The 51,464-nt window shown below is 56.6% G+C and carries 50 protein-coding genes and 1 other RNA gene; 24 read left to right on the forward strand and 27 right to left on the reverse strand.

The window, feature by feature from the left end:
* Positions 1–23 precede the first annotated feature (23 nt).
* Positions 24–1,103, reverse strand: a complete 1,080-nt coding sequence (locus IQ241_RS15480) for an ABC transporter substrate-binding protein (RefSeq protein ID WP_193908783.1) — start codon at positions 1,101–1,103, stop codon at positions 24–26.
* A 46-nt stretch (positions 1,104–1,149) separates the two neighbouring features.
* Positions 1,150–2,124: a glutathione synthase gene (gene gshB, locus IQ241_RS15485; protein WP_193908785.1), complete on the reverse strand. Its 975-nt coding sequence runs from the start codon at positions 2,122–2,124 to the stop codon at positions 1,150–1,152.
* Between the two features lie 194 nt (positions 2,125–2,318).
* Here gshB and IQ241_RS15490 point away from each other — a divergent pair, with 194 nt between their 5' ends.
* Positions 2,319–2,477, forward strand: coding sequence for a hypothetical protein (locus tag IQ241_RS15490; protein WP_193908787.1), 159 nt, complete (start codon positions 2,319–2,321; stop codon positions 2,475–2,477).
* On the opposite strand, the gene IQ241_RS15495 is transcribed toward IQ241_RS15490, so the two are convergent.
* Positions 2,474–3,976: a family 10 glycosylhydrolase gene (locus tag IQ241_RS15495; protein ID WP_193908789.1), complete on the reverse strand. Its 1,503-nt coding sequence runs from the start codon at positions 3,974–3,976 to the stop codon at positions 2,474–2,476. The genes IQ241_RS15490 and IQ241_RS15495 overlap by 4 nt on opposite strands.
* Before the next feature lie 195 nt (positions 3,977–4,171).
* Entirely contained in the window at positions 4,172–4,483 is a 312-nt protein-coding gene (locus tag IQ241_RS15500; RefSeq protein ID WP_193908791.1) for a hypothetical protein, read from the reverse strand.
* Positions 4,484–4,795: 312 nt separating this feature from the next.
* Between IQ241_RS15500 and psbO the strand changes: the two genes are divergently transcribed.
* The 6 genes from psbO (at position 4,796) to ndhO (ending at position 9,297) form a co-directional block, all read left to right on the forward strand.
* Complete coding sequence (gene psbO / locus IQ241_RS15505; RefSeq protein ID WP_193908793.1) at positions 4,796–5,632, forward strand: photosystem II manganese-stabilizing polypeptide; 837 nt, start codon at positions 4,796–4,798, stop codon at positions 5,630–5,632.
* A 381-nt stretch (positions 5,633–6,013) separates the two neighbouring features.
* The gene (locus IQ241_RS15510) at positions 6,014–6,826 is read left to right on the forward strand and encodes an RNA polymerase sigma factor SigF (RefSeq protein ID WP_193908795.1); all 813 of its coding nucleotides are present in this window, start codon (positions 6,014–6,016) and stop codon (positions 6,824–6,826) included.
* A 150-nt stretch (positions 6,827–6,976) separates the two neighbouring features.
* A complete protein-coding gene (locus IQ241_RS15515; RefSeq protein ID WP_193908797.1) occupies positions 6,977–7,795 on the forward strand; it encodes a hypothetical protein in 819 nt (272 codons plus the stop codon).
* A gap of 122 nt (positions 7,796–7,917) precedes the next feature.
* On the forward strand, positions 7,918–8,139 hold the full coding sequence (locus IQ241_RS15520) for a photosystem I reaction center subunit IV (RefSeq protein ID WP_193908799.1): 222 nt from the start codon (positions 7,918–7,920) through the stop codon (positions 8,137–8,139).
* A 32-nt stretch (positions 8,140–8,171) separates the two neighbouring features.
* A complete protein-coding gene (locus IQ241_RS15525; RefSeq protein WP_193908801.1) occupies positions 8,172–9,020 on the forward strand; it encodes a DNA-formamidopyrimidine glycosylase in 849 nt (282 codons plus the stop codon).
* 61 nt (positions 9,021–9,081) lie between these two features.
* Entirely contained in the window at positions 9,082–9,297 is a 216-nt protein-coding gene (ndhO, locus tag IQ241_RS15530; RefSeq protein ID WP_193908803.1) for an NAD(P)H-quinone oxidoreductase subunit O, read from the forward strand.
* 22 nt (positions 9,298–9,319) lie between these two features.
* On the opposite strand, the gene ppk1 is transcribed toward ndhO, so the two are convergent.
* The 4 genes from ppk1 to gyrA form a co-directional block, all read right to left on the reverse strand.
* Positions 9,320–11,473 (reverse strand): polyphosphate kinase 1, encoded by a 2,154-nt coding sequence (ppk1, locus tag IQ241_RS15535; protein ID WP_193908805.1) that lies wholly within the window; start codon positions 11,471–11,473, stop codon positions 9,320–9,322.
* A 4-nt stretch (positions 11,474–11,477) separates the two neighbouring features.
* Complete coding sequence (locus IQ241_RS15540) at positions 11,478–11,687, reverse strand: hypothetical protein (protein WP_193908807.1); 210 nt, start codon at positions 11,685–11,687, stop codon at positions 11,478–11,480.
* A 140-nt stretch (positions 11,688–11,827) separates the two neighbouring features.
* Positions 11,828–13,480: a mechanosensitive ion channel gene (locus IQ241_RS15545; protein ID WP_193908809.1), complete on the reverse strand. Its 1,653-nt coding sequence runs from the start codon at positions 13,478–13,480 to the stop codon at positions 11,828–11,830.
* 354 nt (positions 13,481–13,834) lie between these two features.
* On the reverse strand, positions 13,835–16,552 hold the full coding sequence (gyrA, locus tag IQ241_RS15550) for a DNA topoisomerase (ATP-hydrolyzing) subunit A (RefSeq protein ID WP_193908811.1): 2,718 nt from the start codon (positions 16,550–16,552) through the stop codon (positions 13,835–13,837).
* A 193-nt stretch (positions 16,553–16,745) separates the two neighbouring features.
* Between gyrA and IQ241_RS15555 the strand changes: the two genes are divergently transcribed.
* Complete coding sequence (locus IQ241_RS15555; protein ID WP_193908812.1) at positions 16,746–17,714, forward strand: histone deacetylase family protein; 969 nt, start codon at positions 16,746–16,748, stop codon at positions 17,712–17,714.
* A 34-nt stretch (positions 17,715–17,748) separates the two neighbouring features.
* Here IQ241_RS15555 and IQ241_RS15560 read toward each other — a convergent pair whose 3' ends face one another.
* A complete protein-coding gene (locus IQ241_RS15560) occupies positions 17,749–18,498 on the reverse strand; it encodes a creatininase family protein (protein WP_193908866.1) in 750 nt (249 codons plus the stop codon).
* Between the two features lie 169 nt (positions 18,499–18,667).
* Here IQ241_RS15560 and IQ241_RS15565 point away from each other — a divergent pair, with 169 nt between their 5' ends.
* Positions 18,668–18,973 (forward strand): DUF6679 family protein, encoded by a 306-nt coding sequence (locus IQ241_RS15565; protein ID WP_193908813.1) that lies wholly within the window; start codon positions 18,668–18,670, stop codon positions 18,971–18,973.
* Positions 18,974–19,005: 32 nt separating this feature from the next.
* On the opposite strand, the gene IQ241_RS15570 is transcribed toward IQ241_RS15565, so the two are convergent.
* Together IQ241_RS15570 and IQ241_RS26000 are read right to left on the reverse strand one after the other, a co-directional pair.
* Complete coding sequence (locus IQ241_RS15570; protein WP_193908814.1) at positions 19,006–20,661, reverse strand: MBL fold metallo-hydrolase; 1,656 nt, start codon at positions 20,659–20,661, stop codon at positions 19,006–19,008.
* A gap of 24 nt (positions 20,662–20,685) precedes the next feature.
* The gene (locus IQ241_RS26000) at positions 20,686–20,808 is read right to left on the reverse strand and encodes a hypothetical protein (protein WP_265579901.1); all 123 of its coding nucleotides are present in this window, start codon (positions 20,806–20,808) and stop codon (positions 20,686–20,688) included.
* A 92-nt stretch (positions 20,809–20,900) separates the two neighbouring features.
* On the opposite strand from IQ241_RS26000, the gene IQ241_RS15575 reads away from it, so the two are divergent.
* On the forward strand, positions 20,901–21,494 hold the full coding sequence (locus IQ241_RS15575; protein WP_193908815.1) for a DNA-3-methyladenine glycosylase: 594 nt from the start codon (positions 20,901–20,903) through the stop codon (positions 21,492–21,494).
* Here IQ241_RS15575 and IQ241_RS15580 read toward each other — a convergent pair.
* Positions 21,491–22,057 (reverse strand): sporulation/spore germination protein, encoded by a 567-nt coding sequence (locus tag IQ241_RS15580; protein ID WP_193908816.1) that lies wholly within the window; start codon positions 22,055–22,057, stop codon positions 21,491–21,493. The two genes, IQ241_RS15575 and IQ241_RS15580, sit on opposite strands and share 4 nt — an antisense overlap.
* Positions 22,058–22,175: 118 nt before the next feature.
* On the opposite strand from IQ241_RS15580, the gene IQ241_RS15585 reads away from it, so the two are divergent.
* The 4 genes from IQ241_RS15585 to secG all read left to right on the forward strand — a co-directional run bounded on the left by IQ241_RS15585 (position 22,176) and on the right by secG (position 27,516).
* Entirely contained in the window at positions 22,176–23,204 is a 1,029-nt protein-coding gene (locus tag IQ241_RS15585) for an aspartate carbamoyltransferase catalytic subunit (protein ID WP_193908817.1), read from the forward strand.
* Between the two features lie 205 nt (positions 23,205–23,409).
* On the forward strand, positions 23,410–25,131 hold the full coding sequence (locus IQ241_RS15590) for an ABC transporter ATP-binding protein (protein ID WP_193908818.1): 1,722 nt from the start codon (positions 23,410–23,412) through the stop codon (positions 25,129–25,131).
* Positions 25,132–25,577: 446 nt separating this feature from the next.
* Complete coding sequence (gpmI, locus tag IQ241_RS15595; RefSeq protein ID WP_193908820.1) at positions 25,578–27,182, forward strand: 2,3-bisphosphoglycerate-independent phosphoglycerate mutase; 1,605 nt, start codon at positions 25,578–25,580, stop codon at positions 27,180–27,182.
* 100 nt (positions 27,183–27,282) lie between these two features.
* Positions 27,283–27,516, forward strand: coding sequence for a preprotein translocase subunit SecG (gene secG / locus IQ241_RS15600; protein WP_193908822.1), 234 nt, complete (start codon positions 27,283–27,285; stop codon positions 27,514–27,516).
* Between the two features lie 31 nt (positions 27,517–27,547).
* On the opposite strand, the gene IQ241_RS15605 is transcribed toward secG, so the two are convergent.
* Positions 27,548–28,900, reverse strand: coding sequence for a recombinase family protein (locus tag IQ241_RS15605; protein ID WP_193908824.1), 1,353 nt, complete (start codon positions 28,898–28,900; stop codon positions 27,548–27,550).
* A 141-nt stretch (positions 28,901–29,041) separates the two neighbouring features.
* Between IQ241_RS15605 and IQ241_RS15610 the strand changes: the two genes are divergently transcribed.
* Both IQ241_RS15610 and IQ241_RS15615 read left to right on the forward strand, forming a co-directional pair.
* The gene (locus IQ241_RS15610) at positions 29,042–29,950 is read left to right on the forward strand and encodes a lysozyme inhibitor LprI family protein (protein WP_228021758.1); all 909 of its coding nucleotides are present in this window, start codon (positions 29,042–29,044) and stop codon (positions 29,948–29,950) included.
* A gap of 85 nt (positions 29,951–30,035) precedes the next feature.
* Entirely contained in the window at positions 30,036–30,704 is a 669-nt protein-coding gene (locus IQ241_RS15615) for a DUF938 domain-containing protein (protein WP_193908828.1), read from the forward strand.
* On the opposite strand, the gene IQ241_RS15620 is transcribed toward IQ241_RS15615, so the two are convergent.
* The gene (locus tag IQ241_RS15620) at positions 30,701–31,027 is read right to left on the reverse strand and encodes a YbjQ family protein (protein WP_193908830.1); all 327 of its coding nucleotides are present in this window, start codon (positions 31,025–31,027) and stop codon (positions 30,701–30,703) included. The genes IQ241_RS15615 and IQ241_RS15620 overlap by 4 nt on opposite strands.
* Positions 31,028–31,072: 45 nt before the next feature.
* Here IQ241_RS15620 and IQ241_RS15625 point away from each other — a divergent pair, with 45 nt between their 5' ends.
* Entirely contained in the window at positions 31,073–32,263 is a 1,191-nt protein-coding gene (locus IQ241_RS15625) for a tetratricopeptide repeat protein (RefSeq protein WP_193908832.1), read from the forward strand.
* A 91-nt stretch (positions 32,264–32,354) separates the two neighbouring features.
* Entirely contained in the window at positions 32,355–34,736 is a 2,382-nt protein-coding gene (locus IQ241_RS15630; protein ID WP_193908834.1) for a hypothetical protein, read from the forward strand.
* Here the strand turns inward: IQ241_RS15630 and IQ241_RS15635 are convergent.
* From IQ241_RS15635 to IQ241_RS15655, 5 genes are all read right to left on the reverse strand, one after another.
* Positions 34,717–35,946, reverse strand: coding sequence for a glycosyltransferase (locus IQ241_RS15635; RefSeq protein ID WP_193908835.1), 1,230 nt, complete (start codon positions 35,944–35,946; stop codon positions 34,717–34,719). The genes IQ241_RS15630 and IQ241_RS15635 overlap by 20 nt on opposite strands.
* A gap of 33 nt (positions 35,947–35,979) precedes the next feature.
* Complete coding sequence (locus tag IQ241_RS15640; protein ID WP_193908837.1) at positions 35,980–37,611, reverse strand: glycosyltransferase family 39 protein; 1,632 nt, start codon at positions 37,609–37,611, stop codon at positions 35,980–35,982.
* 15 nt (positions 37,612–37,626) lie between these two features.
* Positions 37,627–39,252, reverse strand: a complete 1,626-nt coding sequence (locus IQ241_RS15645; protein ID WP_193908838.1) for an LA_3751/LA_3752 family putative glycosyltransferase — start codon at positions 39,250–39,252, stop codon at positions 37,627–37,629.
* Positions 39,253–39,406: 154 nt separating this feature from the next.
* Entirely contained in the window at positions 39,407–40,306 is a 900-nt protein-coding gene (locus IQ241_RS15650; RefSeq protein ID WP_228021759.1) for an AEC family transporter, read from the reverse strand.
* 37 nt (positions 40,307–40,343) lie between these two features.
* Positions 40,344–41,219: a LysR family transcriptional regulator gene (locus tag IQ241_RS15655; RefSeq protein WP_193908840.1), complete on the reverse strand. Its 876-nt coding sequence runs from the start codon at positions 41,217–41,219 to the stop codon at positions 40,344–40,346.
* A gap of 115 nt (positions 41,220–41,334) precedes the next feature.
* Here IQ241_RS15655 and IQ241_RS15660 point away from each other — a divergent pair, with 115 nt between their 5' ends.
* Complete coding sequence (locus IQ241_RS15660; RefSeq protein WP_193908842.1) at positions 41,335–41,823, forward strand: redox protein; 489 nt, start codon at positions 41,335–41,337, stop codon at positions 41,821–41,823.
* A 297-nt stretch (positions 41,824–42,120) separates the two neighbouring features.
* Positions 42,121–43,509 carry a YncE family protein gene (locus IQ241_RS15665; protein WP_193908844.1) on the forward strand — a complete coding sequence of 463 codons (1,389 nt, stop codon included), beginning with the start codon at positions 42,121–42,123 and terminating at the stop codon, positions 43,507–43,509.
* 5 nt (positions 43,510–43,514) lie between these two features.
* Here the strand turns inward: IQ241_RS15665 and ruvA are convergent, their stop codons facing one another.
* The 4 genes from ruvA to psaK form a co-directional block, all read right to left on the reverse strand.
* Entirely contained in the window at positions 43,515–44,138 is a 624-nt protein-coding gene (gene ruvA / locus IQ241_RS15670) for a Holliday junction branch migration protein RuvA (RefSeq protein ID WP_193908846.1), read from the reverse strand.
* Positions 44,135–44,884, reverse strand: coding sequence for an ATP synthase F0 subunit B (locus IQ241_RS15675; RefSeq protein WP_193908848.1), 750 nt, complete (start codon positions 44,882–44,884; stop codon positions 44,135–44,137). Before IQ241_RS15675 ends, ruvA begins: the two co-directional genes overlap by 4 nt.
* A gap of 29 nt (positions 44,885–44,913) precedes the next feature.
* The gene (gene coaD, locus IQ241_RS15680) at positions 44,914–45,399 is read right to left on the reverse strand and encodes a pantetheine-phosphate adenylyltransferase (RefSeq protein WP_193908849.1); all 486 of its coding nucleotides are present in this window, start codon (positions 45,397–45,399) and stop codon (positions 44,914–44,916) included.
* Positions 45,400–45,634: 235 nt separating this feature from the next.
* On the reverse strand, positions 45,635–45,901 hold the full coding sequence (gene psaK, locus IQ241_RS15685; RefSeq protein ID WP_193908851.1) for a photosystem I reaction center subunit PsaK: 267 nt from the start codon (positions 45,899–45,901) through the stop codon (positions 45,635–45,637).
* A 162-nt stretch (positions 45,902–46,063) separates the two neighbouring features.
* Here psaK and IQ241_RS15690 point away from each other — a divergent pair, with 162 nt between their 5' ends.
* The 4 genes from IQ241_RS15690 (at position 46,064) to thiD (ending at position 49,790) form a co-directional block, all read left to right on the forward strand.
* Positions 46,064–46,492, forward strand: coding sequence for a hypothetical protein (locus tag IQ241_RS15690; RefSeq protein ID WP_193908853.1), 429 nt, complete (start codon positions 46,064–46,066; stop codon positions 46,490–46,492).
* A 122-nt stretch (positions 46,493–46,614) separates the two neighbouring features.
* The gene (locus tag IQ241_RS15695; RefSeq protein ID WP_193908855.1) at positions 46,615–47,454 is read left to right on the forward strand and encodes a cell division protein FtsQ/DivIB; all 840 of its coding nucleotides are present in this window, start codon (positions 46,615–46,617) and stop codon (positions 47,452–47,454) included.
* 357 nt (positions 47,455–47,811) lie between these two features.
* Positions 47,812–48,948, forward strand: a complete 1,137-nt coding sequence (gene ftsZ / locus IQ241_RS15700) for a cell division protein FtsZ (protein WP_228021761.1) — start codon at positions 47,812–47,814, stop codon at positions 48,946–48,948.
* A gap of 2 nt (positions 48,949–48,950) precedes the next feature.
* Entirely contained in the window at positions 48,951–49,790 is an 840-nt protein-coding gene (gene thiD / locus IQ241_RS15705) for a bifunctional hydroxymethylpyrimidine kinase/phosphomethylpyrimidine kinase (protein ID WP_193908858.1), read from the forward strand.
* On the opposite strand, the gene IQ241_RS15710 is transcribed toward thiD, so the two are convergent.
* From IQ241_RS15710 to IQ241_RS15725, 4 genes are all read right to left on the reverse strand, one after another.
* Positions 49,772–50,212 (reverse strand): hypothetical protein, encoded by a 441-nt coding sequence (locus tag IQ241_RS15710; protein WP_193908860.1) that lies wholly within the window; start codon positions 50,210–50,212, stop codon positions 49,772–49,774. The two genes, thiD and IQ241_RS15710, sit on opposite strands and share 19 nt — an antisense overlap.
* A 67-nt stretch (positions 50,213–50,279) precedes the next feature.
* Positions 50,280–50,669 (reverse strand): phasin family protein, encoded by a 390-nt coding sequence (locus IQ241_RS15715; protein ID WP_193908862.1) that lies wholly within the window; start codon positions 50,667–50,669, stop codon positions 50,280–50,282.
* 109 nt (positions 50,670–50,778) lie between these two features.
* Positions 50,779–50,875, reverse strand: an RNA gene (gene ffs, locus IQ241_RS15720) — signal recognition particle sRNA small type.
* 18 nt (positions 50,876–50,893) lie between these two features.
* A partial coding sequence (locus tag IQ241_RS15725) for a serine hydrolase (RefSeq protein ID WP_193908864.1) occupies positions 50,894–51,464 on the reverse strand: 571 nt, incomplete at its 5' end.

Raw genomic sequence — 51,464 nt, forward strand, 5'->3', positions numbered from 1 at the left:
CTCCCTCACTCCCCCACTCCCCCCTACTCCCGATAATACTCCTCGCCCTTATTCACAAAATCCAACGTATAAGCCTGCGTATAGTCCACATCTTCCTCAAATACGCCTGCGTCGGCCATGGTTTCAAAAAACGACTGCCAGCGCTCATCGGTCATCGCTCCGATGCCGTCGGTTTCGGCTTCATCCGATATCGCTAGGCCGTATTCCTGAATTTTCTCGATACCATAGGCAAGCTGCTCGTCGGTCATCTCAGGGTTATCTTCCTTGATCAGCTCATTGGCCGGGGCTGGATTCTCAAAGTAGCTGTACCAGCCTTTGATTGAAGCATCGACAAACCGCTGCACCAGGTCAGGGTTTTCCTCAACCATTTCCCTGCGGGCCTCAATCGTCGTGGAGTAGGGATTGTAGCCATTGTCTGCCAGCAGGAAAACAACCGGCTCAAAGCCACCCTCCTTACGAATGGCCAGGGGCTCAGAGCTGAGGTAACCTTGCTGGGCTGAGTCTTTGTCCTGTAAAAATGGCCCTGGGTTGAAGTTATAGTTGCGTTTCATGTCTTCCGTGAACCCATACTTGGCCTCGAGGAAGGGCCAATAGGTGACGTTTGCCGCTTTGGAAATGAAGATGGGATGACCCTTCAGATCGGCCAGATCCTGAATTCCCTGGTTAGGATGGGCAATGAGCACCTGCGGGTCTTTCTGGAAGATAGCAGCAACGGTGACTTTGGGAATGCTTTCTTGGATCGCGTTGATGGCATCGGCGCTGTAGCCCATAAAGAAGTCAACGGCTTCGCCCATCAGCAGCTGAGTACCGTTAACCTGAGGTCCGCCCATTTGAATGGTGACATCGAGGCCGTGCTCTTCGTAGATGCCGGTAGCGACCGCCTGGTAGAACCCGCCGTGCTCGGCCTGAGCAAACCAGTTGGTGCCAAAGGTGACCGGGGTGAGCTCCCCTGCCGTTTCGGGACTGGAGCTGGCGGTAGGACTTTCGGTCGCCTCGGTAGCGGTTTCTGACCCACCGGCGCAGGCGGCTAAAATGCTGCTGCCTAAAACTAAGGAGCCATATTGGACAAAGCGACGTCGGCTATATCTAGAGATTTTATTCATCGTTTGGATTGAGTGGAGACCAGCTTTGGACGAAAGATTAGGTGAGTCAGGATTTTGAGGGGGCAGCCTGGACAAGCCAGTCGATCACCTGATGGCCTAGCTTCACCTGGTTGAGGCGGTCAATTTCGCGGATGCCCGTGGGACTGGTGACGTTGACCTCGGTCAGGTAGCCGCCAATAATATCAATTCCTACAAAGATTAAGCCATCTCGCCGCAGGGTAGAGGTAAGCTGGCTACAAATTTCCAGATCTCGGGGGGTGATCTCGGCCTTGTCTACTCGACCCCCTACGGCCATATTACCCCGAAATTCTTTGCCGGTTGGAATCCGGTTCAGCGCCCCAATGGGGTCACCGTTGAGTAAGATAATTCGCTTGTCGCCGTCTTTGGCTGCGGGCAGATAGGTTTGCACCATTACCGGCTCCTGCCCTTTGCGAGTGCTCACTTCGATGATTGAGTTGAAGTTGCGATCGCCCTCTTCCAAAAAGAGAATTCCCTCTCCCGCTTTGCCACCCAGCGGCTTCAGCACCGCCGCTCCCCAGCGCTCGACGGCCGTTCGGATTACCCACTTGTCTTGGCTAACAATTGTCTCTGGAATCGCCTCAGTAAACTGGAGGGCATACATTTTTTCATTCGCTGCCCGCAGCCCAGCCGGTGAATTAATGACTTGGGTTTTGGCGGGATCAATGTAGTCCAGAATATAGGTGGCGTAGAGGTAAGGGATGGTCACCGGTGGGTCCGTGCGCATCAGAACGGCGTCCATCTCCTCCAGCGGCCGCCAGACCAACTTGCCGACGCTATACCAGTCTGGCTCTGCAATCCAGCGCTGATCCCCTAGCACGACCGGCTTCAGCTGCACGGGCCGCAGCCAGCTATAGGCGCGGCCCTGCAATACGCCCATCTGCTCGGCCTGGGTAATCCAAACTTCGTGGCCTAGGGCCTGGGCCGATTCCATTAGAGCAACGCTGGTATCATGGCCCGCGTCCAAACGCTCAACTGGGTCGATGATAAAAGCAATTTTCACGGGCAGGGCTCCTCAAACACAGCGGGGAAATCAGCAAGCGGGTAAACAAATTGGGTTCACAGTCCGTACTTCCCCGGACGAAAGGCCGCCCATTGCCCGGTAATGTGCCAGTTGTAATTAGAGAACACCGTCAGTTTTTAATCCCTTAAGGACTGACTAACCTGGGCGGATAGCTTGGGGTGGGGAGGTACACCATGGTTGCGCGATTGTTACAAGCGGCTGCTCTGACCATTAGCTTACAACTCTTATTTGGCTTCAGTATGATGCCGCAGCCCCAGTCAGCCGATATCGCCGTTGCGGCTGAGCGATTTGAAGCCCTAATTGCGTTCAAAGACGCCATTGTTCGCCGCTAAAATCGGCAAAACTGACGGGTCCGCTCAAACTCTGGGTCCACCCAGGAAAAGGCAAAGTGGCTGACGGTATCGACTTCGGGCACCGCTCGCTCCAGCACATTCATCTGGTCTTCTAGCGAGGGTCGGTTGTTCACTGGGCGACCCCAAACGCCGGCCAGGACAGGCTTCACGTTCTGGGGACGGTCGGTTTGCTGCAAGACTGTCTGCACCTGTTCGACAATGCAGCCCGTGTTGCCACAGGTCGCGTAGGACATGGGGTAGCGCTCAATCCAACTAGGAAAACGGTTCCAGTGCTGAAGGCGGGAATCGTAGCCCAGAGCGCCAATCGCCCGGTTGCCTTCTGGGAAAAAGACGGCCCCGGCGGGAATGTTTTGCTGTCGGGCTGCTCGTGCTCCCATCTGAAGAAAATCAACAACGCCTTGAATCGCGTGGGCTACGCTGAGCCGCCAGAGCTCGTCCTGAAGTCGGGGGCGACGGACTGAGGCAGCAGGTAGAGGGCCGGTAGTCTGGGCGGGGTTACGGCTCTGCCACAGCGGCTCACGCTCCCCGGCATAGAGCTGATCGGCCTGGCTGATGTCGCCTTCAGTCACATAGCCCCGACGCAAAAAGCGCTCAATCAGCTCGCGACCCTTATTGTTCGTCGCTCTCCGCAGCAGCGCCTGTTGGGCTGCGCTGCCATAAATCCACAGATCGTTGACGTTGCTGACGACTGAACCGGCCCCGGTGCCGCGCGGGTAGCGCACATAGTCGAACAGAGCACCGTCGGGCTGGCGCTGGAGCACCGCCTGCAGCATCCGCATGTAGTCTTCCTGGGCCTGGGTGCTGTAGGGATCGACAAAGACTTCGTCAGTGCTGCTGCTGAACCCATTTCCAGCATAGTCCGCTGAGCTCAAGCCGCGGCCATTGCGGGCTAGCACCTGCTGGCGGTCAGCCCGCTGCCCGTAGGTATAGCCAAAGTTAAGCGTAAACAGCCAGGCGTAGGCTTTGAGGTCACGCTCGTGGGCTTTCTGGATCGCTTCAGCCAGCAGGTCGCGATCGCGATACCCCTCGATTTGCACCACGCTGGGCCAGGCCGTCCGGTTTTCGTTAGCTGGGAGTAGAACCTGACCGTTATAAAAAGCCTCGATATAAACGACGTTGTATCCCAAATTGACGATCCGATCCATCAAGGCATCGAGCTTGCCGGGCTGGAGGTCGCAGGGGTAAAGCCGCAGCCATACCGCCTGATTTCTGGGCCAGCGAGACTGCCGACAGGACTGGAGTCCGGCTGAGTGGCGCTCGACGATGGCTGCGTAGTCCTGCTGGGCCTGGGCATCGCCCTGCTGGGCCGCTTGCAGCAGCGTCGCCTTCGCTTCAGCATCGGCGGTAGAAAGTTGGCAGTAGCGGTTGACTTCAGCCTGCGCTGGCGAGGTGGCCCAGCCCTGGACTAGAAAAGTCGTCGTTAGAACGGCCAAAGCGGTTGCCTGTAAAGACCGTCGCCATTGCTTAAATAACCTCATAGGTTAAATTTCACACTTACTGGTGGACAAATGTACGGGGCTATGCAGAGCTAAGGGGCTACTTGAAAAACGACTGCGCGGGGCTAAAATCGTTGGCTCAGGTCGAGAAAAGAGCCGGGTCGCTGGGGCTGCTGTGACGTCAGTCGCTATTAACCTTACGGCCTAGCCCAGGGCTAACCCGCAAACATTCGCAATTTAATCTTCACTTTTAGCATTGGCATCCAAGTTGACCAGAAACGCGCTGAGCTTCATTCGCTGAATATAGGGCCAGCCCCCCTGCAGCTCGATATCGCGCAGCAGGCTGTATAGCCGCTGCCGATTGTTGGGTAGCGCGTCGCGAAATAGGGTATCGCGAATTTCGCTGTGCAGGCTCTCTAGCGTTCTCAGCAGGTCGAGCAGGGCTGGGCAGTCGCCGTCGCGCTGATGCGCCGCCGCCTGAATCAACTGAGAGAGATGCTGTAGGTCTTCCGGTAGGTCAGATCCCGTCGATAGGCCGCGATCGCTCATCTTAACCGAGAACTAAAGGACTCATTATTTAAAACTTGCTATAGCAAGCGTTGAAGGCAGGCATGATTAAGTCAAGAATCAAAATTAAGTCAAGAATCAAATGTTTTTCTGCTGAACTGTCTGAGCCTAAGCGATTTCGCTGCGCTTCGGCAAGCGATTCTAGACTTCAAAGCGCACAAGGGCGTGTAAAATACAGTCATAAAGGTATGGTCAGCACTCTGCAAACTCAGGCAGTTTCGGTACTGCCATCAGCCGCTGCCATCAGCCATTGATACTATTCCGACTCGACTCACATTTTAATTTGAGGTAATCATGAGGTATCGCACCCTAATCGCTGCGTTTTTAGCAATCTGTCTTAGTGTTTTAACAGCCTGTAGCGAAGCGCCCGTCGCCACCAGTGATGTGCCGCTAACCTACGACGAAATTCGAAATACGGGGTTGGCCAATAGCTGTCCGCAGGTGTCTGAAACTCGCCGTGGCTCTATCCCGCTTGAGGCCGGGCAAAAGGTGAAGCTGGTTGATCTATGCTTAGAGCCGACTAGCTTTTTTGTAAAGCAAGAGCCAGCCAGCCGTCGTCGAGAAGCTGAATTTATCTCTGGTAAGCCCCTGACTCGCTATACGACCTCTTTACAGCAGGTCAGCGGTGATATCGAAGCGCAGTCCGACGGCAGCCTAGTCTTTACAGAAAAACTAGGGATGGACTTTCAGGCCATCACGGTACAGCTTCCTGGCGGTGAGCAGATTCCTTTTCTGTTTACCATCAAAAATCTGACGGCAAAGTCCCAGTCAGGGCTGAACGCAATCACGACTTCAACTGACTTTGAGGGCGATTTTCGGGTTCCGTCCTACCGTACCTCAAACTTTTTAGACCCCAAAGGGCGCGGGCTTTCCTCTGGCTATGACAACGCGGTAGCGCTGCCGGCCCGGGCAGACAGCGAAGAGCTCCAGCGTGAGAATGTGAAAGCGTTTGATATCGGTCAGGGCCACATCTCGTTGCAAATTTCCAAAGTTGACCCCAATACGGGCGAGGTAGGCGGCACCTTTTTCTCTGACCAGCCGTCGGATACCGACATGGGTGCCGCCGAGGCAGACGATGTGCGGATTCAAGGTATTTTCTACGGTCGGATTGAGGATGCTGAAGCGGTCTAACGCGCCGGGACCAGCTCATTTTCAAACCTGATTAAGCAAGTCATATTTCAGATTCTAGGGGAGCCCATGGCTCCCCTTTTTTGTGGGCTGAAGCGGTGGCAAAAAGGTCTGACTCGGCAATTTCCCTGACGGCAGCCCGCCGACAAATCCGTGAAAACTCGAATGTTAGCGCAAAATCCTTTGGACTAGGCTGAATCTGTGAATTTGGCGCTTTAGGGCATCGCAGTTTGGAGGGTTTGGCTTGCCGCTATCCCGACTGCTTCGCGAACTCAGGGGTCAAGGCATTCCGCTATGTTTTGGCAAAACAGCGACTGGAAGGGAATGCAGGGTGTGCCGCCTACCGAAGCTTGTTTAGCTCCTTCTACGGGATTTCCTTAGTCTATGCTGTTGACTCAACCGACTCAGAGCCTCAAAGGTCAAACCTTTGAGCTTTTAAACCAGTATCAAAAAACGCGATCGCCGCAGCTGCGCAATCGGTTAGTTCAGATGAATATCGGCCTGGTCCGGCAGGAGGCTCACCACTGGCTCTATCATTCCCAAGAGAGCTTCGACGATTTGGTTCAGGTTGGCAGCCTGGGACTGATCCGGGCGATTGAGCGATTTGATTTGCAAAAGGGCTATGCTTTCAGCTCCTTTGCAGTTCCTTACATTCGCGGTGAAATTCAGCATTACCTGCGAGACAAAGGCGCTGCCGTGCGTATTCCTCGCCGCTGGCAGGCGTTACAGAGCCAGTCGGCAAAAGCCATTCAGCAGCTCCAGACCTCGCTCAACCGCCGCCCCAGCGATCAGGAAGTCGCCGACGTGTTAGAGATCTCGGTTGAAGAATGGCAGGAAGTGAGGCTGGCTAGCCGCAATCGCTCCCTGCTCAGCTTAGATGCACCGCTGCAAGATACGGACAACGGTGCTGCATCTCTGGGCGACATGCTACCCGATGCCCGCTACCGCAGCTTTCAGCTGGCTCAGGAAGACTGCATTCGGCTTCAGCAGGCCATGTCTCAACTGGAGCGCCGCACCCGCGAAGTGCTGGAGTTTGTCTTTCTCTATGACCTGACCCAGAAAGAAACGGCAGAACGCCTGGGCATCAGTGCTGTAACCGTCTCTCGGCGAGTGAAAAGCGGCCTGACTCATCTCCAAAAGCTGATGCTATCGGCAGAGGCATCGGAGCAGGCTCGACAGTCCTATAAAGATAATTAATGGTTACGCTTAAGTTTGATTTAACTTTCTAGATTACGGACAAATGCGTTATTCTCTGAGGAGATTGGTCTACTCTCTAATCAGATTCAGTCGGATCAGCGCAACGACTTCAGTTTTTTCAATATACATCATCGTCGGAGGGACAGGGCTATGCAGCGTCTGCAATGGGGTTTATTATTAGCGGTTGGAGCGTTTTCGCTCACCGGCTGTAGCTTTTTTAGTAGCTCTGGAGAGACTACCGTAGTGGCACCTTTGCCGACTGAAGCGCCTGCTCAGGCCGAGATGGAGACACCCGCTTCAGATGCTGTATTCACTGACCCGGCAGCGGAGACACCCCAGACCGCTCTCACCGCCGCTGCTCCCGATTTGATTCGCTCAACCGACCCCGACGAGCGGGCTCGTCAGGTGCAGCGGAGCCGTCCCGACCCGTTTGCTAGCCTAGCGATTACGCCTCCTGTGCCCATTATCCCGCTGCCTGAAGACGGTGGGACAGCAAGCCGTCCCTCTATCCCAGGTAGTCTTCCAGGGGGCAGCAGCGCTAGTTCAGGCGGCTCCTCTGCCGGTAGTGGCCAGTCTAGACCCTCTCCTAGTCGCACCGCCGCTGCACCCCAGCCGGCCGCCACACTTGCTGCGAAGCCACCGGCTCCGCAGCCAACTACGGCGCGTACAGTATCGGTGTCGGGTGTAGTCCGCATTGACGGCACGGCCTACGCGATTGTGCGCGTCCCCAATGAGCCCGAGCGATATGTGCGCCAGGGCGATCGCATTGCCAATAATCGAGTCCTAGTCAAGCGGATCGATACTCAATCAGCCGAGCCCAAAATCGTACTTGAGGAAAACGGGGTAGAGGTAGCGATGGGCATTTCGGAAGCTGCAGTTGCAACCGGCAACCAATCTGTTGAAGGTCCAGCAGCTCAGCTACCGGTTGTCCCCAGCCTGGCAACGCTGCCCGTGCTGAACGATCAGTAGCTCTGTTCTGAAACGCAGTAGGCAACAAAACTTAAACTGCAAGATTGCCTGTTCTGCGCCTCAGAGTAGTACGCTGGTGAACAAGACGATCACTACTGATAGTTTTTGAGAGGACAGTATTCATGGTTCAGCGCGGTTCTAAAGTTCGAATTCTGCGTAAGGAGTCTTACTGGTATCGGGATGTGGGCTCGGTAGCGACCGTTGACCAGAGCGGTATCATCTACCCGGTCGTAGTTCGCTTTGAGAAAGTCAACTACTCAGGAATTAACACCAATAACTTCGCTGAGTCTGAGCTCGTTGAAGTCGAAGCACCTAAGAAAAAGTCTTCCAAATCATCTAAATAGAGCCAAATCATCTATATAGATAGATAGAGACGGTGCCAGAGCTACCCGAAGTAGAAACCGTTTGTCGGGGTCTCAATCGAGTAACGCTAAACCAGCCAGTTAGGGGGGGAGAAGTTCGTCTAGAGCGGACGATTGCCTACCCCCTTTCTGCTACTGATTTTTTGGCAGGTCTTAAGGATACGAGCATTATCCAGTGGCAGCGGCGGGGTAAATACCTGCTGGCTCAGCTTCGGGATGCGCAGCTAGCTTCAGCAGGCTGGCTCGGTGTCCATCTTAGAATGACAGGGCAGCTGCTTTGGGTAAAGCAGTCCGAACCGCTTCAGTCCCACTGTCGTGTACGGCTGTTTTTCGACGCTGAGCAAGAGCTGCGGTACGTCGATCAGCGTACCTTTGGTCGTCTATGGTGGGTGCCACCCGAACGGCAGCCCGAAACGATCATGACCGGGCTGCAGCGGCTGGGGCCAGAACCTTTCGAGCCTGCATTTTCAGCGCTTTACCTAGCTCAGTCCCTAAAAGGGCGGCAGCGACCGATCAAAAATTCGCTGCTTGATCAGGGACTAGTTGCAGGAATTGGTAACATCTATGCTGATGAAGCGCTCTTTCTCAGCGGTATGCGACCTCAGACGATATCTGCTCGCATTGGTCGCCAGCGAGCGACTCGGTTGCATCAGGCGATCCGTCAGGTGTTGACCACCAGTATTGATTCAGGCGGCACCACCTTTAGTGATTTTCGCGATGTGCATGGCGTAAACGGCAACTATGGCGGCGTAGCTTGGGTCTACGACCGGGCCGGTTTACCCTGCCGGGTCTGCGGTACTTCAATTCAACGGCTAAAGCTGGCCGGGCGTTCGGCCCATTACTGCCCTCGATGCCAGCGCTAAATGCATCTGTCCCCCCTTGACCGCTACAATGCTAGATATTCTCTGCAAGTGCTGAACCCCTATGGCTGTGAAGAAAAGTGACCCTGTCCGCGTGGTCCGGGAAAAGTTCGAGAGTAGTGTAGAAGCCACGGCTAGTGACAGCCGTCTACCGCCCTATATTTTTGAGACCCAAGGTGAAATTCTAGAAATTCGCGATGACTATGCCCTGGTCAAGTTTGGCTATGTCCCTACCCCTAATATTTGGCTCAAGCTGGAGCAGCTCGAAAAGTTTGAGTAGCGAATGACCTATCTGCTGCTGATTAGAGCTTACTCTCGGCTGATTTGAGCGCTTTTTTCATCAGAATTTCGTGGGTACTGCGTTCGGCTTCGCCCTCTTGAGGCTGGCGCTGAACGTAGGTCCCATCGGCCTTCATATCCCAAGCCTGACGATTGTCATTAAGACAGATCTGGAGAAAGTCAGATAGCTCCTGACGAATGCCTTCGTCTTGTACTGGCATGACCGCCTCTACCCGACGATCTAAATTTCGGGGCATCCAATCGGCGCTGCCGATCCAATAGTTCTCATCGCCGCCGTTGTAAAAGTAGAACACGCGCGAATGTTCTAGAAACCGGCCAATGATGCTCACAACTCGAATATTATCGCTGATCCCCTTGAGCCCGGGTCGGAGGCAGCAGATACCGCGAACGATTAAATCGATTTCTACCCCAGCCTGAGACGCTTCGTACAGCGTTTGAATCATAGCAGGGTCAACAAGGGCGTTCATCTTGGCGACAATCCGACCCTTTTTACCGTTTTTAGCATGCTCAGCTTCTCGCTGAATAAATTCAGTCATGCGATCGCGCAGACTGACTGGTGCAATCAAAAGCTCCTCATAGGTCTGCTGGCGAGAGTAGCCGGTCAGCGAATTGAATAAATCAGTTAGGTCGGTTCCCAAACTTTCCCGACAGCTCAAGATGCCTAAATCGGTATAGAGGCGAGCCGTCTTAGGGTTATAGTTACCGGTGCCAATGTGAACATAGCGGCGAATCAGTTCACCCTCTCGGCGGACGACCAGCGCCACCTTCGTATGGGTCTTGAGCCCCACCAGCCCATAGACCACATGTACGCCGGAGCGCTCCAGGGTTCGAGCCCAGTTAATATTATTTTCTTCGTCAAACCGCGCTTTCAGTTCGACTAACACAACGACCTGCTTGCCATTTTCCGCCGCCGAAACCAGCGCGTTGACAATGGGCGAATCGCCGGAGGTGCGGTACAGCGTCATTTTGATTGCCAGTACGTCATCATCCTGGGAGGCTTGGGTAATAAACTGCTGGACCGTTCCTGAAAACGACTCATAGGGATGATGCACAAATCGGTCGTGTCGCCGAATTAGAGAAAAAATATCTTCGCCGTCGCTATCGCGCTGATTTGCCGACTGCCAGGCTCTAGGAACGACAGGAGACCACTTGACATCTTTGAGCTCAGGTAGCGGCAGGCTGAACAAATCCATTAGATCGACCAGACCCAACAGTCCTTCGACCTCATAGACATCTTTATCGACGAGTTTGAGCTCATGCATCAGCGTCGCGTGAACGTCTGCTGAAGCGCCAGACTCAACTTCCATCCGCACAACTGATCCGCCTAGCCGCCGCTTGCGCAGCTCCTGTTCAATCGCCAGCATCAGGTCGTCTGCCTCATCTTCTTCAACTGAAAGATCGGCGTTACGGGTAATCCGAAAGGCGTAGTAGTCTTCGACGACCATGCCGGTAAAAAGCGCTTCTAAATTATGGGCAATCACTTGCTCCATTGGGACCCCGGCCCAAAGGCAGGTCACCCCCTTGCGTCGGGGATAGAGCGATTCGGGCAGGCCCACAAAGCGCGGCAGCACCTTCGGCACCTTAATTCGGGCAAAGCGAGTTTCGGAATCGTCTTTGGCTCGGATGACAACGGCCAGGTTGAGGCTGAGGTTGGAAATGTAGGGAAAGGGATGCCCCGGATCCACGGCTAACGGGGTGATGACTGGGAAGACCTGCTCTTCAAAGTACTCCTTGAGGTACGCCGTTTGTCGATTCGTCAACTCGTCATATTTCAGCAAAAAAATGCCGTTCGACTGCATCTGCGGCAGCAGTTCATCATTGAAATAGCGATGCATTTGCGTAAACATCGGTCGCAGCCGCTCGCTAATAGCGAGGAGCTGCTCGGACGGGGTGCGGCCATCGGGCGTACGCTTGCTGACGTTGGCTTCAATCTGCTGTTTGGTCGCCGCAACCCGCACCATGAAATACTCATCGAGGTTGGAACTAAAGATCGACAAAAACTTAAGCCTTTCCAGTAGAGGCGTGCGGTCATCCATCGCCTCATGTAGGACGCGGCGGTTAAATTCCAGCCAGCTCAGCTCGCGGCTCAGGTACCACTCTGGGTCATCGAGCTGAATTGGAGCATCAGTCTTTTCTGTCGCAGGCGCTGCTGTCATGGCGTCACTCAAAAACGTCTTCTTCTTGACCCACCCACCATTCACCCAGCTTCATCAGATCCTGATGAATATCAGCGAGCTGCTGCACATATTCACCAGAGCTGAGCTCTGGGCGGCGCTCTTGCAGTTTTTTCAATCTCAGCTGCACGAGGAGCCATGGCTTACCCATGCCGCCGGTTGTTTCAATATATTTGGCCAGGTCGTGGCTGTTCATTCAAGCTAATGCCGATTGTGAGGGAGAGCCCTGATTATACCTTACTGATTTTTGCCCGCTGTGGCTCAACAAATAGGCCGTAAAGTAGCGATTTACTCTACGGCCTTGGGGAATATTGGCAGCTTTTTTGGCTTATAGCACTAGCGTTTGAGGTGGTTTACCCATTCCTTCAGCTGATTGTTGGCAACCTCGCGTCCGCCCAGGCCAAAGGAGATCGCAATGGCAACTGCTACCGCCCCCAGCAGCAAGCCAAAGGCCAGGTTGACAATGCTCGTCGCCACGCCCATCTGCTGTAGCGCCATCGCGCCGACAAAGGCGATAATCGCAATTCGAGCGGCTTGGGCCAGCGTATTCGACGAGCCGGTGCCGCTGCTGCTGATCAGGCGATAAACCAGATTGGCCGCGTAGAGGCCGATCGCAAAAATGACGACGCCGACGATCACCTGGGCAGAAATCGATAGAATCGCTTCGACAATCGTCCGCAGCCCCTCAAGCTGGAGAATTTCCGTCGCGGTGACTGCTCCAAACAGGACGATACCGACTAGGACAACCAGTCCGACAACTTCAGACGGTGACTTACTCGTCGCTGTTGGCTCGGGAGGCTGAATCACTGTTGAAGGCTGGCCCTCAAAGCCGGATGGCGGTGGCGGTGGTGAACCCAGCGTCGTGGGCGTGCCAGTCGGCGGGGTCGAACGGGAGGGAGAAGATAGCTCGGGCAGCCCTAAAATGTCAAACACTCGGTCAAAGCCCGCACTTTGCAGCAGGCTGGTGACCAGGTCGGCAATAAATCGGCCGATGAAATAAAACACCACTAGTACGACGCCCGCCGTAATTAGCAGAGGAATAAAGACCAGGATGCGGTCGAGCATCTCGACGGCCGGATCCGAGATGGCTCGGATGTCCAGCTCGTTTAGGGCCGCGATCGCAACTGGAATCAAGATCAGCACATAGACGATCGTACCCGCCAGGCTTGATAGCGAAACGCCCTCGCCAGTGCCGGTACGGGTCAGCCCCATCTGGGTGCCGAGCCGGTCTACCCCCGCTGAGGCCAGCAGGTTGGTAACAATGCCGCGCACTATCTTGGCGACCAGCCAGCCAATTAGCAGAACAATGGCCGCTGTCAGGATCTGCGGGATCGCATCGAGGAACTGATCGATCAGGCTCTCAATCGGGGCCAGCAGCCCAGGCAGCTCTAAAGCGCTCAGCACCAGCGGCAGAAAGAGTAGAAAAATAAACCAGTAGAGCGCATTGCCCAGGGTTTCATGTACCTGCACCGGCGGCTGGCCTTGGGCATCGGTGCCGGTTTGCTCAGCCAGTCGATCGTCTAGATTGAACCGAGCCAGGCCGCGAGTAACGGCGAGTTTGACCACGGTTGCGATCGCCCAGGCCAGCGCTAGCAGCAGCGCTGCTCCAACGATATTGGGGATATATTCAAAAACGGTCGCGAGCAGGCCATTCAGCGATTCGGAAACCACCCTAAGCTCTAGGGCATCTAAGAACGCAACGATGGCCAATAGGACAATTAGCCAGAAGACAATACTGCTAAACCAGCTGGCCGCTGGCACTTCTTCAGGCGAGCGCCCGGTCACCCAGGCCGCTAGCCGATCGTCGAGCTGGGTACGCTTGAGTACATTTTTAACGACGAGTGCGGCAATATAGGCAATAACAATACCAATGACCAGAAGGACAATTCCCCAGAGTAAGTTAGGGAGTATCTCTCCAATCTGACCAAAGAAATTACTGGCAAACTGGTCTATGGGTCCGATGCGGGTTGAGTCGGTTTGCGCCAGCATCGGAGTCAATCCTGATGGCGGCCAGCCGAACCCAGCCGCTGCAGATTCAGTGAGCTGAGTCATATGCACGTGTGTTTGAAGTTGTAGGGAAGATATCACCATCGCGAAAGCTAAGCAACTGATGGCCCATATAAAAATGGCCAACTAGATCCAGCTTTTCCAATGACATTTTCATTATTAATAGACTTGGTTCATTATTAGCAGACTTTGTTACAAAAGCTCTGTAATCCTCCGTATAACTAAAAATTTCCTTCTCTGGGTATAGTTACAGGCGTTGCAGGCGCTCAAAAAAACCGCGGGCGTAATCTAAAGATTGCGCCCGCGGCTAGCGGTTGTGGATGAAGGCAGGATTGTCTAGCTGGAGGGGTTATTTTCTCTCGTCTCGGGCTCTGACCCAGTGCTTGCCTCAGGCTCTGACTCAACACTCGCCTCAGGCTCTAGTCCAATACTCGCCTCAGGCTCAAGCCCGGCTTCATCGAGCGCGGTTTCAACAGCCGCCTCGATGGCTACTTCAGACTTGGGTGGAATTACCAGGTCATCGTCTATTGCCTCCATGCGAGGGACGAGGGCAACGGCCGCGATCGCGTCGTCATCATCTAGCCGCTGCAGCTGCACCCCGGTCGCCATCCGCGACTGAATCGAGATCGCATTCACCGCCTGACGGATAATAATGCCGCGATTGGTCACTAGCATGAGCTCGTCATCGAGCCCGACGATCCGCAGCGCAATCAGCTCGTCGTCGGGCTTGCGGAACTTCATCGCGACTAGCCCCAGGCCAGCTCGATTTTGCAGCCGGAAATTGGAGACGGGGACGCGCTTGCCTAAACCACCCGCTGCGATCATCAGCACCCAGGGTCCCTGATGCAGGTCTCTCATACTGATATCATCTTCGCCATCGCTGCTGTCGGGCTCTTCCATCGCCTCCGCTACTACCTGGGCGGGCAAAATATCCATGCTGATCAGCTCGTCGCCGTCCCGCAGCGACATGCCTCGGACGCCCTTGGTTGGTCGGCCCAGCGGTCTGAGCTGGGCGTCGCTGGCCTGGAAGTGAATCGTCATACCGCGTCGCGAGCCGATCAGGATGCTGTCCTCCACCCGGGCTAGGCGCACCCAGCGGAGCTGATCGTTTTCCTCCAAAGAAATCGCAATCAGACCGTTGGCGCGGATATTGCTAAAGGCAGACAGCGCCGTTTTTTTGACAAAACCGCCCTTGGTCAGCATCACCAGATAGTCGTCTTCGGTGAACTCGCTGACGCCAATGACCGAGGTAATCTTTTCGTCCCGGGGGATCGGCAGCATCTGTACAATGGGATGACCCCGCGCCACCCGCGAACTCTCAGGAATCTCATAGGCCCGCAGCGAATAGGCGACGCCCCGCTCGGTAAAGAACAGCACATGGTCATGGCTACAGCAGGTGATGAAATGCTCGATGCCGTCGTCTTCCTTCATGCGGGTGCCAGATTTTCCTCGAGTTGCCCGGTTTTGAGCTTCAAAGGTATCGACCAGCATCCGCTTGATGTAGCCCTGCTCGGTCAGCAGAATGGCCACCTGCTCATTGGCGATCAGGGAGATGTCGGTCAGCCCTTCTTCGCCTGGCTCGATGGTAGTGCGGCGCTCGTCGGCATGGGCAGCGCGAATCTGGGCCAGCTCGGTTTGGATGATCTCTAGAATCCGCTCCCGCCGCGCCAAAATATCTTGCAGATCGGCAATTTTTTCCTGTAGGGCCTCGTGCTCCTGCTGGATTTTTTCCGACTCCAGGGCGGTCAGCCGCCGCAGCTGCATTTGCAAAATAGCGTCGGCCTGCGCCTCGGACAGACCGTAGGACTCGACCAGTTCCTGTTTGGCCGACGCCGCGTCGGCAGCGTGGCGAATTAGCGCAATCACCGCATCGAGGTTCTCCAGCGCGATCAGGTAGCCCTGCAAAATGTGGTCGCGTTCCTGGGCCTTGCGCAGCTCGTACTGGGTGCGTCGGGTAATCGTCTCCACCCGGAATTCTAGAAACACCTCCAGGAACTGACGTAGTCCCAGCAGCTGCGGCTCGCCGTTGACTAAGGCCAGCATATTTACGCCAAAGTTATTTTGCAGCGGCGTCTGTTTGAATAAATTGTTGAGCACAACGCGGGGATAGGCGTCTCGCTTGAGCTCAATCACGATTCGCATACCGTCGCGATCGCTCTCATCGCGGATGTCAGAAATTCCGTCTAGCCGCCGGTCATTCACCAGGTCAGCAATCTTTTCAATCAGGGCGGCCTTGTTGGTCTGGTAGGGCAGCTCGGTGATGATGATTGCTTCACGGTCGGGCCGTCCCCGCTGCTCCAGCGTCTCGATATTGGCGACGCCGCGCATGGTCACCGAGCCGCGACCGGTGGTGTAGGCATCCCGGATACCGCTGCTGCCAATAATCTGTGCACCGGTCGGAAAGTCTGGCCCCGGGATATGGGTCATCAGCTCGTCCAGCGTAATCTCTGGATTCTCGATCAGCGCCACGACACCATCGATCAGCTCGCCCAGGTTGTGGGGCGGAATGTTCGTCGCCATCCCGACGGCAATTCCTGAAGAGCCGTTCAGCAGTAGCTGAGGAATGCGGGCCGGCAGCACCACCGGCTCCTGCTGAGAGCCGTCGAAGTTGTCAGCAAAGTCAACCGTCTCGGACTCTATATCTGCCAGCAGGGCTACGCTGGTCAGGGACTGAAGCCGCGACTCGGTATATCGCATCGCCGCTGGTGGGTCGTTGTCGATCGAGCCAAAGTTGCCATGGCCGTTGATTAGCGGCGATCTCATGGAAAAATCCTGGGCCATCCGCACTAGCGCATCGTAGACGGCGGTATCGCCGTGGGGATGGTACTTACCGAGGACTTCACCAACGACGCGGGCGCATTTCCGAAAGGGCCGATCGGCCGTCAGCCCCAGCTCGTGCATAGCGTACAGAATGCGGCGGTGCACCGGCTTCAGGCCATCTTTGGCGTCTGGCAGGGCTCGGCCCACGATCACGCTCATGGCGTATTCGAGGTACGACCGAGACATCTCGTTGCGCAAATCCGTGGGGACAATCCGCTCTTGAGGACTGCTCATACGTCAAAAAACTCCAGAATGGTGAGGAAATAGCGGCTAAACTCAAAGAAATGCCAAAATCGACCCGGTTTAGCCCCAAAAGGGTTGTAATTCTACTCAAAGCACGTATAATATTCTACCACATTTTTCCCTTTACCCCAGGCCGCCGCTAACCTGGAAGCAGGTTTACTGCTGCTCCTGGATATAGACTGGCATGACTAGATTAGATAGCCGTTTTCCCATTTTCTACTCACCGCTGTTTCTAGAACACGACACTGGCCTAGGCCATCCCGAGAACGCCGGTCGGCTGACGGCGACGGTAGACGTCCTCAGGTCGGTGCCCTGGGCCGAACAGCTCCAGTGGATAGCGCCGACCCCGCCCCGGCAGCGCGACCCGCTGCCCTGGGTCTATCAGGTTCACAATCCGCAGTACGTCAGCGCCCTAGACGCTTTTGCTGAGCGGGGCGGTGGCAATCTGGATGCTGATACGGTAGTGTCGGCCCAGAGCTACGAAGCCGCGCTGCTAGCCGTCAGCGCCTGGCTAGACGGCGTTGACTGGGTGCGTCAACGCCATCGCCCGGCCTTTGTCCTGGCCCGCCCGCCGGGTCACCATGCTGAACGCGATCGCGGCATGGGGTTTTGCCTGCTGTCAAACGCTGCGATCGCGGCCCATTACGCGCTGGACCAGTCCGGCATTGAGCGGGTGGCCGTCCTCGATTGGGACGTGCACCACGGCAACGGCACCCAGGCCCTGACTGAGGACAGCCCTCAGATTGCCTACTGCTCATTTCACCAGTCCCCGGCCTATCCCGGCACCGGAGCCGCCAGCGAGACTGGGATGCACCAAAATGTGTTGAATCTGCCCCTGCCCCCGGGTAGCACCTGGGCCGACTATCAGCCGCTGCTGACGGAGCGAGCAGTTCCCTTTCTGCGCGACTTCGGCCCCAACCTGCTGATCGTCAGCGCGGGCTATGACGCGACCCAGGCCGACCCGCTGGCGAGCATTTCGCTTCAGCCAGAGCACTATGAAATTTTTAGCCGCACCTGCCTGGGAATCACCTCAAACGTGCTGTTTGGGCTGGAAGGCGGCTATGACTATGCGGCTCTGAGTCGTTCAGTAGCGGCGACCATCGCGGCCTGCCTGAAGACGTCCGCCGGTGAACGAAAGTTCAGCCCGGTCTGAGGGTTGGCCTGCATTAGGGTTTGCGCGGATTGGCTCACTCATCACCGATGAACTTCAGATAGTCGCTGCTCAACTCTTTAACTGCTCGCTCATAGAACTGCTGGCCTTGCTCGGGCGTCGCCAGATCGGGGTTGGAACCCATCCGCCCGTCTGGGTAAGCGCGGCGAAAGTCAGTGGCTCCGTAGATTGGATGACCCGCCGGGGCGACCTGGGGATCTAAGGTTGCCTGCCTGATCGCCTCGGGGTAGGCGTACTGAGTCAGCGCCACCTCGCTGGGGGTGGCGTGGGAGCCTTCCTGGGCGCCGTAGAGGTCCTTCGCCAGCTGATACACAGTGCTGCACTGATACCAGTTGGCGAGCCGACAGCGCACCCGGTCAGCGTTGGGCACCTGGCTGTCGGCCAGAGCCGCGTAGATTTCTGAAAAGGCCGCCTTTACCGTGGCCACGTTGCCGCCGTGGCCGTTGATCAAATAGAAGCGCGTGAAACCTGCCCGAGCCAGGGGTTTGACATAGTCTTGCAGCAGCGCAATCAGCGTACTGGGGCGGAGGCTAACGCTGCCCGGAAAAGCGGTGTGATGGAGCGCCATGCCGACATTAATGGTCGGACCGACCAGAGCCTGGGTCGCTGTACCGACGCCTTTGGCCACGATCTCAGCGCAGATGGCGTCGGTGCCGATCAGGCCGGTAGGGCCATGCTGCTCGGTGGACCCGATTGGAAAGATGATGGCCTGCGATCGCGTTAAATAGTCCTCTACCTCTGGCCAGGTACTTAAATGCAGCAGCATAATGCCCTCTTCTTCATGCACTTATTACCTATTCTGCAGGCTTACACAAAGTTTTGCCCGCTAAAACCATCAGTGCCTGCCCCGACCCGCAACCCTTGCTAGACTGAAAATACAAAATTGGACGCGGTTTTCGTTTCAGGACCTATCCGGCTGGCAAGGAGGATTTCGGATGCTACATCGCAAGATTTATCAGCTTTCGTGCGATCGCCGAGACGTGTATATTTTCTTGCGAGACCAGCAGCGCTGGATTGGACCAGCGACCATTCTAGAAGTTGAAGGAGACCTCGTCACCCTGCGCTGCGAAGAGGAAGATGAGGACGAAACCTCCTCCTGGGAAGAGATTATCCGAATTGAGAGCATTGGCTCGATCCGCCGACAGCTGGCGACGGTACCCAAAGGCCCCGGTGAAATTTTCCTGACCGAAGACTGCCCCCTGTTCGAGAAGCTTCCTGACCCGCCCCACGGTGGCGAATAGCTTTGCGATGGGATTGTCTTGCTATAGGGTTGTCAAGAAAGCTCAAACTCGGGTCCCTGCCGCGCCCTTTCGAACACTGGGCAAGACCCCTCCGGCGTCACCTTGAGGCCAAACAGCGGCGAAGCCGAGTTACGGCAACGCTGTCCGCGCAGGTGTCGGCAGTAGTAGCAGGTATGGGCTACGCTGGTTGCCTGCCGGGCCGAAGACTGGAGCAGCTCTTGCTGATTGAGCCCCCGAATTACCAGCTGGTCGCCCTGCCAGCGGGCCTCAATAATGCCGGTATCGCTGAGCTGCACCCAGCGCGGATCTTTGGCTAAATGGGGCGGCAGCCGCATCATCAGCTCGTGGGCAGCCGCCTCAACTTCGCCCTCGTAAGCCGTCTCGCGCAGTGGCTCGGGCTGCCAGAACGACTCGGCCAGGGGCAGCTCAATTGGCTGATGGGCTGTCGATAGGTGTAGCTGATAGCGACTCTGTAACTCTTCCAGGCTAGCCAGCTCGGCGAGTTTGTCGGCAGCGCCATGGGTGAAAATCACATGCTGCGGGCGCAGATTGTGAATCAGCTGGGTGGTGCCGACCCCGTCGCAGTGATTGGTCATGGTGTAGCTTTCCACCTGCACCGTGCCCGACGCCGTCGTCGTTTTCAGCGCGTCGAGCCAGTCGTAGCCTACCAGCTCGATGCGCTCATCGACGGGCTGGGCCTGCCAGAGGGACAGGTCTGAGTCGTAGGGCAAAAAGACCGTCCATTCGCCGTCGTAGCTGTGACAGTAGTGGGCTGGGTGAGTGGTGGGGTGAGTAATGAAAATAGCAGGCTGTTCGACCGTCAGCGGAGCCTCCGTCGGCAGCCTGCGAGCCAGCGGCAGAACCCGCTCGTCCCAAAATAAAGCCTGGTGCTGAGCAAAGTTTTGGACCGCGCTGGGAAAGTAGGGCAGTAGCTCTAGATAGGCGTCACAGCCGCCCGCGATGGTGGCATCCACCCAGATGTCAATCGGCTGACCGGTGAAGTGATGATGGCTGCGGGTCAGCATCAGCAGCTCCTGCCCCAGCCCCAGCACCGGGGCCGGAAAGACGACGCAGGTGCCGCTGTCTAGGGATTTATTGACTCGCTCGGCGAGCTGATTTTCCTGCTGGCGACGGTGGGGATGGCGGGCAGTCCCATAGGTGCCATCGACGATCAGCACGTCTGGTCTGAGACCGCGCAGCTCAGTGAGTGGCAGCCCTTCTACCAGTCGCCCGTTAGAGAGAAAACAGTCACCCGTATAGAAAATGCTGTAGGTCCGCTGCGGCGTGGTGTAGGTCAGCAGCAGACAGGCCGCTCCCGGCAAATGACCCGCTGGCCAGATTTGGGCAGTCAGCCCCTGGGCCAGCTCAATTGGCGTACGCCAAGGCAGGCCGCGGCAAAAGCGGGAAGTGGGATGGTTGGGCCAGTTGAGCGGCAGCAGCCGGGCGGTAACTTCGCTGCCATAGACCGGCAGTCCCGGAAACGCTTCGGAGAGCGATCGCAGCCCCTGGGCATGGTCTGTGTGGGCATGGCTGCAAAAGGCAAAGTCGGCCCGACGAGCCTGGCGCAGCAGCGCAATATCAGCCAAACCACAGTCGAGCAGACCATAGTAGGGACCGATCTGAATGCCGAGACAGACCCCTTCGTCGCTATGCCCTACCGCATAGGGAAAACAGGATAGCTCAGTCACAGTCGGTCAATAACCCGGCGAAACCTAATGGGCCGAGCCGTTGCCGTGGTAGTCATCGGAGTTGTAAAAGCCGTTGCGGGTGCCAAAAAATAGGCAGGCGACCGTAAACAGGCCGGTCAAAACGATCAAAATAGATTTAATATCCATGCGCAATCCAGTTCCCAACAAATTAAGACAGCCTGTCTAAATCCTACCAAGTTCACTTCTAATTGCAACGAGATGCCCTATTTGACTGAACTATGGCCGCCATCATTACTGCTGACTGGTGCGATCGCGCCGCTACCGCAGTCGCCCCAGATCTAATCGGCTGCACCCTAGTCCGCCAGTTTGCCTCGGGAATCATCGTGCGCGGCCAGATCGTCGAGACTGAAGCTTACATGCCTGGCGACCCGGCCTGCCATGCCTACCGAGGGCAGACCCGGCGCAACGCGGCGATGTTTGGCCCGGCGGGCGTGAGCTATGTCTACTTTATCTATGGCATGTACCACTGCCTCAACGTGGTTACCGACGCCGTTGGTCAGGGCAGCGCTGTCCTAATCCGATCGGCTCAGCTGGAGTCTATCCCGCCTGACCTGCCACCTAAGCAGGCTAGCCAGCCCAAGCGAATTGCAGCTGGGCCAGGCAAACTCTGCCGCGCCTTACAACTTGACCGAGCTTATGACGGACTGCCGCTAGAGCCCGCTACCGGTCTCTGGCTGGAGCACCGGCGCGGAGACCCGCCAGAACTGGTACAGACAACTCGGATTGGTCTTTCTCAAGCCCAAGAGCTACCCTGGCGATGGTTTCTCAAGGGCAGCCGGGCAGTCTCACGAGGGATCCAGTCCAGCCGCTAAAGGACAATCTCCTCGCCGCGCTCGGTAAACTTAACCGAATTGACCTGCCAGTCGGGGTTTTGCAGCAGGGTTTCTTCTAGGCTGCCAAACAGCGATCGCTGTTCACAGCTCGACAGGGAGACAAACTTACGCTGGGACTCTGGAGCTAGGCGCAGATCAACGACGGCAATGCCACTGCCGGGGTCGATATTGACCCGGTAGCCAGAAATCTTGAAGGCATTGTAGTCTTGCTCGGCTAGGACCTTGCCAACGGCCTGGCTGAGAGCCTGGTCGCGCTCAACCTGAACCGTCTCTGAGACCAGTTCGTTACACATATCGTCCATCACATAGATGGAGACAGTGGTCATCTCTTCACTAGATTCCGGCTCGACCGCCGCATCGGGTTCGGCTGCCGTCGGTTTGTCAGCTTCGGCGGCGGGCGCTTTTGAGTCTGCCGGGACTTCAGCCTGCTCGGTCTCGGCAGGCTTCGGCTCAGGCTCTGCTACCGGCGGGGAAGTCGCGCAGCTGGTGACCAGCATCAGCCCGAGAGCCAGTCCAAAGATAGTTTTTGGCAACCGTTTCATCGAATGAAATACTGAGTACAGCACGGGGATCACACTACAAATCTTATGCTATAGAACAGGCACCTTTCCCAAAGTTTTACTGTGCCAATTTGCAAAGCAATCAGGATAACCCTCAGCCATGACTAATGCTGCCTGGGATCGTCATCATATCGTTTCGCTGGCCGATTTTAGGCCGGTCGAATACGAAACCATTCTGGAAACAGCCCTCAGTTTTCGAGAGGTGCTTTCCCGACGAACGAAAAAAGTGCCAGCGCTTCAGGGGCAGGTGGTGACAAACTTATTTTTTGAGCCCTCTACCCGCACTCGTAGCAGCTTTGAGCTCGCTGCCAAGCGGCTTTCTGCCGATATTTTGAACTTCTCGCCGGGCAGCTCTTCACTCAGCAAAGGAGAAACGATTTTAGATACGGCGAAAACCTATCTGGCGATGGGTACTAACCTGATGGTGATTCGCCACGCCCAGGCGGGGGTTCCCAGTACTATTGCTCGGGAAATGGACCGGCTCGGAGTGGGGGTTGGCGTGCTCAACGCTGGCGATGGACAGCATGAGCATCCGTCCCAGGCACTGCTCGACCTGTTTACCCTATGCACTGCGCTGAATCAGCAAACCCCTACGATTTACGATTTGCAGGGTAAAAAAATTGCGATCGTCGGCGATATCCTGCATTCGCGGGTCGCTCGCTCTAATCTTTGGAGTCTCACCGCCTGTGGCGCTGAGGTTCACCTGGCAGCCCCGCCAACCCTGTTGCCGAAAGCGTTTTTGGCCGCGTTTCAGACGCCATTGGAAATGCCTCAAGGCTTTTTAAAGCGTCAGATTTATCTGCACTGGCAGCTTGCGCCTGCGCTCCAGGATGCCGACTTTGTGATGGCGCTACGGCTCCAGCGAGAGCGCATGTCTGAGCATTTGCTGCCCAGTCTGCGGGAGTATCAACGGAGTTTTGGCCTGACTCGCGATCGCATCAGCCGTTGTCGGCCCACAGTAAAGATATTGCATCCCGGCCCGACCAATCGCGGCGTAGAGCTGAGCTCAGACCTGATGGATGATCCCGAGCTGAGTCTGGTGTCCAGGCAGGTGACGAATGGCGTGGCGGTGCGGATGGCGTTGCTTTACTTGATGGGAGGAGTGGAGAGTAATGGGGTGAGGGAGTAATGGGGTGCTGGCGTCGTAGCGGCTGATTTTTGCCCCCCTGACTGTCCCTCCCGAATTTTGTTACAGTTGGCTGAGAAAAGTTGACTTCTTCGTAATCATTCCATAAGTCATCTGCGTCGGTATCCTGTCATTCTTGCAGGATACCGACGCGGAGGTTGGTGCTGCGAAGACCATAGTCCTCAAGTCGAGAGTCTGGAGCTGACCCATGCTACGCCTAGAGAATATCAGCAAAATCTATCCGACTGGCGAAGTCCTCAGAGATGTGACCTGGGAGGTCAAAGCTGGCGATCGGATTGGCCTAGTTGGCGTCAACGGCGCGGGCAAATCGACCCAGCTAAAAATCATCTCGGGAGAAGTCGAGCCCACCTCCGGTCAGGTGGTGCGCCCCAACGGGTTGCATATTGCTTTTCTCAGCCAGGAATTTGAGGTTGATCCCAGCCGCACGGTGCGGGAAGAGTTCTGGACGGTATTTGCCGAAGCGAACGAGATTCAGAGATCGCTCACCGAAATTCCCCAGCAGATGGAGGAAGCCGACCCTGACCAGCTAGAGCAGCTGATCCACCAGCTCGACCGCAAGCAGCGCCAGTTTGAGGCGCTCGATGGCTATGGGCTAGAAGCCAAGATTGAAAAGATTCTACCCGAGATGGGCTTCGACCCTGAAGATGGGGATCGCCTGGTCAGCGCCTTTAGCGGCGGCTGGCAAATGCGCATGGGGCTGGGTAAAGTACTGCTCCAGTCGCCTGACCTGCTGCTGCTCGACGAGCCAACTAACCATCTCGACCTGGAAACAATTGAGTGGTTGGAGACCTACCTCAAAGGGCTAACCACGCCGATGGTGATCGTCTCCCACGACCGCGAATTTCTCGACCGGCTCTGCACCCAAATTGTCGAAACCGAGCGGGGCGTTTCCACAACCTATTTGGGCAACTACAGCGCCTATCTGGCCCAGAAGGCCGAAAACCAGGCGGCTCAACTCAGCACCTACGAGCGTCAGCAGAAGGAAATCGCTAAACAGCAGATCTTTGTCGATCGCTTCCGGGCCAGCGCTACCCGCAGTACCCAGGCGAAGAGTCGGGAGAAGCAGCTAGAGAAAATAGAGCGAGTAGAGGCGCCGGTGGCGAATCTGAGATCGCTCCAGTTTCGCTTTCCGCCAGCCCCCCGCAGCGGGCGCGAGGTGGTTCAGGTCACCGATATGACCCATACCTATGACGACAATATTCTTTTCTTGGGGGCAAACCTGCTGATTGAGCGGGGCGACCGGATTGCCTTCGTTGGCCCCAACGGAGCCGGGAAGTCTACCCTGCTGCGGCTGATGATGGGGCTGGAACAGCCCTCCGAAGGCCGGGTGGAAATCGGCTCTCACAACGTGATCCCCAGCTATTTTGAGCAGAATCAGGCCGAAGCGCTAGAGCTGACTAAGACCGTCATCGATACGATTCACGATGAGGTCCCCGACTGGAAGAATGAGGAAGTCCGAACCCTGCTGGGCCGCTTCCTCTTCAGCGGAGAGGTGGTCTATAAGCCGGTTTCGGCGCTGAGCGGGGGTGAGAAAGCGCGGCTAGCCCTGGCTAAAATGCTGCTTCAGCCCGCCAACCTGCTGATTCTGGACGAGCCAACTAATCATCTGGATATTCCAGCCAAGGAAATGTTGGAAGCAGCGCTGAAACACTATGACGGGACAGCGCTAATTGTCTCCCACGATCGCTACTTTATTTCTCAGGTAGCGAATAAAATCGTAGAGCTGCGAGATGGCGAGCTCAAGCTTTATCGGGGTGACTATCACTATTTCCTGGATAAGACGGCAGAAGCAGAAGAGAAAGCTAGGCTAGAAGCGATAGAAGCCGAAAAAGCTGAAAAAGCGGCTGCCAAACGCCAGAAACAGCGAGAAAAGCAGAAAGCGAAAGCGGCTTCCCAGAAGGCTGGCTAGCGTCAGCTTTGCCAAGGGCTCTGTTCAAACCCTCTGTTCAAACCCTTGAGTCGTTGAACCAATTTGACAAATCTAAAGTTCGATCAGATAAGTAGATATACCTAATTAGTAGTTTTAATCTATCTATGTAAAATACCTGTGTAGAATACTGAGTAAGCCGTCGGAGACCCAGTTTTCTCTAAGATTTTTTCTACGAGGAGTCGCTGGCCAGTCGTAGCAGTGCTTTACGACACCGAACTGTGCAAAATTTTATCCCGAACCCTTTCCCGTTTTTATTAAACTTTTTTAACATTTTTATTTGCGGCTGCAGGTCAATTTGACACGCAGGAATTTTGCTTAGAAGTCGCGACTCTGCATAACCCGTCTCATCGTTGGGTATTTTTACCGCCGGTAGTGGCCCAACTGCCAAGACATTTGTCCACATCGCTGAGGATTCCCTGAAAAATATGGCACATGCGCCTATTCACCCCATGGTCCTCGTCATTCTAGACGGCTGGGGCTATCGAGAAGATACCAACGGCAACGCCGTCACATCGGCTCAGACGCCGGTGATGGATAGCCTTTGGTCAGCCTATCCGCATACGCTAATCAGTACTTCTGGTAAGCACGTCGGCCTGCCAGAAGGGCAGATGGGCAACTCGGAAGTCGGACATCTGAATATTGGCGCTGGCCGGGTCGTACCTCAAGAGCTAGTAAGAATTTCTGACGCGGTTGAGGACGGCTCGATTCAAGAAAATCCGGCCCTCTTAGAAGTTTGCCAAAAGGTGCGGTTCAAGCAGAGTAAGCTACACCTGATCGGGCTGTGTTCTGAGGGTGGCGTGCATTCCCACCTCAACCATTTGTACGGCCTGGTTGAAATGGCTAAGGCCCAGGACCTTTCTGAAATCTGTATCCATGCGATTACCGACGGACGCGATACGAAACCCACTGACGGCGAACGAGTGATTGCAGAACTGCAAGCCTACCTAGATCAGGCTGGCGTCGGCCAGATCGTCACCCTGAGCGGTCGCTACTATGCCATGGATCGCGATCGCCGCTGGGATCGGATTGAAAAGGTTTATCGCGTCATGAGCGAAGCGGGTGATGGGCAGACGCACTCGGCTCTAGAGGCGCTGAAGGACGCTTACGAAGCGGGGATCACAGACGAATTTGTCGAACCGGTGCGGCTTGCGCCCGGAACGATTGAGCCTGACGACGGCATCATTTTCTTTAACTTTCGCCCCGACCGGGCCCGGCAGCTGACCCAGGTGCTGATCGATCCCGACTTTGACGGGTTTGAACGAGAGCTGATCGCACCGCTGGCTTTTGTCAGCATGACCCAGTACGATTCCTCGTTTCCAGTCAGGGTGGCCTTTGAGCCCCAAGACCTGACTAAGATTCTAGGCGAAGTCATTGCCGAACATGGCCTCAAGCAGTTTCGGACGGCAGAGACTGAGAAATATGCCCACGTCACCTATTTCTTTAATGGCGGTTTAGAAGACCCCCTGCCGGGCGAAGACCGCGAGCTGGTTCCCAGCCCGATGGTAGCGACCTATGACAAAGCGCCTAAAATGTCGGCCCATAAGGTAACCGACGTTGCGATCGCGGCCATCCAGAAACGGCAGTATTCGTTCGTTGTGATCAACTATGCCAATCCCGATATGGTTGGCCACACCGGTAAGATTGGCGAGACTGTAGATGCTTTGGAAACCGTAGATACTGAGCTGGGTCGCCTGCTAGAGGCGACCGTTAGCGTCGGTGGTAGTACGATTATTATTGCTGACCATGGTAATGCCGAGTACATGTGCGACGAGCAGGGCCGCCCCTGGACGGCACATACGACCAATCCAGTACCGTTCATTCTGGTCGAGGGCGAAGGGCTGAAGGTGCCCGGGCATGGCACTGAAGTCAACCTGCGGGAAGACGGTCGGCTGGCCGACATTGCCCCGACTATCCTGGAGATTTTAAAGCTGCCGCAGCCAGCGGAAATGACCGGGCGCTCAATGATTTTGCCGGCGGCAGCTGAGGTTCGGGCGAACCGAACGCCGGTGCAGGTTTCGATGCAGCGCTAGCTCACCCCTGGGCAAATCGCTGACCGGCTGCTCATCGGCTGCGGTAGGATGGACGAGACGATCTTTAGCCCCGCTTTCAGCAGCGGACGATAAAAAGCCTATGCTGCCAACTGCTGTCAAAATTGTCTGGGCTGCTTCGGCGGTCGGGCTAGCCATCTTAGTCCTATTACACAGCCCTAAGGGTGACGGTCTGGGCGCTTTGGGCGGCCAGGCTCAGCTTTTTACCAGCACCAAGAGTGCCGAAACGACGCTTAACCGCGTTACTTGGACATTGACAATCCTGTTTATGGGGCTGACGGTTGTGCTCAGCGCCGGCTGGCTGCCGCAGGGTTAGCAATCGTCTAGACAGCGCCGTTTAGCGTCGCTTAAAAAATAAACATTAGGGATAACGACCCGCCTTCATCGGCTGGACTAAGCTGGACTTCGCGAATAAATTCCCGAAAGAAGAAGCGTCGTTCGGATTCCGATAGGTCGAACCAAAACTGCGGAATTGAGGCTGTTTGAGCAGTTTCCTGGAGATTGACCGGCGGTAGCTGGGCAAGTTTCTGTCGGACTGTCGCTATTTCAGTCTGAAGTCGATAGGCCCGCAGCTCGGCAGTCTGCGCGTCGAGGATATTGTTGCTTACGAGCTCGGGTAGCTGGGCGAGCACAGCCTGCTGTTGCTGCAGCCGCTCTAGGAGGCTGGCTTTGATCCCCGCCATCGGTGCGGCGGCAATCTGAGCCACGGCCTGGGGCAGCTGGGCACAGATTGCGCCAATAGTTTGCTGAAGGACGGTCGAATACGCGATCGCGCCACATTTGGGCTGACGGGGGCAGGCGACCGGGCGCAGGTAGAGGTAGGACTGGGACTGTCGTGGCTGGGTGACTTGGTTAACCCGAAAGCTCGACCGGCAGCTTTGGCAAACCACAAGACCGGCTAGGGAATAGGCCACACTCGCTGTGCGGCTAGAGAACTGGCGATTGCGTCGGCGCAGGCGGTCGATCTGAGCCGCTTCTTCTCGACTCAGTAAGGCTGCATGGGTGTTGTGGATCAGCCCGTCTGAGTAGGCCGTGTCGCCTCGATAAACGGGATTCTCAAGCCAGCGTTGGCCGGTCGAAACCGCTATCTGCTTGCTATATCGCTGGGCGATGTGCCGGACCGCGGCCCGTAGCGAACCGTACAGCAAGTAATGTTCAAAAAACGCTTTTACTATGGTGGCGCTGCCGCGGTCGAGGACATAGTGACCCTGGCTGCGCCGGTAGCCGTAGGGCGCTTTGCCCGGGGGCGCTAATCCTTTGAGCCGGTTGCGGGCATGACCCTGACGGATTCGGCGCTGCCGCTGGGCCGCCTGAATTTCGTCAGCGACCTGCAGCAGCTTCACTTGAGAGCGATCGCGCGGGTCATCCGCTGCCCGATCGGGCGACTCAATTGTGATCACAGCCATCCCCAGCGCCTCAATCGCAGACAGCCGCTGAGTCACGCTTGCCAACGTCTCACCCAGTTCGTCCAGCCGCCGCAGCAACAGCCGGTCAGGAGCTGCCTGACCGGCAGCGGCTAGCAGCTGCTGGAGCTGAGGCCGTTCATCAGTCGGCGGACTGCTGGCTAGGTCGGCATAAATTTGCTCAATCTCCCAGCCCTGTTGGGTTAAAACATCCGCCCAAGCCTGAGCCGAACTGAGATTGGGATTGGGAGATGATTCCAAAAGCGGATCGCTGTAGCAATAGAGAATGGTCTTCATTCGGTCTAAAACCCTGTGCAAGTTTAAGAAACACCTGCTGAAACGGTAGCAAAGTCGAATAGCCCGCTAAGGTTAAGACAACTTTGACGGAGTCATTTGGGCTGGTTTATTTTCTGCGCTTCAGCCTCTATGCTGAGATCTATGATGACTAAGCAGCGTCGAACATCTATCTTGTCGGTTCTGATGGCCACACTGGTGCTGGGGCTAGCCGTAGGCTGTAGCCAGGACACCGGCGATCGCGTCATCAGCTCAACCCCCGACCAGCCTGGGGACGCTTCTGAAGAAGCCGATGGGGAAGCCCTGGGGTCGTCTGCTGGGGAAGTCGAAGCGTCTGCCGAAACCGATGAAACCACCGAAACCGATGAAGCGGCTGAAACGGTAGAGGAGAGCGCGGCTGAATCAGCGCCGCCGATTGCGCCACATCTGGGCGATAAGCCGATGACGCAGCCCGACCTAGCTATTGGTTCATCCCAGGCGGCTTCCGTTCCCGCCACGGCACCGCCACGGCAGACCTGCGAAGCGCAAACCCAGGCAGCGATGAACGCCTGTGCCGAGGCTAACTATGACAAAGCCGATGATTATCTCAACCAGGTCCACCAGGGGCTCAAAAGCAATCTGACCCAGGCAGCTCAGGTTCAGCTGGCTGAGGCCGAGCGCGCCTGGGTTAGCTTTCGCGACCAGAGCTGTGAGTTTGAACGAAGTCAGTTTGAAAACGGCTCGATCGCGCCGCTGGTCTACTACAGCTGCCTGGAGGCCCTAACCGACCAGCGAACGGCTGAGCTGAAGCAAACCGAGCTGCCCGAATTGGCCTATGCCCAGGCCGATCAGCAACTCAACCAGGTCTATCGCAACCTCAAAGATAGGCTTGGCCCTGCGGCCCAGGACGGGCTAACCGAGAGCCAGCTGGCCTGGATTGCGTACCGAGATGCGAACTGCGTTTTTGAAGACCTTCATGCTAAGGCGTTGATTAGCGAAACCCAGTGTCTGGCGCGGATGACTGAGACCCGTACCGACCAGCTGCAAGCGGCATTGGAGCAGCGCCAGCTCTAGCTTAGCTGGCCAATTCAGGGTTAGGATTGCAATAGGCTCCAGAACTAGGCCAGAACGAGGCCAAAATGAGAATCGGTGGGATCCCTTGGCCTACTTTACTGAGAAACCAGACGACGCCCGGCAGTATGCAGCTGCCCCCGAGCGCAATCAGCAGCCTATCTTAGAAGTGCTTCAGCAGCAGCTGCCCCGATCGGGAACGGTGCTGGAGGTGGCCAGCGGAACCGGGCAACATGCGCTATTTTTGGCACCGCGTCTGGCTCCCCGGCACTGGCTGCCCAGCGACCCCAATCCCGTCCTGCGGCAGAGCATTCGGGCCTGGGCAGCCACCGCACCCACACCAACACTGCATCCGCCTTTAGACCTGGATGTGCAGGCGACGAGCTGGCCGGTCGAAGATGCGCGACTGACCGCAGGGGTTGGCCCGGTTGAGCTCCCACCCATCTGCGCGATCGCGGCCATCAACCTCATCCATATCTCCCCTTGGGCTGCTTGCCTGGGCCTCTTAGCCGGAGCGCAGCGGATCTTGCCCCCCGGCGGCATCCTCTATCTCTATGGCCCTTACCGGCAAAACGGGCAGCATACGGGCCCCAGCAATGCGGCTTTTGACGCGATGCTCCAGCAGCAGAACTCAGACTGGGGTGTCCGCGACCTGGAAACGGTACAGGCCGACGCCGCCAAGCGGGGATTGCAGCCGCAGGCCGTAATTCCCATGCCAGCCTACAATCTTTCGGTAATTTTTACTCGGACGAGCTAGGCCAAACTAATGGCTGTACCCGTCGCGGTAATCAGCATCAGCACGCCGGTTTCGTCAAGGTTGATCGTATCGGTTTTGATCTGAATGCCAATCACCGCATCCGCACCGAGCTGGCGAGCGCGATCTTCGAGTTCGCGTAGGGCATCTTGCTGGCCCCGCTCAAAGACGCGCTCGTAGGAGGCCGTACGACCGCCCCAAAAGTCGCGAATGCTGGCGAAGAAATCACGGAGCATATTGCTGCCGTAGACAACCTCGGCGGTGACAATACCGCGGTAAGCCTGAATATTTTTTCCCTGAATAAAGTCAGTAGTTGATAAAATCATCAGTCTGGCTACAGTTGTGCAATTTCAATCTTAGGAGGTTAGGCCGTGCTTAGACCGATAGGCGTATCGACATGGCTGCTCAGCGGTATGGGAAGCGCTCTTGTAGCGCTGACGCCAGTGTTCACGCCAGCCCTGACGACGGCAGCTGAGGCGACTGAGCGATCGCCCATAGCGGCGGGTCACCCCCCGATGGTCCTAGCCCAGGCCAGTACCGACCATCTCTCGGAGCAGCAGAAGCAGCGGCTAAGCGAACTGCTGAACGCGGCCCAGGAGCACATTGATGCGACCGACTTTGCTGGGGCGATTGCCTTCTATCAGCAGGCCCTGCAAGTCAACCGAGCGGACCCTCGGCTCTATTCTGGGATTGCCTACCTGCACGCTCGTGAGGGCAACTTTGACTCGGCAGCTGAATACTATCGGCAGGCGATTGAGCGTGAGTCGCGCAATCTGCCTTTCCGCTATGGGCTAGCCTACAGTCTCTTTCAAGCAGAGCGCTATCGCGAAGCTGCCTCTGCCTACCGCGACCTGCTCGAAATTGACCGGCGGCAGGCAGAGGCCCAGATTGGCCTGGGCGGCAGTCTGCTGCGGCTAGAAGACGAAGACGGGGCGCGGCAGGCTTACGAAGCAGCCGTTCGAATTGACCCAAACAACGCCCAGGCCTACGAAGCGATTGGCATGCTCCATTTCAGTCAGGAAAACTATGACGAGGCCCTGCGAGCGCTAGAGCGATCGCAACAGCTAGATGACAGCCGAGCTAGCGTCTACGCAGCTATCGCCGAAATTTGGCTGATCCGAGACCAGCCGGGTCGAGCACTGCCCCAGCTCCAGCGAGCCGTCCAGCTCAATCCTCAACTGTCTGAAGCGCAGTTTCAGCTGGCCGAAATCTTACGCGCTCAGGGAAATCAGTCAGCTGCTTTGCAGCATTATGAACAGGCGGTCGAATATCAGCCCGACCTGACGCCTGCCCAGGCGGCCCTGGGCGAAATGCTGCTGGCCCGGGAGCAGTATCTGCGAGCGGTCCTGGCCTACCGTCAGCTCAGCCGCGTTCTACCCCAAGATCCCGGAGTTCGCTACAACCTAGCTTTGGCCCTTTGGGGGCAGGGTAATGCTCAAGCCGCGCTGAATACGGTAGAACAGGCGCTGAATCTGTATCAGCGGCAGGAGGATGAGGGTGGGGTGACCCGAGCCGAAGCGCTGATCGAAGTCTGGCGGCAGGAGGTCGATAAAAATCGCTAGACTAGATTGTTGAACCCATCATCTGAGCTAGGTCAGCCCGATTATCGCCGCCCCCGATGGTGTCAGACTCCTGCTTGCCCTGGTTGCCGGGGTGGGGTTAGCGCTGGCCTTTCAACTCCTGCTGACTAATTTGGGCATTGCCCTAGGGCTGACATTGCTGAAGCTGACCCCGCAGCCCTCAGCCCCTATTGCCGAGTCTCATAGGGAATCCCAGTCAAAGGCTGCCGGTTCCAAAGTAGGACTGCTGGCTGGGCTAGGAGGGCTGCTGACGGTCAACACAGTGCTTTTTGCCAGCTGCTTTTTGGCGGTGAAATTCAGCGCCCTGCGAGGCGCGTTAGCCGGGGCGGCCCTGGGCAGCATGATCTGGTCGGCCTATCTGCTATTACTCGTCTGGGTAAGCTCTACGGCCATTGGATCGCTGTTTGACACGCTACTCGGTGCCGTTGCTAAGCTATTTCGCAATCTGCTGGGCGGCCTTAAGTCCGCGATCTCGCCTGATCCCTCCGATTCCGCCGAGTTATCATCACTCAATGAAGCGGTAGGGTCTCAGCTGCAAGCAACGCTAGCGGCTTTAGAGTCCAGCCGCCAGCTGCTGGCAGCCCAGACGGCTGAGCTATCGTCCGCTCCCAGTCATGAGGCGGTCAGCCCCGATATCGTGCAATACAATCAGCTGATTGATGTGCTCAAAGCGGCTACTTCTAACCCGGGGTCCCTTAATTCGCCTAACGATCCGCTGAACCATCCTTCCGTTAGCCCATCTAGTGGCCCGTCTATCGAAGCAGATGACGCACCAGCGACTTCACCCTCTTCCGGCCTCTTTTCTCGGCTCAGGCAGCTTGATGCCAGCGCGCTGATGCAAACCGCTCTAAACCGCCTCGACCTTTCAGAGGAGGATATTAAAACGCTCTGGCAGCAGACTCAGCAGTTCGTCGCCGAGAGTCGCTCCTCTGAGTCGTCAAATGACGCTTCAGAGGAGACTGCATCAGCGCAAACTGCGGATTTCAGCATGGTTCGACTGGAGCTAGAGAACTATCTCACGACGCTGCCCGCAGATAGGTTTCAACCAGCGGAGTTCGAGGCCGAGTTTCGCGACCTGCTCTACGACCCAGAGGCCGAGCCAATGGCAGTTCAGGCTCAGCTAGCTGAGCTTGATAGCGCTGATTTCGCGACCATTCTGGCCCAGCGACAGGATATTGCGCCAGTACAGCAGCGGCAGATTGTGGGCCGGCTGACGAACGTTTATAAAGACGTACTGGACGTTTTGGAAGCAGACACAGCTGCGGCAAAGATGGATCTGACCGACGAGATCGCGACCCTCCAAGATAAGCTAGCTACCTACTTTCTGTACACCAATACTGACAAGCTAACCGTCGAAGCCATTCAGCCTAAGCTGGAATCATTGATCGAGAATTCCGATCGGCCCTTAGCGCATTGGCAGGCTCAGTCGCCCTCACTTGATCTAGGTTCAATTGAAGCCATTTTACAGCGGCGATCGCGCCTGAAACCTAACCAATCGGCGGCGCTGCTCGCCGAATTGCAAAGCGCTTGGCAGCGACTTATCGGCGAGGAGTCCGCAGCAGATGAATCCCTCTCTCAAACAGTAGCCAACACCATCCAGCAGTTTTTTAGCGACCTGGAAGGGCCTTTATCTATTGAGGATGTTAAACCACGGCTGCTGACCTTTCTAGGGAGCGCGCTGTCTGGAATCGGTCGGCAGGCCGACAAAGTGGATTGGGGCAGCGTTGCCCAACAGCTCCGTCCGTCCCTGAAGCTACCTGATAAGGAGATCGAATCGCTAGTCCATTGGCTCGCTGAACGCTGGCCACAGCCCCGGCGTTGGTCAGTGCGAAAAGCGCTGAGGCAGGCCAAAACCCAAACCCAATCGGCCGTCAGCCAGGCGATGTCCCAGGGCAAATCCGTCATAGAGGCAATCCCAGCCGATCTTAATGGGGCTTCAGACCCACCCGATTTGCAGCTGTTCCAGCTCACCCAGCAGCTTGAAGCCCTGCTTGACCAGGCGGAGACGGGATTAGCCGACCTCGGTAAAACGCTGCGCTCGGCGGCTCGCTACAGCAACTTTGACCAAATGGCCGGTCAGGCCCTTGATACTCTTCGCCATCGGCTGCAAGCGCTAAACCCAGAACATTGGACTGAGCAGCTACCCGACTCGGTATCGCTGCCTGAATTCTTTGAACCGCTAAAACAGCGGCTAGAATCGACCCAGCGACGGCTTTCTGACCAGATTGAAGAAATTCAGGCGCAGGCTCTAGCAGAAGCGAGGTCGCTGCGATTGGCTGCTCAGCAGCGGGCAGACCGCGTTCGGCGGCAGGTCGCCACGGCAGCCTGGTGGGTATTCGTGATTGGGCTCACGTCAGGCCTTTCCTCAGCGATAGCAGGCGGCCTAGCGAGTGCCGACCTGAGCCAGTGGCCAAATCTTCTGGCACTGTGGTCAACTATGGTTTCACCTCAGTAACTCGCCAGCTCAGCTTGAGATTGATCCAGAAATTCCATACCGTGACTAGCGCGATCGCAATCAGGTTGGAGAGATATTTGAAGTTCTTCTGGAAGACAATATTGAAGAAGAAATTAATCAGCAGGACGTTCATGATCAGTCCGCCCAGGCAGATCGTATTGAACTTGAGCAGTCTTTTTAATCTTGCTTTCCAGCCCTTCTGGCCCTGGGCAATATCGGCAAATGTCCAGGCGTCATTCCAGAGGAAATTATTCAGAATTGCGACTTCACCCGCAATAATTTTGCTTCGGGTTAAACCCAGACCAAAAATTTCGCTCATGATATACAGCACAGCCATATCGACGAATACGCCGCTGAAGCCGACGATGCCGAAACGGATAAACCGCTCAATCGGGAAGCGCTGACGCAGACGACCAATGCGGCCCCGCGATCGCAGCCGGGCCAGATGGCCCAGATACTCCACGTACTGCCGCCAGGTCACCTTGCTTTCGCCCGATTCGCGCTCTTGAAAGACATAGCCGACCTCAGCGATTTCACCAATCCGGCCACGGCCAATCACCTCCAGCAAAATTTTGTAGCCCAGCGGATTCATATGCGGGCCGCCGATAGCGCTGCGTCGCACCATAAAATAGCCGCTCATCGGGTCGGTCACCCGACCCACCACTGCCGGGCAGACCACCAGCCCCAGTACCTGCGCCCCGCGCGAGAGGAAGCGTCGTACCACGCTCCAGTCGCTGACGCCACCGCCTTCGACATGGCGACTGGCCACCGCCAGATCGGCCCCATCCAGCACCGACTGGAGCAGCTTTAGCAATACCTCCGGCGGATGCTGGAGGTCGGCATCGATCACGCCTAGAATGTCGCCGCGAGCCACCTGCCAGCCGCGAATCACCGCCGAAGATAGGCCCCGCTCCTGCTGCCGTCGCATCACTCGCAGCTGGGGATAGTCGGCGGTCAGCGCCTGGGCTACCTGCCAGGTCTGGTCGGGGCTGTTGTCATCCACCAGAATCAGCTCATAGTCGTTGGGAATAAACCCATCGAGCAGATGGGTGAGCTGAGCCAGGATTTTCTCGACATTGCCGCTCTCGTTGTAGGTGGGGATCACCAGCGAGAACTTGAGCGGCTGAGAGTTGCCGTCAGCGCGATCGCGAGCGACGACAGGCACCTGCAACGGCCCGGTGGGAATAGGGAGGAGCGAAGAATAGGTCATTGTAGAAATGCTGTTAGTAAATTTTATAAAGCGTTAAGGACGGTCGTATGTGCTCAGCGAAAATCGGTCGAGCAGCATTGTGCCGGTGAGCGTTGACTGAGACTGGAGGCGATACTGATCGGTTAATAGCTGGTCTACCGATTGGCGAATTTGGGCCGCTTCAGCAGCTGTCTCTGGGGCCTGCCATAGGGGGTTGGCAGCTTCTAGCCAGAGGATGCGGTCATAGGCAGCAGTCGTCAGGGCCGAGGGTAGGCTATCCGGCAGCGCTGCTGGATTAGTTGCAAGCAGGTCAATTTTAGCCTCGACTGGCAGATAGTAGGCCAGTCGCAGCACATGGCCCCAGGCTTTGGAATTCAACACTACCAGGGTCGAATCCGAATTGACCTGCGCTGCGACCTGATGAAACATCTGCCGCCCGCGGCCGACGGCATCTGCCCCAGTGACCGCAAGGTAAAAAATGAGGACCGCCGCGATTGCGGTCCGCTGCTGACGGCTCCCGCGCAGCAGCCATAGCGTCATCCACAGCAGCAGCCCCGGCAGGATGAAAATTACGCTGCGACCTTCGCCCCAGGACAGGGTAAATTTGCCTGAGACGACATCTGCTGCCAGGGCAATTGAAATGGGCACCAGTCCTAAAATCAGCACCGGGACCAGTCGCTGTTCACGCCGGGCGGCGAGATGGGCTGCCATCCAAACAAGTCCAGCGATCGCAATCAGCCCAGCGGCAATCAGCCAGGGTCGGGACAGGCCGCTAGCCCAGTCGCCTACCAGTAGATTGATTCCAATTGCCTCGATCACGCCTTGGGTATGGATCAGCACCGTCTCTATTCCGGATAAATCTTCGCCAAAGCGCTCGAAGTCGGCATTGCGTAGCTGCTGCGGCAGCCCCCAAGCATACCAAGGCATAGCCAGCAGACCCGCCACAGCCAGCCGCAGCCCGTGCTGCCACCAGCGCCGCCGATCGCATACCAGCACCAGCAGCATCAGGGCCAGCACCCAGTAGGCAAAGAGGTAATAGGTCAGCAGGCCAGCTGTAACACTACCAATCAGCAGCAGTGAGCTCAGGACCTGACGACTCCAGCGGCGGGGCGGATGGTAGCACAGGGACAGCATAGCCCAGCCGCTCAGCGTCACCCACAGCACCGTTGGCCCATACATTCGCAGGTTTAGCGAGTGAAACCAGAAGAAGGGATTCAGCCCCAACAGCGCCGCCATCACCAGCCCGCCGCGATGCTCTAGCAGCGCCCGACCCATACCGTATGCTCCCAGCAGGGAGCCGATCCCTAGTAGCGCATTCAGGCTCCGCAGGGCTGCCTCACTCGTCCCAGAGATAAAGAGCCAGACGTACTGAGAGAGAAAGAACAGCGGCGGATGGGGTTCCCGACCCACCAGCCCCTGTAGCAGCGGTTTGACTGTTTTGATCGCGTCTATCGGGCTGCTGAAGGTAGGCAGATGTAGCAGTGCAGCATAGCGGGCCAGCGGAACCGGCACATTCGGCGGATTTTCGTACTGTAGCCGCTGTCCGGTTGAAAGCAGCAGCGATAGCACCTCGTCATACCACAGCTCTCTCGCCCCGACGTAGACCACACGCAGCAACACCGAGATCGCGACTGCTACCAGCAGCCAGCCCTCAATTCCTATGCCCGAACGGTATTTTTTTAACATGGCAGCGCCGATAACCTAAGGTCGGGTAACAAGCCTGACGGTATAGAGCGGATATTTACCCGCATTGCCCATCGGCTGGAAGACAAGCTGAGCCGGCTTGCCTGCGGCCTCTAAGCTCAGCGCGGCGGGAACCGTCTCGGGGATGGGACAGTCTCGATGGGGGTAGCAAACATAGAGGAAGGCCGACTCATTCTGAACTGCTAGGGCCTGAGCCAGCTGCTTGACCTGAGCCAAGCTCTCGGCTCGAAAAAAGGTCTTTTCAGGAACACCTGCCCAGAGCTGCTGGGCTACAAATTGATGGGACATGGCTACCCAGGGCAGCGGCTGGGCGCGCAGGGTCGAGATCGCGGGCGCAATCGGGGCATAGCTATGGGGTAAGGAAATGGAGCCCGTTTGCGGGTCTTCATACCGGCTGAAGGCCCCCTGAACCGTATTGAGCTGGAGTCCGAAGGCAAAGAGCAGCGCCAAGAGCGCGATCGCCCCGCCCCGCCAGAGCCCCCTGAGACTGTCCCAAACCTGCTCTAGCTGCTGCGCAACCACCAGCGAAAGCAGCGGCACCAGAATGAGATAAAATCGTGGTCCCCACTGCTTGCCGCCCGCTCCCGGAGGAACGATCAGCGGCACAGATAGGGCAAATAGCAGGCTCAGCAGCAGCAGCCATCGCATCGTCGGGCTCAGCTTTAGCCGAGAATTCAGACTTGCCGTCAGGGTAAACGCGATCGCAAACAGCGCGATTGGAAAGTATCGAAATAGAGAGGTCAGCAGCTGCCGGTAGCTCGCTCCGGCTTGCGTCAATTGCTGAAGCGGGGACGACCCTTCCACAATTTGAATGGCATGGATGCCTAGGGGATGACCATAGATATAGAAATTGAGGCCAAAGAAAACTAGCACCGTTAGCAGCATCGCTGCCAGCAATCGCAAAGACTGTCTGACGCCAAGCTGGAGCCAGCCCAGCCCTAGCCAGCCTAGCCCCAGCAGCAGCGTAACGCCAGCCACCAAACACAAAAATTCAGGCCGAAACCAGACCGCCAGACCCATCAGCACACCTCCCAAGGGCCTCCCTGCTCGGCCTGTCGCTGGCGGAAAAACCACCGCCGTTAGCCCCCAAAAGGCCAGCGCTACCGCCAGCGTATGCTCCCAGTACATGGCTCCATACAGCGATAGCGGCGAGGCTAAAATGACGCAACCCAGCCCAGCGGCGAGTACCGCAGGCCGCAGGCCCAGCCGCAGCCCAATCTGATAAAACCGGCCCCACAGCAGCCATAGTGATATCAGCGGCACCACATACAGGCCGCGATGGCCAAGCAAGGCGTAAAAAGGCGCAGTCACAGCGGGAAACGTAAAGGGGAACGTGATGAAGTGCGTTGTTCCCTGTTCGTAGACATAGGGCGGTGTGAAAGGGTACAGACCCTGCTGCCAGAGGTCGGTAATCCAGGGTGCAGGCGTGGGTAAATCGAGCCCGATCTGCCAGGTTCCCATCCCCAACTGCTGAGCTAAAAGCGCCTTCAGCCCACCGTCACCGCTGAAGAATACGCCATCTTGCGAATAGGTTTGCAGCCACAGCGTCAGCAGCAGCCCGGTCAGGATTGTGAGCCAGGGCCACAGCCAGTACTGAGCGCTGCGATGGGCTATATCTTTCATCACCTGCTGCCGAGCGAGCAACCCGAGAATCTTTGCTAGAGATTCTATAATTAACCTGCTATCGCTTTAGTTCGATACGGGGACAGGTTCAAATTGGCATCTCTTCAAAGAATAAGCGCCTATGTCAAGCCGCGATGAGGCGCTTCATAGCGCGCTAATGGGTACTCAGCCAGAGCATCAGGGGTAGGGTAAAGAAGCTCATTAGCGTAGACAAAACAATGGTTCGGGCGACTCGAGGCGCATCGCCGCCGAGCTCACTGACCCAGATCAGGGCATTCACCGCTACCGGCATTGCCCCCTGCATCACCAGGATCTGCAAATCTAGACCGCTTAGACCTAAGGCATGGCTCACTAGATAGGCCAATAAGGGAGCTAAGAAGAGCCTCAGGCTAGCGGCAAACAGCTCGTACGAGCCAAAGGCAATCTGGGTTTGCGAGAGCTGAATACCCAATGTCAGTAGTGCCATTGGAATCGCCGCGTCGCCTAGGGTCTCAATGCCACGGCTAAGCGCGGTTGGTATCTGTATCGCCAAAACTTGAATCGCTAGACCGGCTCCAGTCGCCCAAAATACCGGCAGCCTTAGCGTAAATCGGATTCCGACTCGGATCCCTTCCCCTTTTAGGACAATGGGCCCTAGGCTAGCGATTAGGATAGACGAGGCGACCAGGTAGACCACAGCGCGCGTTAGCCCAGCCTGACCCAGGGTGAATAGGATGAAAGATAGGCCAATGTTGCCCGTATTGGCGAACAGCGTCGTTGCAATCAGGCTTTTGCGTTCATCTGCTGACAGTTTAAGTAGGCGACCAGAAACTGCCGCAATCAGATAGAGCAAGCCCGAGCAAATGGCATACCCACCGACAATCCCGGCAGCGCTACGCGCTTCTATACGGCTACCGGAGAGCCCCATAATCACCAAGGCGGGAATTAAAACGTAGATGTTCAGCCTGGCCAGCGTCCTCAGGTCCAGGGCAAATGCTCGTCCGGCCCACAGACCAATCAGGGCGATTAGGGCAATGGGGAAAACAGCTGAGACCAGAACGGCTATAAAAGCCATAAATAAAATGGGCTAATCCAGCAAAAACGCTACGGCGCTAAGCCGCAAATTTACCCTGCTCCCTGAGCACGTCTAAAAACATTCTGACCGCTGGAGCCGGGGGCGTACTGGCGAGAATCGCGGCACCAATGACGCGGTTAAGACGGATAGGGAGCGATCGCACATGCACCCCGGCTGGAATCGGCAGCGCCGCCAAGCGAGGCAGAATAGCCGCCCCCAGCCCCTGAGCAACCATACTGACAATAGTGGAATCTTCTTTGATCACATAGGCCACGTCGAAGGACTGACCCCAGCGGCTCCAGTGGTCGCGCACGGCGCTGGTGCATTCGGCATAGTTAAAGAGAATGAAGGAATAGGCCGAGAGGTCATCCCAGGTTAGCGTCTTGGGCGGCGGCGGTTCCGACTTGGGGAGGAGAACGACATACTCATCGCGAGCGATCTCCCAGGTTTTAAATTCCTCCGAGCGGGGCAGGGGAATCAGGCCCAAATCGGTCTGCCCTTCCCTGAGGGACTGTTCGACCCCGGCCGGGTCAAGTTCTGCCAAAGTCACTTCAACATGGGGAAACTGTTTCCGAAACCGGGCAATATTAGCGGGTAGCAAATGCGTCGCGGCGCTGCGAAAGGAGGAAATGCGCAGGCGGCTATTGTATAACCCCTTCTCTAAGTTGGCCTCATAGTCTATCTGCTCCTTGAGGTCCAGGATTTTTCGACTATGCCCAATCACCCGCTCACCGACGGGCGTCAGCTTGGCCCCAAAGCGTCCCCGCGTCATCAGCGGCACCCCCAGCTCAGCCTCTAATGAGGCGACAGCCCGGCTCACAGCAGATTGCGAAATCTCCAGGTTAATCGCGGCATCCGAGAACGTACCATACTCCGCAACGGCCGCTAAAACCTCAAGATGAAAGATGTTCATGACCAATTTCTATTCGCTTTCCGCATAGATATCCCCCAGCAGGCGGTTTGATCCTTCAATAAAGCCAAGGCTAGGGTAGCAACAACCAACAAGCTAACGCCTTTGATAGGTTTCCATGTTCGAACTACTCAACTTTCAAAAATTCAGAGATACGCCCAGCGTTCAATTCTTTGACATCACAGTACCCTCCTCGAACGCTCGGGACCTCGTTTACCACGATGGCCCGGCTATCAGTCCAAACAATGCTCAAGATACCAGCTGGCAATTTTATCTCCACTCTCGGCAGGAGGATAATTTGCTAGCGCTGTCCGGCGGTCGTACCTTTCACCTGGTCAATTTTGAATGGGATCATCCCTACCACGTGGTCCGACTAGATGCCAACCGTCATATCCTGCGCATTCCCCCTGGAACTTTCCATCGCTCGGAGTCTGATGCCAGCGGTTCCTTAGTCATTAATCAGGCCGTCCGAACCCAGGGCGCCAATGTGCAAAACGAATTCCGCGTCTATAACAGCGGCGAAATCCCCAAGCTGCGTCAGCTCCTAGCGTCTGGCCTCCAGCCTCACTACCACGGCTTTGAGACCGAGTATCTACAGGCGGCTTAAAGCAGCAATCGCAGCGGCCCTAGCGCTTCGCATTAAAACGGCTATCTGGATGAAAACGCCTGGAGCAGTTCCATTGCTCGCTGTGCCTGGGCAGCCGGGATCAACAAATGGTCGTGATAATAGGCTGAAAATAGACTGCAACAGCGTCTCAAGATCGGTTTCTCCCGACATGGCGGTCTAACCTGGCTCAAAAGGGTGACATGAAATTTTAGCCTCTCGGCATCGGGGTTCATGGACATCCCAGGTCGGGCTAGAGTGAAAGAGCGAATGCCCTGCTCGTAGCTTTGGACCGCTTCTATGTTAGCCCTCTCCATCGAAATTCTGCTGTTTTACCTCAATGCCTTGTCGCCGTCAGTCTCAGCCGGCTTAGCGCCCAGGCTAGAACGGCTGGTGGCGTCAGCATCAGTCGCAGGCTGTCCGACCGCCATGGCTGCAACCAACCAGGCGGTCACCTACAGCAAAAATCTAGACCTGACGGTGGGGCTCTACCTAGAGGGCGACTCGGGGGTCGATGTGGTACTGACGCCCGCAGGCGCGATCGCGGCTGTCAACACCCAGAACGGCGGCAGGCTCTACTCCATTGACCCGGCCACCGGCAGCGTCTTCAATCCGGTTTCCCTGGCGGGCAAAATTCAGGACATAGCCTATAGCAGTGCCTTAGACCAGCTCGCGATCGCGCTTGAGAACACCGTCCTAAGGATCGACGCCAGCAGTGGTGAAACCCTGGCTACCCTGCCCTATGAGCAAGCCAGCCGGGTCGCAATTTCATCCGCTGGGCAGATTGCCGTACTCGTAGGCAAGACGGTCACGCTACACGACCCCAGCGGCACCCGGCTGTTTTCAAAAACTTTGGACGCGACTCAGGTCACCGATATCGAGGTCAGCGCCTGCGGCGGCGATCGGGTCTATGTCACCAGCTTTCGCAACAGCACCTTTACTGACCTGGGCGGCCAGCGGCAGCCCGTGCAGATTGCCAAGCTGGCAGCCTTCGACTTTAGCGGCGAACAGGACTGGACTCTGTTTGGCGATCGGGCCGAGACCATCCAGCAAAACGTGGCCGATACCCGGCTGCTGCGCGTCAGTCAAGAGCCCGATGGCTACCTCTATATCGCTGGAGAAAGCGCTGGAACGGCGACTATCTTTCGCTGGCGTGGTCAGCCCATGACCGCAGAAGAACAGCAGGGGCAGACGGCCCCCTTCGTCACTCGGACAGACGACCACACCCGGCTGCACAACAGCGGCGCGGCCCACATCACCTACTTTGCCCGGGTCGATCCCGGCAGCGGCAGTCTGGTTCAGTCTCAGCTAGTCATGCCCCGCAACTCAAAGGGCAAAGCCAACGCGATGCGGCTCGGCGATATTGCGGCCAGCCCCAGCGGCACTGTCTACCTCGGCAGCCGAGCCATGGCCTCCATCCTGAATCGCTCTGAGCTGACTATCAATGGCGATCCCGTGCCCGGCTATGTCGGCGGCGACCCCGCCTGGCTAGCCGTTGGCAGCAGCTTCCGCAGCCGCCGATTCTGGACTGTCCTGGCAGCGGGCGATGACGGTACCCAGGGAACGGTGGTCGGTGTCGATGCCGGTTTTGGCTATGCCGCTGCCTTAGCGAACCTTGAAACCGGCCAGGCTCCCACGACCCAAGGCCCCGAATCAGGCCGCGTCTATCTCGGCCTAATTCCGGATTAAATCCGCTACTGGCTGAGCCAGGTGATCGCTTCGCGGATCCAGGCTTCAGTGTCGGCTGTCTTGCTCAGCGTCGTACTCCGACCCACAGCCTGGAGCGCTTTGCTGATTTCGCTATTGCTGTAGCCCAGAGCCAGCAGCGTCATTTCAACCTCTTCCTGCACAACCGTAGCCGGACCGCCGGTGGGGGCAATCAGACCGGACTGCTGACGCCATTCCCCGAGTTTGGTCTTCAGCTCCAGAATAATTCGCTCAGCCGTCTTGCCCCCGACGCCCGGCGTTCGTGAGAGCAGCCGAGTATTGGCCGACACCACCGCCTGAATTAGGTCTTGTAGGCCCAGCGTATCTAGCAGCGCCATGCCCATTTGGGGGCCAATGCCGCTGACGCTGATCAGCAGCCGAAAGGCGTCGCGCTCGGCCCGCGAGCCAAAGCCGAACAGTACGGTCTGGTCTTCTCGGGTTTGCAAGTGGGTGTAGATCTGGGTGGGATCGCCGAGCGGTGGCAGCTGGCTCAGCAGTCGGGGGTTGACCTGAATGTCATAGCCGACCTGCTGTACGTCCAAGGTTAGGATCACCCGACCGTTCGGCAGTTTTTGGATATCGGCGAGGCTGCCCCTAAGGTAGCCAATCATGGGCGGGGGCGGGGCGGACGCTGAGATTTAGGCGATCGCGGGGCGGGGCTCGCGACTTCGCGCGATCGCGCTGGCCGCGGCGCCCCGCTTGGCGACTCGCTGCCGTTGGGCCTAGCCACCGATCGGCTACCCGCATCAACATCCACCGCCTGGCCAGTTTGAATCTGCTGACGACCGTTGCGCAGCACGTGCAGCATCTCGATGAACTGGCGCTCCATCCCCTCTAGGATCTGATCGGCATAGGTGTCGGCGTCTTCTTTAATCGCCTGACGATCGCTCAGCGCCTTGCGCTGGGCCTCCTCCCATTCCTGCCGCGACTGATTTTGAAACTGCTCGATTTCGGCGACGGTGCGCGATCTCAAACTTTCGCATTCCTGCTCGGTTTGGAGACGGATCTGCTGCGCCTGCTGCTCAGCCTGCCGGATAATCGTCAGCTCATTCAGAATCGTTGCTGCTTGTTTTTCGGCCCGGGTGACAATTTCCTGAGCGTACTGCTCTGCCTCAGTCAAAATGGCATCGCGCTGCTGGACGATTTGGGTTGCCTCTTGAAAGGCCGAGGGCAGATTGACCCGGACGATATCCAGCTGATCGAGCACCTCATCTTCACTGACCAGCGTCCGTCCGGTCAGCGGTAGACGCGGACTGTCGAGCAAAATTTCCTCCACCCGATCGAGCTCCTGCGGCAGATTAAACCGTTCGGAAGCGGCGCCGCTAGCCGCGGTATCGTCGTAAAGCTCGTTGTTCACAGGTCGATTTCCATTGTGCGGACGGTCAGTTAGGGGGGAGTCTTGGCGTAACATTTCTCGATATCGAGGACGACATGGGGCGGAACCAGATGACCAATAGCGCTACCAAACTGGGCGATTTCTTTGACTAGGCTACTGCTGAGAAAGCCATATTCGGTTGAGGTTGCTAAAAAAACCGTTTCGATATCATCGGCTAGAGTTTTATTGGTATGCGCCATTTGCAGCTCTTTCTCAAAATCTGAAAGCACCCGCAGACCGCGCAGTAAAACCTGGGCTTGCCGCATTCTGGCATAGGTTACGGTTAAGCCGCTAAAGCTATCAACTTCGATATTCGGTAGATGCTCCGTAGATTTTCGGATCTGCTCCATCCGTTTGTCCACCGTAAATAGGGGCCGCTTGGTTGGATTTTTTGAGACTACTACCACCACCCGCTCATAGAGACGGCTGCTGCGGGTAATAATGTCAATGTGACCATAGGTAATCGGATCAAAGCTGCCCGCGTACACTGCAATCACGGCTAGAGGGATCCCGACCAACGAATGAGATTATATCGAATAATCGCGCAGTCAGCTGCCAGCGGCAGCACCAGGACGATCACTGCTACCCCCAAGGTAGAAACAGAGAGCGCATTACCGGCATCCGGCGGCCCCAGCCGCTGGTTCCGACAAAACGCTCCCCGACACATTTCGACCGTTTGAACTGGGACGTTCGATGGCAGCTTGATGAGACCGATTGGCCGCTCTCTGCTCTCTATAGGACGCCCAAATTTGCCAATCCCAGAATTGCCCCGGCGCCAATTAGGTGACCGAAGCTCGTGGTCGCGAGCACCGCACCCAGGCTCATGCCGCCAAAAAACTGCGGCGCTGGCATGCTCGGTCCCACATTTTGCTGGCGAATGCCGAATTTGCCGATCGCGATCGCAATGATATTGCACACAATCATTACCACCGCGATTTTTGGACTCCATTCAGGGGTGTGGGGAACATTCCCCATTGCTGCGAGTAAAGGTAGGATCATGCCGTCTCCTTAATAAAATATGAGCTATGTTGACTATACTGACGCTGCCCAGGGATATAAGTCTCCAACAGCGCTAGCCCTCATCTTGCCACTAAGGGGCAAAGCCTTCAGCCATTTACGTCGTAAGAATTAACAATATCAGTCGCCTTAATTAATACAGTTATGGAGCGCGGTCTACTCTGGTTACCTCTGCTTATTCTCTTCATCGGCCTGACCTGGGCCGGTTGGAATGAGTATCGCAAGCTAGAAGCTTACAAGGTCTGGGCTCAGCAGTTTGAGCGAGCCAAGTACGACATCTATGCCGTGCTAGGGCAAACCGGGCAGACTTTGACCTGGGGCAAGCCCACCCGGCAGGGTCCCGTTAACATTCAGACGCTCACCTTCTCAGAAGTTCAGACCATTCGGCTCGAAGTCGATCGGCAGCCGGTGGCGCCAGCTACCGAGAAGGTTCGTGGTCGAATTGCACTCGGATTGACGACTCGGTCCGGGCAGCACCAGTCAATCCCCTTCAGCGATTGGGAAATTGCCCAAAATTGGTTTAACTATCTTCAGCCGCTCGTCACATCCGGCCAAGCTCTACCCCAGTCCTAACCCGTCTCGAACTGGATCTAAATTTGGTTGCTCTTCACTACCTTAAGGGACAGCTTTCTGAGGGGACAGCTTTTTTGAGAGCTAAGTGCTTAAATGGATAACGTTTTGATAGCTTTTCGGCCATGACAGATTTTCAAGTGCCGACCTCACAAGATCTGGCGACCCGGCGGCAGCGGCTGCGACAGCAGCGCCGCTATAGGCTGCTACAGGGAATTTGGCGCGCGATCGCGATCTCGGGTTTAACCGCAGGCACAGTTTGGGTAGCGACCTCTCCGGTCTGGTTGATTCAGTCTGGCGAACAGCTCGACATCAGCGGCAATCAGCTGCTTTCAGATGATGAAATTCAAGCCCTGCTCCCAATTGACTACCCGCAGCCGCTGCTCAAGGTGCAGCCGCAAACCCTATCAGCTCAGCTAAAAAAGCATGGCCCAATTGCCGACGCTATCGTCAGCCGACGGCTGTTCCCACCGGGGCTGCATGTCCGCGTCCAAGAGCGATACCCGGTGGCGGTCGCGCTACCCGACCCGACTGAGCCGATCAGCGCGATTCCGGCCAAAACGGTCCCCTTTCAAGAAATGGGCCTGCTTGACCAGGGCGGCTTTTGGATGCCTTACGATAGCTTCAGCCAGTCTAATCACGGCTTTGAGCTGCCTGGTCTTCAGGTTTACGGAATGCGACCGACCTATCAGGAGCAGTGGGCTCAGCTCTACCCAATGCTCAGCCGTAGTCCGGTAAAAATCTCAGAGGTTGACTGGCGTAACCCCAATAATCTAATTCTGCAAACAGAGTTGGGCGAGGTTCACCTTGGCCCTTTTGGTCCCCGTTTCTCTGAGCAGCTTGTGGCCTTAGATCAGATGCGGAGCCTGAATGGCAAAGTGGGCAAAGAAAAAATCGCTTTTATCGACCTGAGAGAACCGCAGAGTCCCGCCGTCGAAATTTCTAAGCCGAATAAGGGGTCTTAGACGACTCAGGAACCGTTTTGACTTGTAGATTTTTTAAACCTTTATCTATTTGGTTTTTTAAGCAAGTTCCCCTATAGTTGACTAGAGCCTTTCTTGCCCCATGAGCTGGGTCTGCTCTAGTATTTCCATAAACATCTCAATATTTATCGACTGAAACTGTAGGATCAGTTCTATATATAGGTTTACAGTCAGTTCCCGCGGTCGATTTAGGGACAGCCCCCTCGGATAAACAGCTAAACGACGACTCTATCCACACTTCCAGCGAACTTTATGAATAACGCAGCTTCGCACACAAATTCTTATCTCAGCTCTGGATTAGGTATTAATTCCGCCGCATCAGGTAATAATACTAAAAACATGTTAGGAGAGGCGGCCGCAGGCGGTGATATTGTGCCGAGCAGTATAGCGAAGATTAAGGTCATTGGCGTTGGGGGTGGCGGCTGCAACGCCGTCAACCGCATGATCGACAGTGGTTTGGCGGGTATAGAGTTTTGGACGGTCAATACCGATGCCCAGGCGTTGACGGCGGCCTCTTCTACCAACGCTCTCCAAATCGGCCAAAAGCTGACGCGTGGACTAGGGGCCGGCGGCAACCCTGCGATTGGCCAAAAGGCGGCTGAAGAGTCCCGAGACGAAATCTTTAGTTCCCTGGAAGGCGCTGACCTCGTCTTCATCACTGCCGGGATGGGCGGGGGTACCGGTACCGGTGCCGCGCCGATCGTTGCTGAGGCAGCAAAAGAGGCCGGGGCGCTAACGGTAGGCGTTGTCACTCGTCCTTTCTCCTTTGAAGGCCGCCGCCGGACGTCTCAAGCCGAAGATGGGATCAATGCTCTCCAGGGCAGTGTCGATACGCTGATCATCATTCCCAATGACAAGCTGCTCTCGGTAATTTCAGAACAGACCCCGGTGCAGGAAGCCTTTCGAGTCGCGGATGACATCCTGAGGCAAGGTGTTCAGGGGATCTCAGATATCATTATGATCCCTGGCCTGGTCAATGTTGACTTTGCCGATGTCCGCGCGGTGATGGCCGATGCCGGTTCGGCGCTGATGGGGATCGGGGTTGGCTCAGGCAAGTCTCGCGCTCGCGAAGCGGCCATTTCCGCTATTTCTTCGCCCCTGCTCGAAACCTCAATTGACGGGGCCGGTGGGGTGGTCTTCAACATTACCGGCGGTACTGACCTGACCCTGCACGAAGTCAATTCTGCGGCTGAGATCATCTATGAAGCGGTCGATCCCAACGCTAATATTATTTTTGGGGCGGTGATTGACGAACGGCTTCAGGGCGAGATCCGGATTACGGTGATTGCGACGGGCTTCAGCGTCGATAGTCGGACTTCGCCCACTCAGGTCAGCCGAGTGACGCCGCTGAAGCGAACGCCTAGCCTAGAGCCGCCAACGCCGGTCGAAACTGAAAAGCCCGCATCGACCAGCCAGCCCGTCTCGCCCAACCTGAATATCCCCGAGTTCTTGCAGCGGCGACGACCTAATCGCTGACGATGGCCGTTACTATCCCGGTAGCGCTGACGATGGCCGGGTCCGACAGCGGTGGCGGTGCTGGCATTCAGGCCGATTTGCGGACGTTTGCATTTCACGCTGTGCATGGCGCTAGCGCGCTGACCTGCATCACCGCTCAAAATACCCAGGGTGTCAGCCGCGTCGAGGCGCTGTCGCCCGATATGGTCGTCGCTCAGGTCACGACCGTGGTTGAGGATATTGGCGTGCAGGCAGCAAAAACGGGAATGCTGCTCAACCAGTCTATTATTGACGCGATCGCGGACTACCTAGAGCGCAATCCGCTACCGGCGCTAGTTGTTGATCCGGTCATGGTCTCGCGGACGGGGGCGCAGCTGATTGATGATAACGCGATCGCAACCCTGCGACAGCGGCTAATTCCCCTGGCTACCGTACTCACGCCTAATCGGCGCGAAGCAGAGATTCTGGCGGGTATGGAAATTTTAACCCTGACCGACATGCAGGTAGCGGCCCAAAAGATCTACAGCTTGGGGCCGCAGGCCGTGGTCGTCAAAGGGGGGGGGTTTACCAACGAGCTGCGCGGCGTCGATATCTGGTTTGATGGTCAGGCGGCCGTACTCAAGACCCAGCCGGTTGAAACCCGAGATACCCATGGCACCGGCTGTACGTTGTCAGCCGCGATCGCGGCGAACTTGGCCCGAGGTATTCCGACCTATACAGCGGTCACTGCCGCCAAAGATTACGTCACCGCTGCGCTTCAGCATTCGCTGCGGATTGGCCAGGGTCAGGGACCGGTCGGCCATTTCTTTCCGCTACTAGACTCGAGCCGTAACCCCGATGACAGCTATTGGCGGTCGGACTGATCCCAGACCGATTCCCAGTCGGGGCAGGTCTCCTGGTCAGGACCATAGGGGTACATGGCGCAAATTAGGATGTTCTCACCATAGTTTTCGCCGTGGTAGTGACGACAGCCAATGCAGGTCGGGTGCTCCTGTAGCCAGGGCTGTAAGGTGTGCGTCAGGGGCGCAGCCGTATCTTCAACCCAGCGGTCTAAGTTTTCTTCTAAAAAGTCAATCCCCGGCTCTAAGATCTGAGCCAAATCCTCCGACAGTCGTTCGAACGTTGGCAGAACGGCATCTTCAAATTCGCTCAACGCCGATACGGACGCGTCTAGTAGCTCGTCCATGGCCTCTGAGGCGTCTTTGGAAGCGGCCAGCAGCCAGCGCTCCGACTGTTCGGCGACGGCTTCCAGGGTTTGGCTAATTTGCTTTAACCACGCTTCCATAGGCTTGCGGATAGATAGCTGATATGAATAAGGATGCGTCAGGCGAGATCGGACTATAAAGCCCAGCCTATTCTCGTTTCAAACGCTGGAGTTCCTGTCGCAGGGATTCCACTTCACGGCGCAGGACGGCGGCCTGCTGTTCCTCTGGAGTCGGGGTCGGCTCGGTTAGAGGCGCATTGGCCAGCGGCGCGTCGTCATCCAAAATTTCAATTCGACGGGGCTGCTCCGTTGCAGCCGGTTCACGGGGGGCGCTGGCCTGGGCTCGCTCGACCATATCGTTGATCATTTTCTGGGCTTCTTCGGCGGTCATCTCGCCGCGCTCCACCAGCTCATCGACCAGCTTTTGAGCCTGTCCCTGGAGGTCGGCCAGCCGACTGCCAGCCTTCTCGCCCGCGTAGGACGCCAGCCCCATCCCCAAATAAAACGCCTTCTGGACTAAATTACTAAAATCAGCCACCGCTTCAGCCTCTGCTTTACTGTCAGCCAATCCTATTGAGAAAGGCCACTCTTCCTAGGATAGAGACAGATTTTCCAGATGACTACAGAAATTATCGCTTTAAAACCAAAGAGACCCGGAGACTACGCCTATCGCAAGCATCCCGTATTGCTGCTACCTTCCGGTCCTGACAAGATTTGGGCGTTGCGATCGCGTAGTTCCGAGTCAGCTACAGCATAGCATGTTTACATAGGGTCGCTGGGGCTAAGGTCTGAAGGCGCGATCGCGGCGATTTCTGTCAGAATTTGAGCCGAGACAAAGGGCAAAATCGCCGGATTGTCGCTATGCGCTTGGCCTTCGGTAAAGACCACCAGCAGATAGGGGAGGCAGTCACCGCATTCAACATAGGCCGCGTCATGTCGCACTCGGCTAGTTAGCCCTGCTTTAGACCAGAGCTGGGCATGGGTCGGCAGCCCCGCCCCGAGGAAACCGGTCACCTGATTTTCGGGATCGGCCGCGAGCTGAGCCGGATCGAGGCGACGCTGCATTAGCCCCATCATCGCCTGGGATCGCTCGGGTGAGACCGAAACGCCTCCGATAATGCTGTGCAGCAGGCGAGCCGTCGCCTCAGTCGAAAGCTGATTGCGATTATCTAAAGTCGCTCCGACAAATTCTTGCTCTCGACCGTAGGGACCATCGCACCAGGTTTTTTGATTCAGGTTGATTCCGCCGAACTCGGGCCACTGCCAGGACTGAAAATAGCGATTGATTAAGTTGCGCTGATATTTCCAGGTCTCGTAGGGGCCGGGCGGGAGG

The organism is Vasconcelosia minhoensis LEGE 07310, assembly GCF_015207255.1.
Taxonomy (GTDB): Bacteria; Cyanobacteriota; Cyanobacteriia; order Phormidesmidales; family Phormidesmidaceae; genus Vasconcelosia; species Vasconcelosia minhoensis.

Excerpts from the sequence above, each read along its gene's own strand:
- IQ241_RS15665 (WP_193908844.1), top strand. The coding sequence starts at position 42,121 with ATGTTAGCCCTCTCCATCGAAATTCTGCTGTTTTACCTCAATGCCTTG.
- IQ241_RS15585 (WP_193908817.1), top strand. The coding sequence starts at position 22,176 with ATGACTAATGCTGCCTGGGATCGTCATCATATCGTTTCGCTGGCCGAT.
- IQ241_RS15610 (WP_228021758.1), top strand. The coding sequence starts at position 29,042 with ATGATGACTAAGCAGCGTCGAACATCTATCTTGTCGGTTCTGATGGCC.
- IQ241_RS15515 (WP_193908797.1), top strand. The coding sequence starts at position 6,977 with ATGCAGCGTCTGCAATGGGGTTTATTATTAGCGGTTGGAGCGTTTTCG.
- IQ241_RS15620 (WP_193908830.1), bottom strand. The coding sequence starts at position 31,027 with ATGATTTTATCAACTACTGACTTTATTCAGGGAAAAAATATTCAGGCT.
- psaK (WP_193908851.1), bottom strand. The coding sequence starts at position 45,901 with ATGATCCTACCTTTACTCGCAGCAATGGGGAATGTTCCCCACACCCCT.
- IQ241_RS15590 (WP_193908818.1), top strand. The coding sequence starts at position 23,410 with ATGCTACGCCTAGAGAATATCAGCAAAATCTATCCGACTGGCGAAGTC.
- IQ241_RS15490 (WP_193908787.1), top strand. The coding sequence starts at position 2,319 with ATGGTTGCGCGATTGTTACAAGCGGCTGCTCTGACCATTAGCTTACAA.
- IQ241_RS15605 (WP_193908824.1), bottom strand. The coding sequence starts at position 28,900 with ATGAAGACCATTCTCTATTGCTACAGCGATCCGCTTTTGGAATCATCT.
- gpmI (WP_193908820.1), top strand. The coding sequence starts at position 25,578 with ATGGCACATGCGCCTATTCACCCCATGGTCCTCGTCATTCTAGACGGC.
- ftsZ (WP_228021761.1), top strand. The coding sequence starts at position 47,812 with ATGTTAGGAGAGGCGGCCGCAGGCGGTGATATTGTGCCGAGCAGTATA.
- IQ241_RS15520 (WP_193908799.1), top strand. The coding sequence starts at position 7,918 with ATGGTTCAGCGCGGTTCTAAAGTTCGAATTCTGCGTAAGGAGTCTTAC.
- IQ241_RS15495 (WP_193908789.1), bottom strand. The coding sequence starts at position 3,976 with ATGAGGTTATTTAAGCAATGGCGACGGTCTTTACAGGCAACCGCTTTG.
- psbO (WP_193908793.1), top strand. The coding sequence starts at position 4,796 with ATGAGGTATCGCACCCTAATCGCTGCGTTTTTAGCAATCTGTCTTAGT.
- IQ241_RS15640 (WP_193908837.1), bottom strand. The coding sequence starts at position 37,611 with ATGTTAAAAAAATACCGTTCGGGCATAGGAATTGAGGGCTGGCTGCTG.
- IQ241_RS15695 (WP_193908855.1), top strand. The coding sequence starts at position 46,615 with ATGACAGATTTTCAAGTGCCGACCTCACAAGATCTGGCGACCCGGCGG.
- IQ241_RS15540 (WP_193908807.1), bottom strand. The coding sequence starts at position 11,687 with ATGAACAGCCACGACCTGGCCAAATATATTGAAACAACCGGCGGCATG.
- IQ241_RS15565 (WP_193908813.1), top strand. The coding sequence starts at position 18,668 with ATGCTACATCGCAAGATTTATCAGCTTTCGTGCGATCGCCGAGACGTG.
- gyrA (WP_193908811.1), bottom strand. The coding sequence starts at position 16,552 with ATGAGCAGTCCTCAAGAGCGGATTGTCCCCACGGATTTGCGCAACGAG.
- IQ241_RS15580 (WP_193908816.1), bottom strand. The coding sequence starts at position 22,057 with ATGAAACGGTTGCCAAAAACTATCTTTGGACTGGCTCTCGGGCTGATG.
- IQ241_RS15655 (WP_193908840.1), bottom strand. The coding sequence starts at position 41,219 with ATGAACATCTTTCATCTTGAGGTTTTAGCGGCCGTTGCGGAGTATGGT.
- IQ241_RS15575 (WP_193908815.1), top strand. The coding sequence starts at position 20,901 with ATGGCCGCCATCATTACTGCTGACTGGTGCGATCGCGCCGCTACCGCA.
- IQ241_RS15555 (WP_193908812.1), top strand. The coding sequence starts at position 16,746 with ATGACTAGATTAGATAGCCGTTTTCCCATTTTCTACTCACCGCTGTTT.
- IQ241_RS15545 (WP_193908809.1), bottom strand. The coding sequence starts at position 13,480 with ATGCTGGCGCAAACCGACTCAACCCGCATCGGACCCATAGACCAGTTT.
- IQ241_RS15510 (WP_193908795.1), top strand. The coding sequence starts at position 6,014 with ATGCTGTTGACTCAACCGACTCAGAGCCTCAAAGGTCAAACCTTTGAG.
- ruvA (WP_193908846.1), bottom strand. The coding sequence starts at position 44,138 with ATGATTGGCTACCTTAGGGGCAGCCTCGCCGATATCCAAAAACTGCCG.
- IQ241_RS15560 (WP_193908866.1), bottom strand. The coding sequence starts at position 18,498 with ATGCTGCTGCATTTAAGTACCTGGCCAGAGGTAGAGGACTATTTAACG.
- IQ241_RS15635 (WP_193908835.1), bottom strand. The coding sequence starts at position 35,946 with ATGACCTATTCTTCGCTCCTCCCTATTCCCACCGGGCCGTTGCAGGTG.
- IQ241_RS26000 (WP_265579901.1), bottom strand. The coding sequence starts at position 20,808 with ATGGATATTAAATCTATTTTGATCGTTTTGACCGGCCTGTTTACGGTC.
- IQ241_RS15660 (WP_193908842.1), top strand. The coding sequence starts at position 41,335 with ATGTTCGAACTACTCAACTTTCAAAAATTCAGAGATACGCCCAGCGTT.
- ndhO (WP_193908803.1), top strand. The coding sequence starts at position 9,082 with ATGGCTGTGAAGAAAAGTGACCCTGTCCGCGTGGTCCGGGAAAAGTTC.
- thiD (WP_193908858.1), top strand. The coding sequence starts at position 48,951 with ATGGCCGTTACTATCCCGGTAGCGCTGACGATGGCCGGGTCCGACAGC.
- IQ241_RS15650 (WP_228021759.1), bottom strand. The coding sequence starts at position 40,306 with ATGGCTTTTATAGCCGTTCTGGTCTCAGCTGTTTTCCCCATTGCCCTA.
- IQ241_RS15480 (WP_193908783.1), bottom strand. The coding sequence starts at position 1,103 with ATGAATAAAATCTCTAGATATAGCCGACGTCGCTTTGTCCAATATGGC.
- IQ241_RS15645 (WP_193908838.1), bottom strand. The coding sequence starts at position 39,252 with ATGAAAGATATAGCCCATCGCAGCGCTCAGTACTGGCTGTGGCCCTGG.
- IQ241_RS15500 (WP_193908791.1), bottom strand. The coding sequence starts at position 4,483 with ATGAGCGATCGCGGCCTATCGACGGGATCTGACCTACCGGAAGACCTA.
- IQ241_RS15690 (WP_193908853.1), top strand. The coding sequence starts at position 46,064 with ATGGAGCGCGGTCTACTCTGGTTACCTCTGCTTATTCTCTTCATCGGC.
- ppk1 (WP_193908805.1), bottom strand. The coding sequence starts at position 11,473 with ATGACAGCAGCGCCTGCGACAGAAAAGACTGATGCTCCAATTCAGCTC.
- IQ241_RS15710 (WP_193908860.1), bottom strand. The coding sequence starts at position 50,212 with ATGGAAGCGTGGTTAAAGCAAATTAGCCAAACCCTGGAAGCCGTCGCC.
- secG (WP_193908822.1), top strand. The coding sequence starts at position 27,283 with ATGCTGCCAACTGCTGTCAAAATTGTCTGGGCTGCTTCGGCGGTCGGG.